42 protein-coding genes and 20 pseudogenes (1 of these 62 cut by a window edge) are annotated in these 57,671 nt (G+C 71.9%); 23 read left to right on the top strand and 39 right to left on the bottom strand.

The features are described from left to right. Window positions 1-273, top strand: the 3' portion of a protein-coding gene (locus L2X98_RS16470; RefSeq protein ID WP_259611619.1) for a M23 family metallopeptidase. The gene continues 162 nt to the left of window position 1, outside the view; only the last 273 of its 435 coding nucleotides appear in the window; its start codon lies off the left edge, out of view; the stop codon is at window positions 271-273. Then, window positions 201-1,154 (top strand): SH3 domain-containing protein, encoded by a 954-nt coding sequence (locus L2X98_RS16465; RefSeq protein ID WP_259611618.1) that lies wholly within the window; start codon window positions 201-203, stop codon window positions 1,152-1,154. Before L2X98_RS16470 ends, L2X98_RS16465 begins: the two co-directional genes overlap by 73 nt. Window positions 1,155-1,159: 5 nt before the next feature. Here the strand turns inward: L2X98_RS16465 and L2X98_RS16460 are convergent. From L2X98_RS16460 to L2X98_RS16450, 3 genes and pseudogenes are all read right to left on the bottom strand, one after another. Then, a pseudogene (locus L2X98_RS16460) lies at window positions 1,160-1,529 on the bottom strand (hypothetical protein). Beyond that, window positions 1,526-2,434 carry a tRNA pseudouridine(55) synthase TruB gene (truB, locus tag L2X98_RS16455; protein ID WP_259611617.1) on the bottom strand — a complete coding sequence of 303 codons (909 nt, stop codon included), beginning with the start codon at window positions 2,432-2,434 and terminating at the stop codon, window positions 1,526-1,528. The pseudogene L2X98_RS16460 and the gene truB overlap by 4 nt, the downstream one beginning before the upstream one ends. Next, on the bottom strand, window positions 2,431-2,910 hold the full coding sequence (locus tag L2X98_RS16450) for a nucleoside/nucleotide kinase family protein (protein ID WP_435526218.1): 480 nt from the start codon (window positions 2,908-2,910) through the stop codon (window positions 2,431-2,433). Before L2X98_RS16450 ends, truB begins: the two co-directional genes overlap by 4 nt. Before the next feature lie 186 nt (window positions 2,911-3,096). On the opposite strand from L2X98_RS16450, the pseudogene L2X98_RS16445 reads away from it, so the two are divergent. Next, window positions 3,097-3,965: pseudogene (locus L2X98_RS16445) on the top strand (HhH-GPD family protein); the annotation flags it as partial. A 268-nt stretch (window positions 3,966-4,233) separates the two neighbouring features. Here L2X98_RS16445 and rbfA read toward each other — a convergent pair. From rbfA to L2X98_RS16410, 7 genes and pseudogenes are all read right to left on the bottom strand, one after another. Further along, window positions 4,234-4,658: pseudogene (rbfA, locus tag L2X98_RS16440) on the bottom strand (30S ribosome-binding factor RbfA). Window positions 4,659-4,708: 50 nt separating this feature from the next. After that, window positions 4,709-7,501 (bottom strand): translation initiation factor IF-2, encoded by a 2,793-nt coding sequence (gene infB, locus L2X98_RS16435; RefSeq protein ID WP_259611615.1) that lies wholly within the window; start codon window positions 7,499-7,501, stop codon window positions 4,709-4,711. Window positions 7,502-7,558: 57 nt separating this feature from the next. After that, a complete protein-coding gene (locus tag L2X98_RS16430; protein WP_259611614.1) occupies window positions 7,559-7,831 on the bottom strand; it encodes a YlxR family protein in 273 nt (90 codons plus the stop codon). A 32-nt stretch (window positions 7,832-7,863) separates the two neighbouring features. Next, window positions 7,864-8,854 (bottom strand): annotated as a pseudogene (gene nusA / locus L2X98_RS16425) (transcription termination factor NusA). Window positions 8,855-8,868: 14 nt separating this feature from the next. Then, window positions 8,869-10,788, bottom strand: coding sequence for a lipase family protein (locus tag L2X98_RS16420; RefSeq protein ID WP_259611613.1), 1,920 nt, complete (start codon window positions 10,786-10,788; stop codon window positions 8,869-8,871). 49 nt (window positions 10,789-10,837) lie between these two features. After that, window positions 10,838-11,821, bottom strand: a pseudogene (locus L2X98_RS16415) (LOG family protein). A 148-nt stretch (window positions 11,822-11,969) separates the two neighbouring features. Then, a pseudogene (locus L2X98_RS16410) lies at window positions 11,970-13,742 on the bottom strand (proline--tRNA ligase). Between the two features lie 172 nt (window positions 13,743-13,914). Between L2X98_RS16410 and L2X98_RS16405 the strand changes: the two are divergent. The 6 genes and pseudogenes from L2X98_RS16405 (at window position 13,915) to L2X98_RS16380 (ending at window position 19,149) form a co-directional block, all read left to right on the top strand. Further along, complete coding sequence (locus L2X98_RS16405; RefSeq protein ID WP_354002833.1) at window positions 13,915-14,367, top strand: RNB domain-containing ribonuclease; 453 nt, start codon at window positions 13,915-13,917, stop codon at window positions 14,365-14,367. Beyond that, a pseudogene (locus L2X98_RS16400) lies at window positions 14,258-14,827 on the top strand (RNB domain-containing ribonuclease); the annotation flags it as partial. The gene L2X98_RS16405 and the pseudogene L2X98_RS16400, both read left to right, overlap by 110 nt. Window positions 14,828-14,977: 150 nt before the next feature. Then, the gene (locus L2X98_RS16395) at window positions 14,978-15,289 is read left to right on the top strand and encodes a hypothetical protein (protein ID WP_259613364.1); all 312 of its coding nucleotides are present in this window, start codon (window positions 14,978-14,980) and stop codon (window positions 15,287-15,289) included. A gap of 156 nt (window positions 15,290-15,445) precedes the next feature. After that, window positions 15,446-16,873: a pyroglutamyl-peptidase I family protein gene (locus tag L2X98_RS16390; protein WP_259611612.1), complete on the top strand. Its 1,428-nt coding sequence runs from the start codon at window positions 15,446-15,448 to the stop codon at window positions 16,871-16,873. A gap of 12 nt (window positions 16,874-16,885) precedes the next feature. After that, window positions 16,886-17,635 (top strand): hypothetical protein, encoded by a 750-nt coding sequence (locus L2X98_RS16385; protein ID WP_259611611.1) that lies wholly within the window; start codon window positions 16,886-16,888, stop codon window positions 17,633-17,635. Then, on the top strand, window positions 17,584-19,149 hold the full coding sequence (locus tag L2X98_RS16380; RefSeq protein WP_259611610.1) for an HNH endonuclease signature motif containing protein: 1,566 nt from the start codon (window positions 17,584-17,586) through the stop codon (window positions 19,147-19,149). Before L2X98_RS16385 ends, L2X98_RS16380 begins: the two co-directional genes overlap by 52 nt. A gap of 120 nt (window positions 19,150-19,269) precedes the next feature. Here the strand turns inward: L2X98_RS16380 and L2X98_RS16375 are convergent, their stop codons facing one another. Then, a complete protein-coding gene (locus L2X98_RS16375; protein ID WP_259611609.1) occupies window positions 19,270-20,118 on the bottom strand; it encodes an alanyl-tRNA editing protein in 849 nt (282 codons plus the stop codon). A gap of 95 nt (window positions 20,119-20,213) precedes the next feature. Between L2X98_RS16375 and L2X98_RS16370 the strand changes: the two genes are divergently transcribed. Continuing rightward, window positions 20,214-20,348 carry a VOC family protein gene (locus L2X98_RS16370; RefSeq protein ID WP_259611608.1) on the top strand — a complete coding sequence of 45 codons (135 nt, stop codon included), beginning with the start codon at window positions 20,214-20,216 and terminating at the stop codon, window positions 20,346-20,348. Next, on the top strand, window positions 20,330-20,638 hold the full coding sequence (locus L2X98_RS16365; RefSeq protein WP_259611607.1) for a VOC family protein: 309 nt from the start codon (window positions 20,330-20,332) through the stop codon (window positions 20,636-20,638). Before L2X98_RS16370 ends, L2X98_RS16365 begins: the two co-directional genes overlap by 19 nt. A gap of 102 nt (window positions 20,639-20,740) precedes the next feature. On the opposite strand, the gene ispG is transcribed toward L2X98_RS16365, so the two are convergent. Then, window positions 20,741-21,871, bottom strand: a complete 1,131-nt coding sequence (gene ispG / locus L2X98_RS16360) for a flavodoxin-dependent (E)-4-hydroxy-3-methylbut-2-enyl-diphosphate synthase (protein WP_259613363.1) — start codon at window positions 21,869-21,871, stop codon at window positions 20,741-20,743. Between the two features lie 234 nt (window positions 21,872-22,105). Here ispG and L2X98_RS16355 point away from each other — a divergent pair. Beyond that, a pseudogene (locus L2X98_RS16355) lies at window positions 22,106-24,083 on the top strand (anthranilate synthase family protein). Here the strand turns inward: L2X98_RS16355 and L2X98_RS16350 are convergent. Continuing rightward, window positions 24,055-25,330 (bottom strand): annotated as a pseudogene (locus L2X98_RS16350) (M50 family metallopeptidase). The pseudogenes L2X98_RS16355 and L2X98_RS16350 sit on opposite strands and share 29 nt — an antisense overlap. A gap of 98 nt (window positions 25,331-25,428) precedes the next feature. Between L2X98_RS16350 and L2X98_RS16345 the strand changes: the two are divergent. From L2X98_RS16345 to L2X98_RS16330, 4 genes and pseudogenes are all read left to right on the top strand, one after another. Beyond that, window positions 25,429-25,998, top strand: a complete 570-nt coding sequence (locus L2X98_RS16345; protein WP_259611606.1) for a hypothetical protein — start codon at window positions 25,429-25,431, stop codon at window positions 25,996-25,998. 250 nt (window positions 25,999-26,248) lie between these two features. Then, the gene (locus L2X98_RS16340; protein ID WP_259611605.1) at window positions 26,249-26,521 is read left to right on the top strand and encodes a hypothetical protein; all 273 of its coding nucleotides are present in this window, start codon (window positions 26,249-26,251) and stop codon (window positions 26,519-26,521) included. Then, the gene (locus L2X98_RS16335; protein ID WP_259613362.1) at window positions 26,442-26,933 is read left to right on the top strand and encodes a YcnI family protein; all 492 of its coding nucleotides are present in this window, start codon (window positions 26,442-26,444) and stop codon (window positions 26,931-26,933) included. The genes L2X98_RS16340 and L2X98_RS16335 overlap by 80 nt, the downstream gene beginning before the upstream one ends. A gap of 172 nt (window positions 26,934-27,105) precedes the next feature. Then, window positions 27,106-28,756, top strand: a pseudogene (locus tag L2X98_RS16330) (Mur ligase family protein). Between the two features lie 49 nt (window positions 28,757-28,805). On the opposite strand, the pseudogene dxr reads toward L2X98_RS16330, so the two are convergent. Together dxr and L2X98_RS16320 are read right to left on the bottom strand one after the other, a co-directional pair. Next, window positions 28,806-29,889 (bottom strand): annotated as a pseudogene (dxr, locus tag L2X98_RS16325) (1-deoxy-D-xylulose-5-phosphate reductoisomerase). 44 nt (window positions 29,890-29,933) lie between these two features. Beyond that, on the bottom strand, window positions 29,934-30,446 hold the full coding sequence (locus L2X98_RS16320; RefSeq protein WP_259611604.1) for an FKBP-type peptidyl-prolyl cis-trans isomerase: 513 nt from the start codon (window positions 30,444-30,446) through the stop codon (window positions 29,934-29,936). A gap of 41 nt (window positions 30,447-30,487) precedes the next feature. Here L2X98_RS16320 and L2X98_RS16315 point away from each other — a divergent pair, with 41 nt between their 5' ends. Then, a complete protein-coding gene (locus L2X98_RS16315) occupies window positions 30,488-30,946 on the top strand; it encodes a hypothetical protein (protein ID WP_259611603.1) in 459 nt (152 codons plus the stop codon). A gap of 66 nt (window positions 30,947-31,012) precedes the next feature. Further along, window positions 31,013-31,785, top strand: a pseudogene (locus tag L2X98_RS16310) (lysophospholipid acyltransferase family protein). Here L2X98_RS16310 and L2X98_RS16305 read toward each other — a convergent pair. Beyond that, the gene (locus L2X98_RS16305; protein WP_259611602.1) at window positions 31,754-32,248 is read right to left on the bottom strand and encodes an OsmC family protein; all 495 of its coding nucleotides are present in this window, start codon (window positions 32,246-32,248) and stop codon (window positions 31,754-31,756) included. The pseudogene L2X98_RS16310 and the gene L2X98_RS16305 overlap by 32 nt on opposite strands. Before the next feature lie 73 nt (window positions 32,249-32,321). On the opposite strand from L2X98_RS16305, the pseudogene L2X98_RS16300 reads away from it, so the two are divergent. Both L2X98_RS16300 and ald read left to right on the top strand, forming a co-directional pair. Next, window positions 32,322-33,312, top strand: a pseudogene (locus L2X98_RS16300) (asparaginase). Window positions 33,313-33,365: 53 nt separating this feature from the next. After that, window positions 33,366-34,481 (top strand): annotated as a pseudogene (gene ald / locus L2X98_RS16295) (alanine dehydrogenase). An 87-nt stretch (window positions 34,482-34,568) separates the two neighbouring features. Here the strand turns inward: ald and L2X98_RS16290 are convergent. The 7 genes and pseudogenes from L2X98_RS16290 to paaE all read right to left on the bottom strand — a co-directional run bounded on the left by L2X98_RS16290 (window position 34,569) and on the right by paaE (window position 44,817). Next, window positions 34,569-37,295: an FtsK/SpoIIIE domain-containing protein gene (locus L2X98_RS16290; RefSeq protein WP_259611601.1), complete on the bottom strand. Its 2,727-nt coding sequence runs from the start codon at window positions 37,293-37,295 to the stop codon at window positions 34,569-34,571. Window positions 37,296-37,522: 227 nt separating this feature from the next. Further along, window positions 37,523-38,230: a PP2C family protein-serine/threonine phosphatase gene (locus tag L2X98_RS16285; RefSeq protein ID WP_435526217.1), complete on the bottom strand. Its 708-nt coding sequence runs from the start codon at window positions 38,228-38,230 to the stop codon at window positions 37,523-37,525. Window positions 38,231-38,491: 261 nt separating this feature from the next. After that, a pseudogene (locus L2X98_RS16280) lies at window positions 38,492-40,509 on the bottom strand (ABC transporter ATP-binding protein). Between the two features lie 25 nt (window positions 40,510-40,534). Then, complete coding sequence (locus L2X98_RS16275) at window positions 40,535-42,268, bottom strand: ABC transporter ATP-binding protein (protein ID WP_259611600.1); 1,734 nt, start codon at window positions 42,266-42,268, stop codon at window positions 40,535-40,537. Between the two features lie 2 nt (window positions 42,269-42,270). Beyond that, window positions 42,271-42,918 (bottom strand): TetR/AcrR family transcriptional regulator, encoded by a 648-nt coding sequence (locus L2X98_RS16270; protein ID WP_259611599.1) that lies wholly within the window; start codon window positions 42,916-42,918, stop codon window positions 42,271-42,273. Between the two features lie 65 nt (window positions 42,919-42,983). After that, a pseudogene (locus L2X98_RS16265) lies at window positions 42,984-43,752 on the bottom strand (enoyl-CoA hydratase/isomerase family protein). Between the two features lie 11 nt (window positions 43,753-43,763). Then, window positions 43,764-44,817, bottom strand: a pseudogene (gene paaE, locus L2X98_RS16260) (1,2-phenylacetyl-CoA epoxidase subunit PaaE). On the opposite strand from paaE, the gene L2X98_RS16255 reads away from it, so the two are divergent. Further along, complete coding sequence (locus L2X98_RS16255) at window positions 44,728-44,952, top strand: hypothetical protein (protein WP_259613422.1); 225 nt, start codon at window positions 44,728-44,730, stop codon at window positions 44,950-44,952. The pseudogene paaE and the gene L2X98_RS16255 overlap by 90 nt on opposite strands. Here the strand turns inward: L2X98_RS16255 and paaD are convergent. The 4 genes and pseudogenes from paaD to paaA all read right to left on the bottom strand — a co-directional run bounded on the left by paaD (window position 44,934) and on the right by paaA (window position 47,640). Continuing rightward, window positions 44,934-45,536: a 1,2-phenylacetyl-CoA epoxidase subunit PaaD gene (paaD, locus tag L2X98_RS16250; RefSeq protein WP_259611598.1), complete on the bottom strand. Its 603-nt coding sequence runs from the start codon at window positions 45,534-45,536 to the stop codon at window positions 44,934-44,936. The genes L2X98_RS16255 and paaD overlap by 19 nt on opposite strands. Further along, window positions 45,530-46,379 (bottom strand): annotated as a pseudogene (gene paaC / locus L2X98_RS16245) (1,2-phenylacetyl-CoA epoxidase subunit PaaC). The gene paaD and the pseudogene paaC overlap by 7 nt, the downstream one beginning before the upstream one ends. Beyond that, window positions 46,376-46,681, bottom strand: a complete 306-nt coding sequence (paaB, locus tag L2X98_RS16240) for a 1,2-phenylacetyl-CoA epoxidase subunit PaaB (protein WP_259611597.1) — start codon at window positions 46,679-46,681, stop codon at window positions 46,376-46,378. Before paaB ends, paaC begins: the two are co-directional and overlap by 4 nt. Further along, window positions 46,681-47,640, bottom strand: coding sequence for a 1,2-phenylacetyl-CoA epoxidase subunit PaaA (gene paaA, locus L2X98_RS16235; RefSeq protein WP_259611596.1), 960 nt, complete (start codon window positions 47,638-47,640; stop codon window positions 46,681-46,683). Before paaA ends, paaB begins: the two co-directional genes overlap by 1 nt. Before the next feature lie 42 nt (window positions 47,641-47,682). Between paaA and paaI the strand changes: the two genes are divergently transcribed. Then, window positions 47,683-48,150, top strand: coding sequence for a hydroxyphenylacetyl-CoA thioesterase PaaI (gene paaI / locus L2X98_RS16230; RefSeq protein WP_435526216.1), 468 nt, complete (start codon window positions 47,683-47,685; stop codon window positions 48,148-48,150). Further along, window positions 48,137-49,422: pseudogene (gene paaK / locus L2X98_RS16225) on the top strand (phenylacetate--CoA ligase PaaK). The gene paaI and the pseudogene paaK overlap by 14 nt, the downstream one beginning before the upstream one ends. 6 nt (window positions 49,423-49,428) lie before the next feature. On the opposite strand, the pseudogene rhaI reads toward paaK, so the two are convergent. From rhaI to L2X98_RS16165, 12 genes and pseudogenes are all read right to left on the bottom strand, one after another. After that, a pseudogene (rhaI, locus tag L2X98_RS16220) lies at window positions 49,429-50,594 on the bottom strand (L-rhamnose isomerase). Window positions 50,595-50,642: 48 nt separating this feature from the next. Beyond that, the gene (locus L2X98_RS16215; RefSeq protein ID WP_259611595.1) at window positions 50,643-51,416 is read right to left on the bottom strand and encodes an FGGY-family carbohydrate kinase; all 774 of its coding nucleotides are present in this window, start codon (window positions 51,414-51,416) and stop codon (window positions 50,643-50,645) included. After that, on the bottom strand, window positions 51,413-52,078 hold the full coding sequence (locus tag L2X98_RS16210) for an FGGY family carbohydrate kinase (RefSeq protein WP_259611594.1): 666 nt from the start codon (window positions 52,076-52,078) through the stop codon (window positions 51,413-51,415). Before L2X98_RS16210 ends, L2X98_RS16215 begins: the two co-directional genes overlap by 4 nt. 30 nt (window positions 52,079-52,108) lie before the next feature. Next, a complete protein-coding gene (locus L2X98_RS16205; RefSeq protein WP_259611593.1) occupies window positions 52,109-52,783 on the bottom strand; it encodes an HAD family hydrolase in 675 nt (224 codons plus the stop codon). Further along, a complete protein-coding gene (locus L2X98_RS16200; RefSeq protein ID WP_259611592.1) occupies window positions 52,783-53,556 on the bottom strand; it encodes a class II aldolase/adducin family protein in 774 nt (257 codons plus the stop codon). Before L2X98_RS16200 ends, L2X98_RS16205 begins: the two co-directional genes overlap by 1 nt. After that, on the bottom strand, window positions 53,469-53,900 hold the full coding sequence (locus L2X98_RS16195) for a substrate-binding domain-containing protein (RefSeq protein ID WP_259611591.1): 432 nt from the start codon (window positions 53,898-53,900) through the stop codon (window positions 53,469-53,471). The genes L2X98_RS16200 and L2X98_RS16195 overlap by 88 nt, the downstream gene beginning before the upstream one ends. Next, window positions 53,882-54,625 carry a LacI family DNA-binding transcriptional regulator gene (locus tag L2X98_RS16190; RefSeq protein ID WP_259611590.1) on the bottom strand — a complete coding sequence of 248 codons (744 nt, stop codon included), beginning with the start codon at window positions 54,623-54,625 and terminating at the stop codon, window positions 53,882-53,884. Before L2X98_RS16190 ends, L2X98_RS16195 begins: the two co-directional genes overlap by 19 nt. A gap of 86 nt (window positions 54,626-54,711) precedes the next feature. Beyond that, entirely contained in the window at window positions 54,712-55,680 is a 969-nt protein-coding gene (locus L2X98_RS16185) for a rhamnose ABC transporter substrate-binding protein (protein WP_259611589.1), read from the bottom strand. Window positions 55,681-55,803: 123 nt separating this feature from the next. Then, window positions 55,804-56,592 (bottom strand): ABC transporter permease, encoded by a 789-nt coding sequence (locus L2X98_RS16180; RefSeq protein ID WP_259611588.1) that lies wholly within the window; start codon window positions 56,590-56,592, stop codon window positions 55,804-55,806. Further along, entirely contained in the window at window positions 56,511-56,852 is a 342-nt protein-coding gene (locus L2X98_RS16175; RefSeq protein WP_259611587.1) for a hypothetical protein, read from the bottom strand. The genes L2X98_RS16180 and L2X98_RS16175 overlap by 82 nt, the downstream gene beginning before the upstream one ends. After that, the gene (locus tag L2X98_RS16170) at window positions 56,849-57,313 is read right to left on the bottom strand and encodes an ABC transporter permease (RefSeq protein WP_259611586.1); all 465 of its coding nucleotides are present in this window, start codon (window positions 57,311-57,313) and stop codon (window positions 56,849-56,851) included. Before L2X98_RS16170 ends, L2X98_RS16175 begins: the two co-directional genes overlap by 4 nt. Beyond that, window positions 57,286-57,660 carry an ABC transporter permease gene (locus tag L2X98_RS16165; RefSeq protein WP_259611585.1) on the bottom strand — a complete coding sequence of 125 codons (375 nt, stop codon included), beginning with the start codon at window positions 57,658-57,660 and terminating at the stop codon, window positions 57,286-57,288. Before L2X98_RS16165 ends, L2X98_RS16170 begins: the two co-directional genes overlap by 28 nt. Window positions 57,661-57,671 lie beyond the last annotated feature (11 nt).

Genomic DNA, 57,671 nt, shown 5'->3' with positions numbered 1-57,671 from the left:
GGCCCCGGCCCGATCTCGACGGCGACCGCCTCACCGCCGGCAGCGACGACGTTCACGACGCCGCTGAAGGCGAAGAGCTACACGGTCTCGTCGTACTACGGCCCCCGATGCATGTCGATCCCCGGCGCGTCCACGTTCCACCTCGGCCTGGACATGGCCGCTCCCGGCGGCAGCCGATCTACGCCGTCGCGGCCGGGGTCGTGGTCGCCACGGTCGACGGCACGAGTTCGCGGGCCGGCTACATCACGATCCGGCACTCGCTGGGCGGGGTGACGTACACCTCGATCTACTACCACATCTGGAAGTCGACCACGCGGGTCACCGTCGGCAGGATCGTCGCGGCCGGCCAGCGGATCAGCGAGGTGGGCACGAGCGGCGTTTCGGGCGGCAACCACCTGCACCTCGAGATCTGGCAGGGTGCACCCGGGTCCGCCCGGTCGCTGGATCCCGCGCCGTTCCTGAAGACGCACGGGGTCGACCTGTACCGCGGCGCGAAGGCGGTCCTGGCCACGAAGCCGCCGACCACGTGCACCTACTACGTCACGACCCCGCTGAACTTCCGGACCGGGCCGTCACTGTCATCCGCCGTCCTCCGGGTCCTGCCGGTGCGCACCGCGGCGGTCGCCGTCGCCGGACAGAGCTCGAACGGCTACTTCCCCGTCCGGGTCGGCACCCAGAGCGGCTGGCTGTCGTCCGGGTATCTGTCGATGAAGCTCCTCCGCTGCCGCCGAAGCCCCCGGCCCCGGCCAAGCCCCCGGTCGTGGCCCCGTCTCCGACCGGCGCTCCCGCCGCCCTGCCGGGCAGGCACGCCCAAGCCCGCCGCCCCCAAGCCCGCCACGCCCAAGCCCGCGGCATCCAAGCCCGCGGCATCCAAGCCCGCGGCATCCAAGCCCGCCGCGCCCAAGCCCGCGGCATCCAAGCCCGCCGCGCCCAAGCCCGCGGCATCCAAGCCCGCCGCGTCCAAGCCGGCGACGTACAAGACGACGAGCGCCCTGAATTTCCGCAGATCCCCGTCGCTGACGGGGGCAAAGATCCGGGTGATCCCGAGGGGCGCGTCGGTCGGCACTGTCAAGGCCACGAGCGGCGTCTGGCGCAAGGTCGTGTACCTGGGCGCGACCGGCTGGGTGCACTCCGCCTACCTCGCGAAGCGCTGACGCGGTCAGGCGGCCTGCACCGTCCAGATCACGTGCATGCGCCAGACCATGACCGCCACCGCCAGCGCCGCGATGCCCATGATCACCGTGCTCCAGCGGCTGCGTTCCACCAGCGCCCACGCGACACCGGCGGGCGGCAGGAGCACCGCCGAGACGAGGTAGACCCAGAACTCCAGCAGGCTGCCGCTGGGCGGATTGCCGGCCAGCGGAGCCACGATCGCGATCACGACCTGGGCGATCAGCAGCAGCTTCCAGCAGCGCCAGGGCGCCGACCGACAGGTCGCTGGGCCGGCGCCCGGCCAGGCCCAGCACGACGCACAGCAGCCCGCCGATCGCGGCGGCGGCGACCGTGACGAGGGTGAACCACAGGATCATGCGTGCTCCTCGGGCATGTTCATGACGCTCTTGACCAGCGCGGCAGGCCCGGTTCCGCGCCGCTCGATCACGCCGACGAGCGTGCCATCGGGCGCGATGGCGGCCGCGCGGGGCCCGGTGAAGGCGTCGGCCAGGCCGCTCACCCGCTTGCCGTGGCGCAGGTCGGCGGCCTGCTCGGCGTCGGGGCGCACCGCCGGAAGGACCGCGGCGGCCGCGGCCGAAGCCGTGCGCAGTGGGGTCTCGGCCAGGGCGTCGACGGGGGCGGCATCGGCGACGTCGAACGGACCGATGCGCGTGCGACGCAGGGCGACCAGGTGACCGCCGACGCCGAGTGCGGCGCCGAGGTCGCGCGCCAGCGCGCGGATGTAGGTGCCGGTGGAGCAGTCGACGACGACGTCGAGGTCGCGGCATCCGTCGCCGCGGCGGTCCGCCAGCACGTCGAAGCGCGAGACCACGACATCCCGCGGCTTCAACTCGACTTCGGCGCCCTCGCGCGCCAGCGCATACGCACGGCGGCCGTCCACCTTGATCGCCGAGACCCGGCTGGGGACCTGGGCGATGGGTCCGGTCAGGGCCGCCACGCCGGCGGCGATGCGCTCGTCGGTGACGGCGGCGAGGGCGGATGACGCGGCCCGGGCGATGATCTGGCCGTCGGCGTCGTCGGAGTCGGTGGTCTGGCCCAGGCGGATCGTCGCGGTGTACGTCTTGTCGAGCCCGACGATGTAGGTCAGCAGCCGGGTGGCCGGGCCGACGCCGAGGACGAGCAGGCCGGTGGCCATCGGGTCGAGGGTGCCGGCGTGGCCGATCTTGCGCGTGTCCAGGGCCTTGCGGGCGCGCGCGACCACGTCGTGGCTGGTGATCCCGCCCGGCTTGTCGACGAGCAGGATGCCGGTGGGATCGCTCACGACGCCGCCCCGGTCAGACGGACGGGATGCTGCGGGTCGGTGGCGTCGATCACGGCGTCGAGCGGTCCGCTCGTGCCGATGCGGAAGTCCCAGACGGCGGCGAGAGCGGGCAGGCCGAGATCGGGCCCGGAGACGATGAGCACGGCGTCGCCGTCGGCGGTCAGCCAGCGCGCCTCGGCGGGCTCGTCGCGCGCCGGATCGTAGGCGGCGAGCTGGAAGCCCGTGGTCGCCGAGGTCTGCCAGCCCTCGCGGAACGGGTCGACGAGCACCCGCCGGAACGCCGACCAGTCGTAGTCGTCATGCGGCTTCCGCTGCGCGCGGGGAAGGAGGAAATCAGAGGTCGACGCGCGGAAGGTGGAGACATCCCGCTCTTCGAAGACCGCGGCGAGCCCGTCGGCGATCAGCGCCGCGTCGGCCCCGTCGACGCCGACGATCACCCGTCCGTGCGACCGCGACGCGCGGATCTCGTCGCGCAAGCGCACGCCACAGGGTGTTGGCGGGCGTGATCGGCAGGCGCATGCCCCCAGCCTATTGCGACGGGGGCGGAGCGCCCGGCCGAGATCGGCCGTCGGCGGCGGCGGCGGTTGCGGCGGCGCCGGTGGAGGTGGCGGCGGTGGAGGCGGCGCCGGTGGAGCAGCGGCCGACTGCATAGAGTGGACGCCGTGCCCGGTCCCGATCTCGCCACCCCGCTGGTCGCCTGGTACCGGCGCACCGCGCGCGATCTGCCGTGGCGCCGCACGGCGTTCCACGCCCAGTACGGAGGCTGGGGCGTGCTGGTCAGCGAATTCATGCTGCAGCAGACGCCGACGACCCGCGTCATCCCGCATCTGGATGCCTGGCTGACGCGCTGGCCGACCCCGACCGCGCTGGCCGACGAACCGCCGGCCGAGGCCGTGCGCCAGTGGGCGAACCTGGGCTACCCGCGGCGGGCGCTCTGGCTGCACCGCGCGGCGGTGCAGCTGCGCGATCGGCACGGGGGTGCCGTTCCCGCCGACGTGGACGCGCTGCTGGCCCTGGCCGGCATCGGCGACTACACCGCGCGGGCGGTCGCGGTGTTCGCGTATGGCCAGCGGCATCCGGTCGTGGACACCAACACGAGGCGCGTGCTCGCGCGGGCCCTCGACGGGCGGTCGAGCCCGGCGCCGCCTCGCGCCGCGACCTCGAGCGGATGGCCGACATCCTGCCGGCGGACGACGCGGATGCCGCGGTCATGAACGCGGCGACGATGGAGCTGGGGGCTGTGGTGTGCACGGCGCGTGCCCCGCGCTGCGGGATCTGCCCGATCGCGCAGGTGTGCGCGTGGCGGGCGGCCGGATATCCCGACACCGGTGATCGGCGGCGCAGGCAGGCGCGCTACGAGGGCAGCGACCGGCAAGCGCGCGGCGCCGTGCTGGCGGTGCTGCGGGATGCCGCCGCCCACGCCGTGCCGATCGATGCGGTCATCGCGGACTGGCCGGATGCGCACCAGCGCGACCGGGCGATCGACTCGCTCATCGCCGATGGGCTGGCCGAGGCATCCGACGGGATGCTCGCACCTTCCCCGCTGAACGTCGCCTCGCGCCCGGTGTCGCGAAGACTGCGCCCTGCCGGCGCACGCCTCACCCTGCCGGCGCACGCCTCACCCTGCCGGCGCACGCCTCACGCTGCCGGCGCACGCCTCACGCTGCCGGCGCACTGCGCGCCCGCGCACTTCGCGCCGACCGACCCGCGCGAAACCACATCAAACCCGCGACTGCACATCAAACCCGGCCAAGTTTCATGTGCACTCGGCCAGATCGTACGATCCCGAGGAGAAGGGGTCAGTCGGCGTCGCGGGGCTTGAGGTACGGGTCGGCCTCGCCGGCGTGCGTGGCGCCGGACGCCAGGCCGGCCACGCGCTCGTCGCGCTCGCGCGCCTCGCGCAGCAGATCCTCGATGTGACCGGCGTTCTCGGGGATCGCGTCGTGGATGAACTCCAGCGTCGGGGTGAGGCGCACGCTGAGCTGGCGGCCCACCTCGCTGCGCAGCATCCCGGTCGCGGCGCGCAGCGCATCGGCGGTGTCCTGGCGCTCCTTCTCGTCACCGAGCACGGTGTAGAACACCGACGCGTGCTGCAGGTCGCCGGTCACCCGCACATCGGTGATCGTGACGAACCCGAGCCGCGGGTCGCGCAGCCCTTCTCAAGGCGCTGCGCGATGAGCACGCGGATGCGGTCGGCCATGCGGGCCTGTCGCTCTGCAGACATGATTCCTCCTGAGCGTGGGGACGCCCGAAGGCGTCCCCACGATGCGGCTGTCAGCCGCGCGGCTTCTCCACCATCTCGGTGGTCTCGATCTCGTCGCCGACCTGGATGTCGTTGAACCTGCCCAGGCCGATACCGGCCTCGAAGTCCGTGCGCACCTCGGTGACGTCGTCCTTGAACCGGCGCAGCGACTCGATCGCCAGCCCGTCCGCGACGACCACGCCGTCGCGGATGACGCGGGCCTTCGCGTTGCGGGTGATCGTGCCGTTGCGCACGATGACACCGGCGATGTTGCCGAACTTCGAGGAGCGGAACACCTCGCGGATCTCGGCCACACCCGACTGGACCTCTTCGTACTCCGGCTTGAGCATCCCCTTCAGCGAGTTCTCGATGTCCTCGAGCGCTGCGTAGATGACCGAGTAGAAGCGGATGTCCACGCCCTCGCGCTGGGCGCGCGCACGCGCCTTCTGGTCGGGGCGGACGTTGAATCCGACGATGATCGCGTTGTCGATCGTCGCCAGGTCCACGTCGGACTCGGTGACGGCACCCACACCGCGGTGCAGGATGCGCAGCTGCACCGAGTCGTCCACCTCGATCTTCATCAGCGACTCCTCCAACGCCTCGACGGCACCGGAGACGTCACCCTTGATGATGAGGTTGAGCGACTCGACCTTGCCCTCCTGCAGCGCCTTGGTGAAGTCCTCCAGCGAGATGCGCTTGCGGGCCTTGGCCAGCTGCGCGTTGCGCTCGGCTGCCTCGCGCTTCTCGGCGATCTGACGGGCCATCCGGTCCTCGTCGGTGACGATGAAGGTGTCGCCGGCGCGGGGCACGGAGTTCAGACCCTGCACCTGCACCGGACGGGCCGGAGCCGCCTCGTCGACGGCATCCCCGTTCTCGTCGACCATGGCCCGGACGCGTCCGTACGCCGTGCCGGCGACGATCGCGTCGCCGACGCGCAGCGTGCCGGACTGGATCAGGACCGTGGCCACCGAGCCGCGACCCTTGTCGAGCTTGGCTTCGATCGCCACACCGCGCGCGGCCTTGTTCGGGTTCGCCCGCAGGTCCAGGCCGGCGTCGGCGGTCAGCAGCACCGCATCCAGGAGCTCCTGGATGCCCACGCTCTCCCGCGCCGAGACGTCGACGAACATGACGTCCCCGCCGTACTCCTCGGCCACCAGACCGTACTCGGTCAGCTGCTGGCGCACCTTGGCCGGGTTGGCGTCGGGCTTGTCGATCTTGTTGACCGCGACCACGACCGGCACCCCCGCCGCCTGGGCGTGGTTCAGGGCCTCCACCGTCTGGGGCATGATGCCGTCGTCGGCGGCGACCACCAGGATCGCGATGTCGGTGACCTGCGCACCACGGGCGCGCATGGCGGTGAACGCCTCGTGGCCCGGGGTGTCGATGAAGGTGATGGCACGCTCATTGCCGTCGTGCTCGGTCCAGATCTGGTACGCGCCGATGTGCTGCGTGATGCCGCCGGCCTCGCCCGCGACCACGTTCGTCTGCCGGATCGCGTCCAGCAGGCGGGTCTTTCCGTGGTCGACGTGGCCCATGACCGTGACCACCGGCGGACGGATCTCGAGATCCTCATCGTCCTCCTCGGCCAGCTCCGCCTCGAGGTCCAGACCGAAGCCCTCCAGGAGCTCCTTGTCCTCGTCCTCGGGCGAGACCATCTGGATCTTGTAACCCAGCTCGGCGCCCAGCACCTCGAACGTGGCCTCATCCAGCGACTCGGTCGCCGTGGCCATCTCACCGAGGTTGAACAGGATCGTCACCAGGGTGCCCGGCTGCACGGTGTAGCCGGTCAGCGTCTCGATCTTGTCGGCGAAGTCCGAGATCGACGCGCCGCGGCGCATCCGGATGATCTCGCCGTTGCCCTTCTGGACGTTGACGCCGCCGACGATCGGCGCCGACCGCATCTCGAATTCCTGCCGCTTCGCACGCCTCGACTTGCGCTGCTTCGACTTGCCGCCGCCCTTGCCGAAGGCACCCGCGGTGCCGCCGCCGGGGCCGCGACCGCGGCCTCCGCCGCCGGGACGACCGGGGAAGCCGCCGCCGGGGCGACCGGCGAACCCGCCCGGAGCACCGGCGCCTGCTCCCGCACCGGCACCGGGACGACCCGGACGCTGCTGGAACGGCGCGCCGCCGCCCGGACGACCGCCCGGACGACCCGGGGCACCGGGACGAGCACCCGGACGGGCCGCGCCGGGGCGCGGCGAACCGGGACGCGGCGGCTGCGGCCGGGGCGCCTGCGGGCGCGGGATGTTGCCGGGGTTGGGACGCTGGCCCATCCCCTGGGCGGGCGCGAACGGGTTGTTGCCCGGACGCGGACCGGTCGGACGCTGGCCCATTCCCTGCGCCGAGGAGAACGGGTTGTTGCCCGGACGGGCGCCGCCCGGACGCGGAGCGGATCCGCCCGGCGACGGGGCAGACGAGGTCTGCGCGGGCTCGGCGGCGGGAGCCTCGGTCGCCTCGACCGTGGCCTCGGGGGCCGCAGGGGCGGATGCCTCAGCCGGCGCGGATGCCTCAGCCGGCGCGGGCGCCTCGGCGGGCGCGGGCGCGGCGGGCTTGGCCGCCTTGGCGGCGGGCTTGGCCGGTCGCACCGGGCCGGGACGGCCGGTCGGGGGTGCCGCCGCCGCGGTGCCGGCACCGCCGCCGTTTCCGGCGGTCGACGTGGCCGCACCGTCGGCCTCGAGGGCAGCACGGAGCTTCCGGGCCACCGGAGGTTCGATCGTCGACGACGGGCTCTTGACGAACTCGCCGAGCTCCTTCAGCTTCGCGAGCGCGACCTTACTGTCGACGCCGAGCTCCGAGGCGATCTCGTGCACGCGTGGTTTTGCCACAATTCTCCTGTCTGAGGTCTCCCCCGGACAGGGCAGACCGTTAGTCGCGGACGGGTCTCATTTCGAGCCGTTCACTTTGTTTCCATAGCCGTTCAGCCGTTTCTCGATGGTCTGCATGTCAAGCGGGCTTGACACACGCAGGGCTCGTACGAAGGCGCGTCGCCGCAGTGCGGCATCCAGGCACGCGTACGTGTCGTGCACCCACGCTCCCCGTCCGGGCATCACCGCACGCTCATCGGGGACGAGGTGGGAGTCGACCGCCACGACTCGCAGGAGCGTGGACCGCGGGGAGCGCCGGCGACAGCCGACGCACGTTCGTACAGCCTCCATCTTACACTCCGAGCCTGGGCGAGCCGTGCGGGTCAGCCCTCTTCCAGGATGCTGTCGGGCTGGATGTCGATCTTGGCCCCGGTGAGCTTGGCGGCCAGACGCGCGTTCTGGCCCTCCTTGCCGATCGCGAGCGAGAGCTGGTAGTCGGGCACCAGCGCCCGGACCGCCTTGGTCGCGGGATCGAGGATGAAGCTCGAGGTCACCTTGGCCGGCGACAGCGCGTTGGCCACGAACTTCGCCAGCTCCTCGTCGTAGTCGACGATGTCGATCTTCTCGCCGCTGAGCTCCTCGGTCACGGCGCGCACGCGGCGCCCCATCTCGCCGATGCAGGCGCCCTTCGCGTTGATCGTCGGATCGGTGGCGCGGACCGCGATCTTGGTGCGGTGACCGGCCTCGCGCGCGAGCGAGACGATCTCGACCAGCCCCGACGCGATCTCGGGCACCTCGAGCGCGAACAGCTTGCGCACCAGGCTCGGGTGGGTGCGCGAGACGGTGATGGCCGGCCCCTTGGCGCCCTTGGCGACGCTGGTCACATAGACCCGCAGCCGCGAGCCGTGCGCGTAGTCCTCGCCCGGGACCTGCTCCTCGGGCGGGAGGATCGCCTCGACGGTGCCGAGGTCGACGTGCACCATCCGGGGGTTCGGGCCCTGCTGGACGACACCGGCGACGATGTCGCCCTCCTTGCCGCGGAACTCGCCGAGCACGGCGTCGTCGGCGATGTCGCGCAGCCGCTGGCTGATGACCTGCTTGGCGGCGAATGCGGCGATCCGGCCGAAGTCCTCGGGCGTGCTCTCCTCTTCGCCGATGACCACGCCGTCCTCATCCAGGAGCGGCACGAACACGGCGACGTGGCCGGTCTTGCGATCGAGCTCGGAGCGGGCGCCGTCCGGGAGCGTGCCTGTCGACGACGTGTGCCGGGCGTAGGCGGTCAGAATCGCCTGCTCGATGATCCGCACCAGCTCGTCGAAGGGGATCTCCTTCTCGCGCTCGACGGTTCGCAGGCAGTCCCAGGTCGATATCCATCGCGCCCTCCCTATTCAGCTCTCGCGGGCGCGCGTGCGCGCCGACATCCCTACAACGTTACCGGATGCCGTCTCTCGAGAGTCTGTGAGGATGCCCGCACTCACGCGCATTCCGACGGCGGCGGAGTACGGCCGGCGAACAGGCCCGCCGTCCAGTCGATCAGCTTGGGCAGCAGCGGTGAGGACGGCTCGAGCACGGCCTGGTGGGTGACCGCCGGATACTCGCTCCACTCGACGCTGTTCCCGGCCGCGCACAGCCGCTTCACGAACGACACCTGCTGGCTGCGCGGGATGACCTCGTCCCGTTCGCCCCACACGACCAGCAGCGGCGTGTTCCAGGCGCCGTTCACGTTGTTCTGCCCCAGCCGGTGCCCCAGGGCGCCGGTGGTCAGGTCGCCGATGTACAGCGGGCGGTCCTCCGAGACGCCGAGCGCGGCGACCACCGAGACGATCACCCCCGGCTCGGTCGGACATCGCTTGCGCCATCTCGCGGACGATCGACCGGGCGCCCGGTGCGACGTAGTTCTCCACCCGCACGTCGGGGTAGGTCTGCGAGTACGGGATGAGCACCCACGCCGTCAGCACCGTCAGCTGGACGCTCGCGTAGCCGGCCGTCAGGTCGCGGGCGAGGGCCAGCGGCTCGGCCGCCGGCGCGAGCGCCGCCGTGCCGAGCACCCGCAGGTCGGGCGTGTACCGACGCGCGATCTGGCTGGCCCAGAGCGCGGCGTGCCCGCCCTGGGAGTGCCCCCAGACCACCACGTCATCCGATGCCCACACGTGCGGGAGCCGCTGCGCGGCCAGCACCGCGTCCAGCGCGGACCGCGCCTCGCCCTCGCCGATGAGGTAGGGGAAGACGCCGGGCGCCCCCTGGCCGGCGTAGTCCGGGGCGACCACTATCCAGCCGTACGCGAGCGCCCGGTCCAGGGCCGGAATCGCCCACCGGGTGGCGGCGTCGTCGCGCAGGCTCGGCGCACAGCCGCGCGCCACGCCGGTCGTCCCGTGGTTCCAGAGCACGATCGGCATCGGTGCGGCGGGCGTCACATCGGGGATGATGACCAGAGCGCTGGCCGGCACCGGCTCACCGTGCGCGTCGGTGCTCGTGTAGAGGATGCGCTTCACGTCCGCACCCGCCGGGATCTTCCCGCCGTATTCGTCGGAGCGGATGAGCTCGCCGTGACCGGAGGGGACCTGCTGCGGCGGGTCGTAGAACGCGTCCACCACGGGGGCGCCGTGCTCGAGCCAGTCGTTCAGGAACCCCCCGGTGACCGTGACGACCACCAGCAGCCCGGCCAGCGCGTACCGTCCACCGTCCGCCCACCGCGGGTGCCCGGTGCGGGTGCGCCGGGGTCGCGCGCCTCGGTCGGGCCGCTGCGCGAGGGCTCCGACCCCGCGAATGAGCAGCATCGCGCCGAACACCGTGGTGCGCACGCCGAAGACCACCGCGACCACCAGGACCGTGACATCCGGCCAGGTCAGCGACAGCACCCCGAACGCGAGTTGGGCGGCCCCCCAGCTGGCCGCCAGCACCCGCTCGCTGACCCGCACGCGCTCGCCGGCGCGGTGGTGCGCCACGGCGTCGGCCAGCGAGGTGGCCCCGCCCAGCAGCAGGAGGACGGCCAGGGCGGCCGGCAGCAGGTTCAGGCTGCGACCGATCCAGATCAGGATGAGCGCGCCGAGGAGGACCCACACCAGCGCGAACGCGCGCGACCACCATCGCGGCGACCGATGCGCGGATACGAACTCGATGATCCCCGAGATGATCGCACTCAGCCCGACGTACATCCCCAGCAGCACCAGGGAGGTCAGCGGCCGTGCGACGATGAGCACGCCCAGGACCGCGACCACCGCCCCCACCACGACCAGGACCCGCGGCGGGGCCTGTTCGAGCAGGCGCGGGAGGACGCTCCACCGCCTGCCGCCCTGCTCCCCCGTCACCGGAGCCATCATAGGTCGCTGAGCCGGTCGCATCGCCGACGCCCGGGCGTCAGGACGGGCGGGCCCACTCGTTGATCGCCCGGATCACGCGGTGCAGCTCGCCCACCTTGAACGGGTTCAACGTCATCACCAGGCGGGAGCTCGAGCCGGTCGCCGTCCTCCCGCTCGTCGCGCAGCGGATCGGTGAGCGCGATCGCACCCTCGGTGAGCAGGTGCGCGAAGCGCTCGTTGAGCTCGGCCAGCTGGGCGTCGTCGGGGGCGATGCGCATCCGCAGCACGAGGCGGCTCGCGCACCCACCGCAGGGAGTCGTAGTTGCGCCAGAATCCGGTGATCTCCTCCACCGCGGCCGGCACGGAGTCGGTCACCAGCACGCGATCGAAGTCGTCCGGATCGATCACGCCCGCCGGGACCAGGTGCTGGTCGATGAAGCGGCGCAGGCCGGCCCAGAACGTGCCGCCGGGCTCGTCCAGCAGCACGATCGGCATCGGCTCGGCCTTGCCGGTCTGCCTGCAGGGTGAGCAGCTCGAACATCTCGTCCATCGTGCCGAAGCCGCCGGGCACGCAGATGAAGCCGTGCGATTCCTTCATCAGCATCAGCTTGCGGGTGAAGAAGTACTTCATCGACACGAGATTCTCGGAGTCGGCCAGCAGCGCGTTCGGCTTCTCCTCGAACGGCAACCGGATCGAGACGCCGATCGACCGATCGGGCCCGGCGCCGTCCGCCGCCGCCTGCATGATCCCGGGGCCGGCGCCGGTGACCACGAACCAGCCGTGGTCGGACAGCGCGTGCGCGGCATCCTTCGCCTGCCGGTACAGCGGATCGTTCGCCTTCGTGCGCGCCGACCCGAAGATCGTCACCTTGGGCACGTCGTGGTAGGGCGCGAACAGGCCGAACGCCGCGCGCATCTCGGTGAGGGCGGCCGAGGTGATCTTCAGATCGAGACGATCGGTGTCGTCCATGCCGAGGCCGACCCCGGTCGCCAGGATTCGGGCCACCAGGTCCGTCTGCTCGGTGATGCCCGCGGCATCCATCGCCTGCCGCAGCGACTCGGTGACCTCGCGCGGGATGGTGTTCGAGGAGGATCCAGCCATGCCTCCACCCTGCCACGGTCGCGGGCCGACGCGGCTGCGGCCGGGCGCGACACGGGCGCGGATGCCGCGGTCCGACGTGCCGTCGCGGTCAGCGCTGTGCGATGAGCCGGGCGACCGCTTCGGCCGCGGGCAGCGTGTCGCGCTCCCCGCACGGCGGTCCCACAGTTCCACCTGGCCGTCGGCGGCACCGCGGCCGGCCACCAGTACGTGCGGGACGCCGATCAGCTCGGCGTCGCCGAACTTGACCCCCGGCGAGACCTTCGGCCGATCGTCGTAGAGCACGTCCAGTCCCGCCGCCTCGAGCTGCGCGGAGACCTGCTCGGCGAGCTCGGCGGCCACCGCATCCTTGCCGGCCGCCACCACGTGCACGTCGAAGGGGGCCACCGACTCGGGCCAGATCAGCCCCTTCTCGTCGTTGTTCAGCTCGGCGATGATCGCCAGGATGCGGGTCACCCCGATGCCGTACGAGCCCATCGTGACGGTGACGAGCTTGCCGTTCTCGTCGAGCACCTTCAGTCCCAGCGCCTCGGCGTACTTGCGGCCGAGCTGGAAGACGTGCCCGATCTCCATGCCCCGGGCCAGGTGCACGGGGCCGGAGCCGTCCGGCGCGGGGTCGCCGTCCAGCACCTCGGCGACCTCGACGCTGCCGTCCGCCTGGAAATCGCGCCCCGCGACCAGACCGAACACGTGCTGCGCATCGACGTTCGCCCCGGTGATCCAGCCCGAGCCGTCTGAGACCCGCGGGTCGAGCAGGTAGCGGATACCGGTCGAGCCGTTCTCCCCCAGCACGGCGCCGTCGGCAGACCACGGGCCGATGTAGCCCTTCACCAATCCCGGGTGTTTCGCGAAGTCCGCGTCGGTGGCAGGCTCGACCTCGGCCGGCGCGAACGCGACCTCGGCCCGCTTCATGTCCACCTCACGGTCACCGGGCAGGCCCACCACGACGATCTCGCGCGACCCATCGAGGCCCACCAGCGCCAGCACCACGTTCTTCAGTGTGTCGGCGGCGGTCCACGACCTGCCGTCGGGCCGCGGATGCCGCTGGTTCGCCGCCTCGACGAGAGTCGCGATCGTCGGGCTGCCCGGGGTGTCGAGCACCTCTGCGGGCGTCAGCTTCTCGTAGCTTGCGCGTCGGCGGCGCCAGCGTCGTGAACGCCTCGACGTTGGCGGCGTAGCCGCCTGCGGAGCGCACGAACGTGTCCTCGCCGACCGCGGTCGGGTGCAGGAACTCCTCGCTGCGCGAGCCGCCCATGGCCCCGGCATCCGCCTGCACGATGACGTATTCCAGACCCAGGCGCCGGAAGATCCGCTCGTACGCGTCGCGCTGGGCCATGTAGGAGACATCCAGGCCGGTGTCGGTGTAGTCGAACGAGTAGGCGTCCTTCATGGTGAACTCGCGCCCGCGCAGCAGGCCCGCGCGGGGGCGCGCCTCGTCGCGGTACTTGTCCTGGATCTGGTAGATCGACAGCGGCAGGTCCTTGTACGACGAGTACAGGTCCTTCACCAGCAGCGTGAAGGCCTCTTCGTGCGTGGGGGCGAGCAGATAGTCGCTGCCCTTGCGGTCCTGCAACCGGAAGAGCAGGTCGCCGTACTCCTCCCACCGACCGGTCGCCTCGTACGGGTCGCGCGGCATCAGCGCCGGGAAGTGGACCTCCTGGGCGCCCGCGGCATCCATCTCCTCGCGGATGATCCGCTCGATCCGGGCCTTGACCCGCAGGCCCAGCGGCAGCCACGCGAAGATGCCGGCCGCCTGGCGGCGGATGTAGCCGGCGCGCACGAGCAGCTTGTGGCTGACCACCTCCGCCTCGGCGGGGTCTTCACGGAGCGTGCGGACGAAGAGCTTCGACATACGAGTGACCACGTCGCCCAGTCTAGAGGCGCGGGATGCCGCACCCGGCGCGGGTCCCGCCGTACACTGACGACGTGACCCGTCGCCGTCCCCGCCTCGTATCCGCCGCGGCCGGGAACGCCCTGTCCGCATCGCTGACCGCCCTGCACGCCGAGCTGGAGCTGCCCGGGACTTCCCGCCGGAGGTGGTCGCCGAGGCCGAGTCGGCCGCGCGCGAGGTGGTCGCCCAGCCGTCCGCCGACATCGCCGACCTGCGCGAGATCGAGTTCCTCACGATCGACCCGGAGGGCTCCCGCGACCTGGATCAGGCCCTGCACCTGCAGCGCACGCCCGGCGGCGGCATCCTGCACTACGCCATCGCCGACGTGCCGGCGTTCGTGCGGCCCGGTGGCGCGGTGGATGCCGCGGCCCGGCAGCGCGGCCAGACCCTCTACGCGGTGGACGGGCGGATCCCGCTTGCACCCGACGGTGCTCAGCGAGGGCGCCGTCTCGCGCTTGCCCGACCAGGACCGGCTCGCGTTCGTCTGGCGGTTCGAGCTGGACGAGCGTGCCGAGCCGGTGGCCACCACGCTGCAGCGCGCCATGGTGCGCTCGCGGGCGCAATGGACCTACGCCGACGCGCAGCGCGCCGTCGATGACGGGTCGGGGCCGGAGTCGCTGACCGCACTGAAGTGGTTCGGCACCCAGCGCGCGCTGCGCGAGCAGGAGCGCGGCGGGGCCAGCCTGAACTCCCCGGAGATCGAGGTCGAGCTGCGGGACGGCCAGTATCTGCTGGAGCGGCGGGCGACGCGCGAGATCGAGGACTGGAACGCCCAGGTGTCGCTGCTGACCGGGATGGCCGCCGCGCAGATCATGCTGGCCGGACGAGTGGGGATCCTCCGCACGATGCCTGCGGCCGACGACGAGGACGTCGCGGCGTTCCGCGCGCAGACCGTCGCGCTCGGGCTGCCGTGGGAGTCCGGCGTCCCCTACGGCGAATACCTGCGCGGCCTGGACGGCGTCGACCCGGTCACCCTCGCAGTGCGCGACGCCGCCACCTCGCTGTTCCGCGGGGCGGGATACACCGCGTTCGCCGGGGAGGTGCCGGCCGAGACGATCCAGGCCGCCATCGCCGCGCCGTACGCGCACGCCACCGCGCCGCTGCGGCGCCTGGTCGACCGGTGGTCGCTCGTGGTGTGCGAGGCGCTGGCGAACGGACGCGCGGTTCCGGAATGGGCGCGCGAGAGCCTGCCCGAGCTGCCGAAGGCGATGGGACGCAGGCACGCAGCTGGCCGCACGCCTGGAGAACGCCACCCTCGATCGGGTCGAGGCCGCGCTGCCGACGGGCGCGAGGGCCAGACGTTCGACGGCACCGTGCTCGGGCACCGCGGCGACGGCGCACGGGTGCAGCTGACCGGGCCGCTGGTGTCGGTGAAGGTGGAGGGGCTGGATGCCGCGGCCGGCACGACCGTGCGGCTGCGGCTGACCGGCGCCGACATCGCGACCGGCGAGATCGTGCTGGTCGCGGTGGACGGGCCGGCCGACGCGGACGGCGCCGGCGCGGGCGGGGACCGAGGCTGATGCCGGGCGTCCTGCTCACCGGCTTCGAGCCGTTCGCCGGCGACGCCGCCAACCCGTCGGGAGACGCGGTGCGACTCGCCCCGTCCCTCTGGGACGGCCCGGAGCCGCTGGCCACGGCAGTGCTCCCGGTGACGTTCGCCGGCGCCGCGCAGCGGCTTGCGCGAGCTGATCGCCGCGCACGAGCCGGACGTCGTCATCGCGACCGGGCTGGCCGGCGGGCGGGATGCCGTCAGCATCGAGCGGGTGGCCGTGAATCTGATCGACGCCCGCATCCCCGACAACGCCGGCGCACAGCCGGTGGACCTGCCCTGCGTGCCGGGTGGACCGGCGGCCTGGTTCGCGACCGTGCCGGTCAAGGCGATGACGGTCGCGGTGGCGGGTCGCGGCATCCCGTGCCGGCTGTCGCTGTCGGCGGGCAGCTTCGTGTGCAATCACGTGTTCGCGCAGGCGATGGATGCCGTCGGCTCCGGTGCCCGCGCCGGGTTCGTGCACGTGCCGTGGGCGACCGGCCAGGCACCCGGCGGCGAACCGGAGCTTGCCGCTGGACGACATCGCCCGGGCGCTCGTGACCGCCGCGCGCACGGCGCTGGACGTGCGGGTCGATGCGGCAGAGCCCGGCGGCGCACTGCACTGACGGTTCGGGGACGGCGGCCCGCACTCCGAACGCTCCCGGCGTCGCCGCCGCTACGCTGGCCCGATGGCGCGCATGCCCGAGGCCGAGGTGGAGGTCGACGTCGCTCTGGTGAGGCGGCTGCCGGGCGCAGGCATCCCGATCTCGCCGGTCTGCCGGCGCGGATCGCCGAGAACGGCTGGGACAACGTGATGGTCCGGCTCGGCGAGGAGCTGACGGTGCGCGTCCCGCGGCGCGAGGCCGCGGCGCGGCTGGTCGAGCACGAGCAGCTGGTGCTCCCGCGACTCGCGGGGCGGCTTCCCGTGGCGGTGCCGGTTCCGGTGCGCGTCGGGCGGCCGACGCGTTTCTACCCGTGGTCGTGGTCGGTCGTGCCGTGGTTCGAAGGGGAGGTCGCCGCCTCCCTGCCCGCATCGGAGCGCGACGGGTGGGCCGAGCTGTGGGCCGAGACGCTCGCGGCGCTGCACCGGCCGGCGGATGCCGATGCGCCGCCCAATCCCGTGCGCGGCGTGCCGCTCGCGCTGCGGATGGACGCGATCCGCGACCGGATGTCAGCCTTCGCGCGCGCCGGCGAGCTGCGGGCGAGGTTCGAACGGGATGCCGCGGCTCCGCCGTACGCCGGGCCTCCCCTGTGGATCCACGGCGATCCGCATCCGCTGAACGTGCTGTGCCGCGGCGGCGCGCTGACCGCCCTCATCGACTTCGGCGACGTCACCGCGGGCGACCCGGCGACGGATCTGGCGACGGCGTGGATGACGTTCACGCCACGCGGCCGTGCCCTGTTCATCGAGCGCTACACGGCGCTCACGGGTGCGGATGCCGCGATGTGGCGCCGCGCCCGCGCGTGGGCAGCCGGCATGGCCTCGGCGATGCTGGCCGCCAGCGACGACCACGCCGCACTCGCGGCGATCGGGCGGCACACGGTGGAGCAGGTGCTCGGCGAGCCCCCGGAGTGACCTGGCCCGTCGGTGGGCGTCGCAGTTCCGAAATATCATCGCGGCATGCGCCACGTCTTCCACACCCGTGTTGATCTCGCTGCCGATACCACGGCCCTCGTCCCACTGAGCGATTTGGCCACCATCGACACCGCGGCATACGAAGCCGCGATCGCCAAGTACGAGGGGTCGCCTGAGCGCCGGAGGCTTCGAGACACGGTCATACCTCTCCTGCACCTGGGCTGGACCGAGGTCGTCTTCCTGAGCCCGATCCATCCGCACGCGTCCTGGCAGGCCTGGCAGGAGATCACGGGCGAGGCGCTGCCGCGCGTTGAGTTCTGGGCCATCCCGATAGATGATCTGCCCGATGACGCCGTCATCTTCGATCGGACGACGAGCGTCGTCGGCGAGGCGATCGACCCGACCGAGGTCGTCCCACTCAACCGCGCCTCGTTCCTCACATCGATGGGCGTGCCGGACAGAAACCGGCAGTGGCTGAGGGAGCTTGCGGGGTCGGGGCGGCGTGGTGCATGGTTCAATCGGCTTGCCTCATGTGCTCACCGCCGGTCCGGTGACACTGGATCATGCCCAGGTGATCTCATGGGTCGAGTCGGCGGGATGACTCTGCTGGCGCAGAGGCGACGTCATCGTTACCGCACCGTTATCGAGGAGGGGCGTCGAGGGGGTCGAAGACCCGCTCGAATGTCGGTGGTCCTGGGGATGATGGTGTTATGGCATTCTTCTCCGATCTCGAAGCGCACGCGGCGACGCTGCGCGCGCTGATCGGAGACGACCCGCGGGCGGTGGACCTTCCCGCACGGGTCGCGGCACTCGATGACGACGCTATCGTCGCCACCATCGCCGAAGCGTCCGCGGTCGTGCGTGCCGCCGAGTCGCTGCGGATCGCCGCGACCGGCGTCGTCGCGGCCCGATCGTCGCGTGCGGCAGGGCATTCCGGGCTCTCGCAGGTGCGCGGGCATCGGTCTCCGGTGTCGCTGGTGCAGGAGATCACCGGGGCGAGCCGGACCGACGCCGTCAAGCAGGTGCGGCTCGGGGAGGCCATGTGGGCGGCGGTCCCGACCGCGGACGATGCGGACGCGCCCGACCAGGCCGACACGGCCCCTGTCGCACGGCCCTGGCACGCCCCGTTGAGCCAGGCGCTGCTGGGCGACCGGATCACTGCCGCCCAGCACGACGCGATCCTCCGCAACCTCGGCGAACCCCCGACGATCGACGCGGACGACACGGCAGCGGCCGCCGCCGGAGCGGATGACGGGACCGACGCCGACGACGCGGCCGACGCCGCCGGCGCCGAGCGTCGCCGGCTGGTGGACGCGGCACGCGAAGAGGCGCGAGCGGCGTGGGAGACCGCGGCATGCCAGCTGATCGACGAGGCAGGATGCCGCACCGTGGAGGATCTGGCCGCCCAGGCCCGCGCGATCCGCGACATCCTGGACCCCGAAGGCGCCCAACGACGCTTCGAGCACAGGTACGCGCGGCGCTCGTTCCGCACCTGGCGCGACGCCGACGGCGTCCTGCACGGCTCGTTCATCTTCGACGACGAAGGAGCCCTGTGGGTGCAGACGATCCACGACCACGCGCTCGCACCACGCAGAGGAGTCCGGTTCGTCGACGACACCACCCGCGCCGAGCAGCTCGCCGACGACCCCCGCACCACCGACCAGCTCGCGTACGACCTGATGATCGATGTGCTGCGCGCCGGGGCGCTGGCCGAACCGGAAGCCGTCTTCGGCACCCGACAGGCGGGCATCCGGCTGCTCATCACCCAGGACGCCGTCCACGCCGCCGAACGCGGAGAACCCGCCACCGGGTCCGCACAGGACGACTGCGCCCCGGTCCCGGCCACCCTCGCCCTCCAGCACGCCTGCGACACCGGTATCAGCGAGTGTCTGATCGACGCCGCCGGCAACCCGCTGGACCTGGGCCGGGAGGCCCGGCTCTTCACCGCGAAACAGAAACTGACCCTGGCGATCCGGGACGGAGGATGCCGGTGGCCGGGCTGTGACCGCCCCGCCCACTACTGCGAATCCCACCACATCGACGCCTGGGCCGCCGGAGGCCGCACCGACGTGGACCGCGGCATCCTCCTCTGCCGGTTCCACCACATGCAACTCCACCACGGCGGCTGGACCATCACCCGACACCGAAAGGACGACTTCGTCCTCCACCCACCCGGCCGCGCGGCCCCGATCCTGCTCACCACCCGCCTCGCACGACGCTACCAATGGAGATCCTCGCCACCACCACCCAGATTCCTCCCCACCGCCGTGGCCTGAGGCTGCCGATCTGGCAGGCTGCCGTGGGTGTCCGTCAGCGCGGCACGGACGCCGGGTGGTCGGTCAGTGCGGCACGGTCGCCGGGTGGTCGGTCAGTGCGGCACGGCCGCTGGGTGTCCGTCAGCGCGGCACGGCCGCCGTCGTCATCACCAGCAGCTGCGGATCGGACAGGTCCAGCTCCACCGTGATCGAGGCGAATTCCGACAGCGACCTGACGTGCGTGCCACCGCACGCGAACCCGACCTCACCCTCGGGCAGTGTGCACTGCCAGGTGCGCCGATCGGTGATCGTCGGACCCTCCACGACGATCCGGCTCTCGCCACCGGCGGCCACCCACTCCGCCAGCCGCGCGTTGATCCGGTCTTGACGGTCGCCGAGCGTGGCAGCGAACCCCTCCGAGTCGAACCCCGCCTTGCGCAGGCTCTTGCCGAGCCGATACTCGTCCACGCTGCCGTCCGGACGGATGCTGCTGGTCTGGTTCGCGCGCGCCTCGAAGTCCGGACTGCCCAGCGGATCCACGCCCGGGTCCTTCCGCCACAGATCGGCGAGCGCATGATCCAGCGCCAGCGACGACAGGTGGCACGCCGTGTGCCCGCGGCTCAGTGCCGCGCGCCGCGCAGCATCCACCTCCGCGCTCACGCGCACACCGGGTGCCAGCCACGCCGGCCGCGCACCGTCGAGGCGATGCCCGACGAGCCACGTCCATCCCTCCGCGCCGCGCTTGACCGGGATATCTGTTCCGACGAACACCGCTCCCCCGGCGTCGACGGCTGCCATCACGGCCTCCTCCACCGGTACGGCGCCGTCGTCCGAACGCAGATATCCGGCATCACCGGGCTGGTCCGGCCAGGTGTGGTCGACCGGATGGAACGGCGTGGCATCCAGCACCACGACGTCGCCGACCACGTACTGCACCGTTCCCTCGCCCGTCACGGCACCCTCGGGGAACGTCACGACTGTCGCTGACATAGGCCTCCTTCGCGCACCGCAGACTACCAACCCGGTCGATGTCGGAGCTGCGCGCTACCGTGACCAGACCGACCCACAGGACCACGGGAGGCACGATGGCGACCCTCGGCAACATCACGATCTACGCGGACGACCCGCGGCGGCTCTCGCACTTCTGGGCCGACGTGCTCGGCTACCCGCACAGCGAGTTCGAGGGGCCGCTGAGGGAGGCTTGCTCGCCTCGGGCCTGACGGAGGCCGACCTGGGCACACGCGGCCTGGCCGAGGACCCGGAGGGCAGGGGTCCACGGCTGTTCTTCCACCACGCCGACGGGCAGAAGCGGCAGCGCAACCGGATCCACCTGGATCTGCTGCCGCCAGAGGGCGAGGGCACGCACCAGGAGCGCATGGAGGCGGAGAAAGATCGCCTCGTCGCACTGGGCGCGACCGTGGTGCGCCTGGTCGATCAGCAGTGGGGGCCGTGGCCCGAGCGGTATTACCAGATGCAGGATCCGGAAGGGAACGAGTTCTGCCTGGAATGACGATACCCCGCACGGGGCCCGTCATCAGGGCCGAGGACCAGACCGGGCGCGATCAGGTCCGGGGATCAAGCCGGGTGATCAGGCGGTAACCAGACCGGGCGATCAGGCCGTGACGACCTGCGCGGTGCCCAGCGCCGCATCCGGGCCCATCTCGGCGGCGATCCGGTTCGCCTCGGCGATCAGCGTCGCCACGATCTCGGACTCCGGCACGGTCTTGACCACCTCGCCCTTCACGAAGATCTGACCCTTGCCGTTGCCGCTGGCAACACCCAGATCCGCCTCGCGCGCCTCGCCGGGACCGTTCACCACGCATCCCATCACCGCTACCCGCAGCGGCACCGTCACATCCTTCAGCCCCTCGGTCACCGAGTCGGCCAGCGTGTAGACATCGACCTGCGCCCGCCCGCACGAGGGGCACGACACGATCTCCAGCGTCCGCTCGCGCAGCCCGAGCGACTGCAGGATCTGCAGACCGACCTTGACCTCTTCGACCGGCGGCGCCGACAGCGAGACCCGGATGGTGTCGCCGATGCCCTCGCCCAGCAGGATGCCGAACGCCGTCGCCGACTTGATCGTGCCCTGGAATGCAGGTCCCGCCTCGGTCACGCCCAGGTGCAGCGGCCAGTCGCCGCGCTCGGCCAGCTGCCGGTAGGCCTTGACCATCACCACCGGATTGTGGTGCTTGACCGAGATCTTGAAGTCGTGGAAGTCATGCTCCTCGAACAGCGACGCCTCCCACACGGCGCTCTCCACGAGCGCCTCGGGCGTCGCACTCCCGTATTTCTCCAGCAGCCGCTTGTCCAGCGACCCGGCGTTGACCCCGATCCGCAGCGACACTCCGGCATCCTTCGCCGCCTTCGCGATCTCGCCCACCTTGTCGTCGAACTGGCGGATGTTGCCCGGGTTGACCCGCACCGCCCCGCACCCGGCGTCGATCGCGGCGAACACGTACTTGGGCTGGAAGTGGATGTCGGCGATCACCGGGATCTGGCTCTTGCGCGCAATGATCGGCAGCGCGTCGGCGTCGTCCTGGCTGGGCACGGCGATCCGCACGATCTCGCAGCCGGACGCCGTCAGCTCGGCGATCTGCTCGAGCGTCGCGTTGATGTCGGTGGTGGGCGTGGTCGTCATGGACTGCACGCTGACCGGGGCGTCCCCGCCGACCAGGACCTTCCCCACCCGGATCTGGCGGCTCCGCCGACGCGGGGCGAGCACATCCGGCACATGGGGCATCCCGAGATTCACTGCTGGCACGGCGACCAGCCTACGCCGCGGCATCCCGGGCACTCGCCGAGCGCCGCATCCCGTCGCCGCGCCCGGTCGCCGCCATGTGGTAGTTTCAGCGCATGTTCGCGAACCGCATCTGGTGGCCCGCCCGCTGAGGCGGTGTCTTCGCGTTCCCACCGACAGACCGCCCACGTGGCGGTCTTTCCTGTCGAGGCCGCCCGACGACCCGAAAGGCCGGCGATGAGACCGACCGCTGCCTCCACCCTCGAGACCCTGCGCACGAGCGGACGGCCGTTCGCGCTTCTGGCCCGTGACCCCGACACCGTCGAAGTGCTCACCGGCCCCGTGGTGGATGTCGATCTGCTGGCCGACATCCCGCTGACGGATGCCGCGGGCACCGCCCGCGAGGTGCTCGCGCTGGTGCCGTTCCGCCAGGTGCGCGAACGCGGGTTCGCGTGCCACGACGATCAGGCGCCGCTGCGCTGCCTCGTCGTCGACGCGCACGAGACCCTGGCCCGCCACGAGGTCGTCGCCGCCCTGCCGACGGCCGAGGTGCCGCTGCGCGATGCCGGCTTCGACATCCCGGACGACGCGTACGCGCAGATCGTGCGCACCGTCATCGCCGACGAGATCGGCCGCGGCGAGGGCGCGAACTTCGTCATCCGCCGCGACTTCACCGCCGCCGTGGACGCCGACCCGCTGCCGGCCGCGCTCACCTGGTTCCGCGCGCTGCTCGAGCACGAGCGCGGCGCGTACTGGACGTTCCTCATCTCCACCCCCGATCACATCGCCGTCGGCGCCAGCCCCGAAGCCCATGTGGTGGCGCGGGACGGCGTGGTCACGATGAACCCGATCTCGGGCACGTTCCGCCACCCGGCCGGCGGCGCCACCGTCGAGACGCTGAGCACGTTCCTGTCCTCCACGAAGGAGACCGAGGAGCTGTTCATGGTCGTGGACGAGGAGCTCAAGATGATGAGCGCCGTCTGCTCGGACGGCGGACGCATCACCGGCCCCCTGCTCAAGGAGATGTCGCGGCTCACGCACACCGAGTACATGCTGCGCGGCCGCAGCCGGCTCGACCCGCGCGACATCCTCCGCGAGACGATGTTCGCCCCGACCGTCACCGGCTCGCCCATGCAGAACGCGTGCACGGTGATCAGCCGGCACGAGCAGACGCCGCGCGGCTACTACTCCGGGGTGCTGGCCCTGTTCACCCCGCGCGAGACGCTGACTGCCGACGAGCCCACGCACGACCTGGACGCGCCGATCCTGATCCGCACCGCCTACCTCGTGGACGGGCGGCTGCGGGTGCCGGTCGGGGCCACCCTGGTGCGTCATTCGGATCCGTACGGAGAGGTGAGCGAGACGCACGGGAAGGCCGCCGGCGTGCTGGGCGCGATCGGCGCCGTGCCCCGCGACGAGGCGGCCGCCGCGGCCGCCGTCGGCGCCTCCGACACCGACGAGCCGACCGCGCAGCCGCGGCTGCTGGCCGACGACCCCGGGATCGCGGCGCTCCTGGCCTCACGCAACGCGCGGCTGGCCCCGTTCTGGCTCAATCCGCAGGGCACCGACGACCACGCCCCGTTCGGCCACCGGTCGACGCTGGTGGTGGATGCCGAGGACCGATTCACGACGATGCTCGCCCACCAGCTTGCGCCACCTGGGACTGGACGTGCGCATCGTGCCGTGGAGCGCGGTGACCGATGCCGAGCTGTATGCTGCGGACCTGGTCGTCGCCGGCCCGGGGCCGGGAGATCCCCGCGATGCGACCAGCGCGCGCATCCGCCGCATGCATGAGGTGGTGGCGCGACGCCGGACGGGCGGACGGCCCCTGCTGGCGGTGTGCCTGAGCCACCAGATCCTGGCGGATGCGCTGGGGATCGCCCTCGTGCCGCTGGATCGGCCCCATCAGGGTCTGCAGAAGACCGTCGACGTGTTCGGCGAGGCCGCCTCGATCGGCTTCTACAACACCTTCACCGCACGGGTCGCGCCGGGCGCCGGACGCATCGGGTCGGTCGAGGTCGCGGCCGATGCGCACACCGGCGACGTGTATGCGCTGCGCGGCGACCGGTTCGCGTCGGTGCAGGGCCACCTGGAGTCGATCCTGTCGCGCGACGGCGTGCAGACGCTGCGCCGGCTCATCGGGCACGCGCTTGCGCTGAGCCGGACCGCCCGGCCGGCGCCCGATCTCACTGTCCGAACAGCGAGATCGGGTTGATGACGTCGGCGAGGATGAGGATCGCGCCCATCGCGATCAGCAGCACGACGACGACGAACGTCACGGGGACCAGGCGGGTGGCGTCCACCGGCTTGGGCGGGGGCGCCGGAACAGCTTCGCCCACGTGCGCTTGATCCCGTCCCACAGCGCCACCACGACGTGACCGCCGTCCAGCGGCAGAGCGGCACCAGGTTGAACACGAACAGCGAGACGTTCAGCGACCCCAGCAGCACGAGGAAGTAGGCGACCCGGTCCAGGATCGGCGCACTGGACGAGGCGGCCTCGCCGGCGAGCACCCCGACACCCACCGGCGACAGCGGACTGTTCGGGTCGCGCTCGCCCCCGGTGACCATCGACTGCACCACGCCGTACAGCTTCTGCGGCAGCTGGACGATGATCCCGGCGACCGCGCCGACGTTCTGGAATGCCGCCGACGGCCCCTCCCAGATCGGCTGGCGCACGTACTCGACCTGGGCAGTGATGCCCACGAAGCCGATCCGGGTGCCGTTCACGTCGCGGGATGCCGGGGTGAGCATCAGCGACTGCTGTGCGCCGTCGCGCTCCACCACCACCGGGATCGTCTCGCCCGCCGACTTCTGGATGATGGCGGATGCCTCGGCGAACGTGGACACCGGGGTGCCGTCCACCGATACGAGCACGTCGCCGGGCTGGATGCCGGCCTCGCTGGCCGGCGAGGCCGGATCGGAGGACGCGCACGAGGTCGCCGTGGTCGATGCCGGCAGACACGAGCTCACCTGCGCGACCGTGGTGGTGGCCGTCTGCACCCCGATGCCGCTGAACGCGATGGTGAACAGCACGATCGCCAGCAGCAGGTTCATGATGGGTCCGCCGAGCATGATGATCACGCGCTTGTACATCGGCAGCCGGTAGAAGGTGCGCGTGTCGTCGTCGCCGTCGAGCGTCTCGTCGTTGGCGGCCCGCGCATCCTGCACCATCGTCGCGAAGAACCCGCCGCCGGCGCGGCCGTCACGCGCGGCGTCCTTCGGGGAGGGCGGATACATGCCCGCCATCGAGATGTAGCCGCCCAGCGGAATGGCCTTCACGCCGTACTCGGTCTCGCCCTTGCGTCGCGACCAGAGAGTCGGGCCGAACCCGATCATGTACTGGCCGACGCGCACGCCGAACTTCTTCGCGGGCAGCAGATGGCCCATCTCGTGCAGGGCGATCGAGACGGCCAGCCCCACGATCATGAGGATGATGCCGATGACGAAGGCGAGGACGGTCACCCCGATACGGTACCCGGATCGGCTTTGAACCAGCCGTACACGCCCTACGCTGGGGGTGTGGATGCCGCCCCTCTCGCAGCGCACGCGCCGTGCGCGGCGTGACGGCGGCGCTGGTGACCGCCCTGGTCGCGGCCACCGCGCACACGTTCGCCGGCGGCGGAGCCCCGTCGCCGCTGCTGGTGGGGATCGCGGTGATCCTGGCGGCTCCGCTCGCGGTGGCCCTGGTCGGCCGCCGCGGCTCGGCGGTGCGCACGGCCGCGGCGGTCGCCGCCGCCCAGGGCGTCTTCCATCTCGCGTTCGCGCTGTTCGCCGACCCCGGCGCCGTGACGTACACGGCGGCACCCGGCATGGTCGGCCACGCCGCCGCGCACACGACCATGACGATGACCACGCTGCACGGCGCGGGATCGCACGACATGTCGCCGGGATCGCCGATGATCCTCGCGCACCTCGTTGCCGCGCTGGTCACCTTCGCGCTGCTGTGGCGCGGCGAGCGGATGCTGCGCGCCCTGGGCCGCGGCATCCGGCGGCTGGTCCCTCTGCTGGTGATCGCCCCCTGGCGTCCCGAGGTGCGCCGGCGCATCGGCGACGTGCTTCCCGACATCCCCGTGCTGCGCTCGCGCCGCGCGCCGGTGGTGGCCGGGCGCGGGCCGCCGCTGGCCGCGTGAGCTGACACCCATATCTGCGCGGCCGCCATCTCTGCGCGGCACCGCCGCGGAGGCGTGCGGACACGCTCCGGCGTGCACACGCCGTCGGCGCGACGCGATCGTGCGTCCGCAATGCCTCCGCACGGCAGCCGCCATACCGTCGGCACATCGTTCGCGGCGCATGCATCTCCTGCGCACGCCGTCCGCACGCTGTTCCGCGGCCGCGCGCATCCCATCCGTGTCGCATCCGCGACCGACGAAAGAGATCTCGATGACCCGTTTCACCTCCCACCCCGCCCGCCTGGCGATCGGCCTGACCGCCGGCGCCCTGCTGGCACTCGCCGTCCCGATGGCCGCATCCGCGCACGTGGAAGTCGGCCCGGACGCCGCCCCGGCCGGCGGCACCACGCCGCTGACGTTCTCGTTCCACCACGGCTTGCGACGACTCCCCCACGACCGCCTTGGTGGTCACCGTCCCCGATGGCGTGGGCAACGTCACCCCGGTCGTCGAGGGCGGCTGGAGCATCCAGCGCACCCTCGGTGACAACGGCGTGCCCACCACCGTCACATACACGGCCGACACGCCGATCGAGACCGGGCTGGCCGCCTCGGTGTCGATGGAGGTGCTGTTCGATTCGTCCGCGCAGGGCGAGACGATCCGGTTCCCGGTGGTGCAGAAGTGCGTGACCGGCTCCACGTCGTGGAGCGAGGTGCCGGAGAAGGGGCAGACCGCCGAGGATCTGGATCACCCGGCGCCGGCGGTCACGGTCGGCCCGAAGGCCGCCCAGGCCTCGGACGGCCACGGCTCGTCGACGACGGATGCCACGGCCGACGCCGCGCCGGAGGCCGACCCGGTCGCCCGCTGGCTGGGCGCCGGCGGACTCGCTGCCGGCGTCATCGCGCTCGTCGTGGCGATCGTCGCCGCCACCCGGCGCCGCGGCCGCTCGGACGGCTGATCCGGGCGCCCGAGCGCATACAGCTGAGCGCATTCGGCTGAGCGCGGCGCAAGCGGGTCGGGACCACGCGCGATCGCGGTCTCGACCCGCTCACTGCACGCCCGACGGGGCCTCTCCAGGCGCTCGCGCCGCGACCGAACCGGCCGCGGCCGGATGAGATGATGGACCAGCCATGTCCAGCGCCTCAGCCCCCGCCAGCCTCCCGCCCGTCCTCCGCCCCGAGCACCCGCCCGTGCGTGCGCTGGGCGAGCTCGCCGACCGCTTCGGCGTCGCCGCGCACGGCCCGATCGACGACGCCGCACTGACCGGCATCACGCTCGCCACCGCCGATCTGCGCGCCGGTGAGGCGTTCGTCGCGATCCAGGGCGCCAACCGGCACGGGGCGGAATACGCCGCCACCGCCGCAGAGAAGGGCGCGGTGGCCGTGATCACGGACGCCGTCGGCGCCGAGCTCGCCGCCGACGCGGGACTGCCGGTGATCGTGGTGGACGACCCGCGCGCCCTGCTCGGCGAGCTGTCGGCGTGGGTGTACGGCACCGGCGCGGACGACGACCTTCCGCTTGCTGCTGGGCACCACCGGCACGAACGGGAAGACCAGCGTCTCGCACCTGCTGGAGGGGATCCTCGGACAGCTGGGCGTCGTGACCGGCCTGTCGTCGACCGCCGAGCGCCACATCGCCGGCCAGGTCGTCGTCTCGCGGCTGACCACCCCCGAGGCATCCGAGTTCCACGCGCTTCTCGCCCTGATGCGCGAGCGCGGCGTGCAGGCGGTGGCGGTCGAGGTCAGCGCCCAGGCGCTGAGCCGGCACCGGGTGGACGGGATGGTGTTCGACGTGGCCGGTTTCACCAACCTCTCGCACGACCACCTCGACGACTACGCCGACATGCAGGAGTACTTCGAGGCGAAGGTCCCGCTGTTCACCGCCGCGCGCGCACGGCACGCGGTGATCTGCCTGGACTCCCCGGCCGGGGCCGACATCCTCGCCCGCTGCGAGGTGCCGGCCCGCACGATCATCACGCCGGCGATCGCGGCCGATCCCACGGCATCCGCCGACTGGACGGTCGAGATCGTCGAAGAGCGGCAGGACGGCACGGTCTTCACGCTGCGCGGTGCAGACGGACGGTCGCTGACCACCGTGGTGCCCACGATCGGCCGGCACATGGCCGCCAACGCGGGCCTGGCGATCGTGATGATCCTCGAGGCCGGCTACGCCTGGGACGATCTGGTCGCAGCCCTGGACGGCGGCCGCATCGCGGCGTACCTGCCGGGCCGCACCCAGCTGGTCTCCGGCCCCGACGGCCCGGCCGTCTACGTCGACTTCGGGCATTCGCCGGATGCGTTCGAGAAGACGCTGGCCGCGGTGCGCCGGGTCACACCGGGCCGGGTGCTGATGCTGTTCGGCGCCGACGGCGACCGGGATGCGACCAAGCGTCACGATATGGGCCGCACCGCAGTGGAGGGCAGCGACATCCTGGTGATCACCGATCACCACCCCCGGTTCGAGGAGCCGGACAGCATCCGCGCCACCCTGATCGAGGGCGCGCGGCGTGCACGACCGGATGCCGAGATCCACGAGTTCTCGCCGCCGGAGCGTGCGATCCGCGCGGCCGTGGCGCTCGTGGGTGACGGCGACGCGATCCTCTGGGCCGGGCCCGGTCACCAGGACTACCGCGACATCCGCGGCCGCCGCGCCCCCTACTCCGCGCGGGAACTCGCCCGGCGCGCACTCCGGGACGCCGGCTGGCCGGTGCCCGAACCGGCGTGGCCGGTGCCGTACCCGGCCGATTCCACCCCGCCGTCCGACCCCGAGCGCCCGGCCTGACGCCGGCCGGCTCGCCCAGCGCGCGAGCCGCAGACGCCGTCCGTGCGGCTCAGGCCGCCGCGATCAGCCGATCGGCCTTCTCCCGCGCCCAGCGCTGGGCCTCGTCGAGCGACTCCCGACTCAGCTCGGCCGGCGCCTCATGCGCCTCGACCACACGGCGCACCGTGTCGACGATGCCCAGGAACGGAAGACGCCGCTCGTGGAACGCGTCCACCGCCTGCTCGTTGGCGGCGTTGAACACGGCCGGGTAGGTGCCGCCGGCCATGCCCGCGCGCTTGGCGAGCGCGACCGCCGGGAACGCCTGGTCGTCCAGCGGCTCGAAGGTCCAGGACGACGCGGTCGTCCAATCGAGCGGGCGACCGACCCCGGCCACCCGGTGCGGCCAGTCCAGACCGAGCGAGATCGGCAGCCTCATGTCCGGTGGAGAGGCCTGGGCGATGGTCGAGCCGTCGACGAACTCGACCATCGAGTGCACGATCGACTGCGGATGCACGGTGACCTCGATCCGGTCGTACGGCACGTCGAACAGCAGGTGCGCCTCGATGACCTCCAGCCCCTTGTTGACCAGGGTCGCCGAGTTGGTGGTGACCACCCGGCCCATGTCCCAGGTGGGGTGGGCGAGCGCCTGAGCCGGGGTGACGTCGTGCATCGAGGCTCGGGATCGTCCGCGGAACGGCCCGCCGGACGCGGTGAGCACCAGCCGGCGCACCTCGTCGCGGGAGCCGGCGCGCAGGGCCTGGGCGATGGCGGAGTGCTCGGAGTCTACCGGCACGATCTGCCCGGGTTCGGCCAGCGCGGCCACCAGCGCGCCGCCGACGATGAGGGACTCCTTGTTCGCCAGCGCCAGGGTCCGCCCCGCCTGCAGCGCGGCCAGGGTGGGCCCGAGCCCGACCGATCCGGTGATGCCGTTCAGGACGACATCCGCCTCCACGTCCCGCACCAGCTGCTCCGCCTCGACGGCGCCGAGCGCGGTGTGCTCGACGCCGAACTCGGCGGCCTGCGCGGCCAGGGCATCGCGCTTGCGACCCGGCCGCGAGCCCCACCACCTCGAAGCGCCGGGGGTGGGAGCGGATCACGTCCAGCGCCTGAGTGCCGATCGAACCGGTGGACCCGAGGATGAGGACGCGACGCATCCCGTCAGCCTATTCCGGCCGGCAGTGGGCCGTCGGGCGCGGTGCTACTGCGCGGCGTGCTGCACGCCGAGGATGTCGATCACGAACACGAGGGTCTGGCCCTTGAGATCCTTGTCGTTGACCTTGCCCTCGCCGTACGCGACCGACGGCGGCAGCTCGGCGAGCACCTGCGAGCCGACCGTGGCACCGGTGACGGCGTCGCTGAACCCCTGGACGACGCCCTGGCCGACCTGGAACTGGAAAGGCTGGGCTCCCCAGCTCTTGTCGAAGACCTTGCCGGTGTTCCACGAGACCCCGTAGTACTGCACGAGCACGGCGTCGCCCTTGACGACCTTCGTGCCGTCGCCCTTCTTCAGCGTCTCGGTGGCGAACTTCGTCGGCGCGTCGGTCTTGGGGAGGGTCACCGAGGGCGTGCCGTCGGCGGCGAGCTTCACCGTCGGGAATCCGTCCTTCGGTGCCACGTCGCTGCCCCAGGCGGCGTTCGGCACGACGTCGAGCACGTCGACGACGTCGACGCTGGCCGCGGTGGACTCGTCGCCGGGGATCGTGGCCACCACCCGCGTGCCGATCGTGGCGCAAGCCCAGCACCTGGCCGAGGATGCTGTCGCCGGTGATCTGCTGCGGCAGCAGGGAGTCCTCCGCCTGGCCGATCGAGCCGTTCTTGGCGCCGGTCTCGGCGTTGAACTCGGTGAGGGCGAACTTGACCAGCTCGCCGGACTTCACCTTGTCACCGGATCCCTCGGCGACCACGCTGCTCTGCAGGGTGGAGATCTTCAGCGGCTTCGTGAAGCTGGCCTTGGCCTCTTTGCCGACGTCGCCGGTGACCTTGACGGCGTCGGAGCTGTCGCCGGACGCGACCTTCGCGGTACACAGATCCGCGGCGGCCGTCGCAGTCGAGCTGGCCTTCGGCTCGGGCTGCGAGGAGCAGCCGACGAGAGCGAGCGCGGCGAGGGCGACGGCGGACAGAGCGATGATGGGGCGGGTGCGCACAGAATTCCTCAGGGGTTTCGGGGGCGAAGCACCCATCTTCGCGCACTTTCTCAAGACGTGGCTGTGAACGGCCGGTGCAGGACCTGACCGGACCATGCCCGGCGCGGAATGAAAACGGCAGTACCCTCGATGAGTGACAGAACCGGAGACGCCCGCATCCGAGGAGACGACGGCTCCGTCATCCTCCACCGTCGGATTCGCCTACGCCCTCGGCCGCTTCCTGCTGACGCCGCTGGCACGCACCGTGTACCGCCCGCGGATCTCTGGTCGCGAGAACGTGCCCCGGACCGGACCGGTGATCTTCGCCAGCAACCACCTGTCGTTCATCGACTCGGTCGCGATTCCCGTCGCCTCTCCGCGCAATGTCCGGTTCCTCGCGAAGGCGAGCTACTTCGGCGGCAAGGGCGTCTCGGGCTGGTTCGCGAAGACGTTCTTCACGTCGCTGGGTGCTACCCCCGTGCGTCGTGGCGCCGGGCAGGCCGCGCTGGAGGCACTGGAGCAGGCAGAAGGCTGCTCGAGACCGGTGAGGCGGTCGCGCTCTACCCGGAGGGCACCCGGTCGCTGGACGGGCGGCTGTACAAGGGGCGCACGGGTGTCGCGTTCCTCGCGCTGGAGACCGGGGCGCCGGTCGTGCCGGTGGGACTGATCGGCACGAACGAGGCGATGCCGGTGGGTGCGAGATTTCCTCGCCTGCGCCCCCGGGTCACGGTGAAGTTCGGCACGCCGATCGACGTGTCCGCGCACGGGCCGGCCTCGTCCGGCCGGGCGCGACGCCAGGCCACGGACGAGATCATGGCCGCCATCCACGCGCTGTCCGGGCAGGAGCTGGCCAACGCCTACAACGAGGTGCCGGCCGCCACCCCGATCGAGCGGATCAGGCAGGCTCTTCCGCACGAGCGCCGCTGACCCGCATCTCGGGCTCGACCCGCACCGGGAAGTTCACCGAATTCGCGATGAAGCACCACTCGTGCGCCTGGTGGTGCGCCGCGGTCGCGGCCTCGAGCATGGATGCCTCGGCCACCGTCACCTGGGGGCGCAGCACCACCTCGGTGAACGCGCCACCGCCCCGGCCGTCCTCCTGCATCGTGCCGGTGGCATCGTCCTCGTACCCGACCACGACGACGCCGGCCTGCACGCAGGCGTGCAGGTACGACAGCAGGTGGCACTCCGACAGGGCGGCCAGCAGCATGTCCTCCGGGTTCCAGCGGGCCGGATCGCCCCGGAACGGCTTGTCCGCCGAGGCGAGGATGTCGGGCTTGCCGGTCGAGGACACGGTGACCAGCCGGTCGTAGTCGCGATAGCCGGTGGTGCCGGCGCCCCGGTTCCCGGTCCAGACGGCGCGCAGCGCGTAGCGGTGCTCTCCCAGCATGAGGCCAGTCTGGCACGTGCAGGCGAACCCGGCTCCGCTGAGGCGGGGCGGGCGGCGGCGGTAGGCTGAGGACGTGTCCGACACCTTCGCCGTCACCGCCGCCGTCGAACTCGCCGTCATCGAACGCAGCGGCTTCGTCGAGTCCCGGCACAGCGGAAGCGCGATCGTGCTGGGGCCGGACGGAGAGCCGATCCGCGAGCACGGCGACCCGTCCGCGCTGATCCTGCCGCGCTCCACGCTCAAGCCGATCCAGGCACTGGCCTGCCTCGGCGTCGGCGCCCCGCTGGACGGCGAGCGCCTGGCGCTGGCCACGGCCAGCCACACCGGCACTGACCGCCACGTGGCGGTCGTGCGCGACATCCTCGCCGCCGCCGAGCTGCGCGAGGACGACCTCGGATGCCCGCCCGCCTGGCCCGGCGACCGGGCCACCCGGGACGAACTGCTGCGCGACGGGGGCGAGCCGTCCCGCATCCGGATGAACTGCTCCGGCAAGCACGCGGCCATGCTGCTGGCCTGCCGCACCGCCGGCTGGGAGACCGAGGGATACCTCGACCCGCAGCATCCGGCTCGAGCTGCAGATCCGCGAGCTCGTCGAGCGGCTGACCGGCATGCGCGTGGCCGCGACCGCGATCGACGGCTGCGGTGCGCCGGTGTTCGCCGTCACACTGGGCGGCCTTGCCAAGGCCATCCATCGCGTCGGGACGTCGTCGGCGAGCTCGCCGTTCGCGCTGCACCGCAACGCCGGCGCCCTGGTGCACGCCGTGCGCGAGAACCCCTGGACCATCGCCGGACCGGGCCAGCCGGACACCATCGTCACCGAGCGCCTCGGCGTGTTCTCCAAGGGCGGCGCCGAGGGGGTCCAGGTGATGGTCGCACCGGACGGGACCACCGTGGCGCTGAAGATGCTCGACGGTTCGAGCCGCGCCGGCACCGCCGTCGCCCTGCGCCTGCTCGAGCTCGAGGGCGCCCTGGATTCGGCGGCCGTTGCCGCCGTCATGTCACAGCTTCCGCTGGCCGTCACCGGCGGCGGTCGGGACGTCGGGGCCATCCGCCCCGCGTTCTAGCCGAGCTCCACAAGAGCGCGACCGGCTCCCCCGTGGAGCGGAGAGGAACCCCGATGAGGATCAGCGTCCCGACCGAGGTGAAGAACAACGAGTACCGGGTCGCCCTGACCCCGGCCGGCGTGCACGACCTGACCGCGGCCGGCCACGAGGTGTTCGTGCAGCGCGGCGCGGGCGAGGGCTCGTCCATGCCGGATGCGGAATACGCAGACGCCGGAGCGACGCTGCTCGACGACCCGGACGAGGTCTGGGCTCGCGCCGAGCGCTGCTGAAAGTCAAGGAGCCGATCGCCGACGAGTACGGCCGCTTCCGCGACGACCTCGTGCTGTTCACCTACCTGCACCTGGCCGCCGACCGCCCGCTGACCGACCGGCTGCTCGCCGACGGCGTCACCGCGATCGCCTACGAGACGGTGCAGCCTGCCCGGCGGCGGGCTGCCGCTCCTGGCCCCGATGAGCGAGGTCGCCGGCCGGCTGGCGCCGATGGTGGGCGCACACACGCTGATGCGCTCGTCCGGCGGACGCGGGCTGCTCATGTCGGGCGTGCCCGGCACCCGGCCGAGCCGGGTCACCATCATCGGCGGCGGCGTGGCCGGTGCGAACTCGGCGGTCATCGCGGCCGGGCTCGGCGCCGACGTCACGGTGTTCGACACGAACGTGCAGCGCCTGCGCCAGCTCGACGACCATTTCCAGGGTCGGGTGAAGACCGCCGCGTCCAACCCGCTGGACCTGGACCATGCGGTCGTGGACTCGGACCTCGTGATCGGGTCGGTGCTGATCCCCGGCTCGAAGGCGCCCAAGCTGGTCACGAACGACATGGTCGCGCGGATGCGGTCGGGGTCGGTGCTGGTGGACATCGCCGTGGACCAGGGTGGATGCTTCGCCGACACGCATCCCACCACGCACGACGACCCCACATTCGGCGTGCACGAGACCGTGTTCTACTGCGTCGCCAACATGCCCGGCGCGGTCCCCAACACCTCCACGTCGGCGCTGACGAACGCCACCCTGCCCTACATCCGCCAGATCGCGCGCCACGGCTGGCGGGACGCGATGCGCGCGGACGCCGCCCTGGCCGCCGGTCTGAACACCGTGCACGGCCGGGTGGCCAACGCCGGGGTCGCGGCCGCGCACGATCTCGCCGCGGTCCCCGCCGCAGACGCCCTCGCCTGACCGCTGCCCCGGCTCGGCCCCGGCGGTCCGGCCGCGCCGGCTCGACCCCGCCGGTCCGGCCGCGCCGAGCCGGGCGGGGAGGGGCGGTCAGGGGCGGGGCGCGTCGGGATGAGGCGCCTCGATCCGGACCCGGACGGGAGCGGCGCCGGCGCGAAGGAGCCATGCCCGGCCCCGCCCCGGCACGCAGTACGGCGGCAGCGTGCGGTCTCCGGTGAGCAGCCGATAGTCCGGGCCGCACGACGCGTCGATCAGCAGATCGTGCTCGCCGCGGATCGCATGCAGCACCCGCCAGCCCCGCTGCCACTGCTCGGCGTCGCCGATGACGATGGTGTGCGCCCGGGGCGCGGCCGGCAGCGACGAGAGGTCGTCCACCTCGAGCACCGCGGCCCCCGCGGCGTCGGCGACCGACGCCAGCAGCCGCCGGCCGGGACCGGAGCGGGCCACGATGCCGGTGAGCCCGGCGCACGGCGTCCACAGCGGGGTCTCGGCCTGCGCGCGCGGCACCGCGGTCGCCGGCAGCGCGATCTGCATCCGCCGCCCGTCGACGACGGCCCGACCCGGCGGCATCCGGTCCTCGTAGTCGCCCGGGGCGCCCCCGGCGGCGACGAAATCGGCGCGACCGCCGGCGGCCAGCAGCACGCGTCGCGGGATCAGATCCGCCAGCCGGGCCGTCATCCCGCTCAGTCGCTGCGCGGACAGCACGATCCGGGCCCCGGTCGCCCCGCACGCGTGCGTGATCCGCTCCAGCCGCTCGCCGAGCGCCTGCGCGTAGTCCAGCGGATACTGTGCGAGCAGCGCGTCGACGTCGTCCACCATGACGACGGTGCCGGGGCCGGGCGGGCGGTCGGCGAGCTCGGCGACCGCGTCCCACGCGGCCTCGGGCTGCGCGGGGATCCAGATCGCGGCGGCGGCCTGCCCGGCGATGGTGGCCAGCAGAGTCGTCCGCCCCGATCCGGCCGTGCCGATCGCGCACAGGCCGCGCTCGGTCTCGGCCAGCACCACCGGCACCTGGCGCTGCCGATCCGGTTCGTCCGCGATCCCGAGCACGATGCCCTCGACCACGGCGGCGGATGCCTCGGCCAGCGACAGCCGCGACGGCAGCGGCGGCAGCCACGGCGGTCGCGGGCGGTCGCCGCGTCCGGACGCCGCGGTCGCGGCGATGAGCCGCGGGGACGTGCGCGCGACCCGCACCGCGCATGGTGCGGCATCGGCGGCACGACGGATCAGCGCGATGCCCCGGTGCGCCGGTGCGCCGGACAGCGTCGCGGCATCGTCTGTGCCCAGCAGCAGCCGGCTGTCGGCCGCGTCGGTGACGCGCAGGCTGATCCGCAGCGGGCAGTTCGCCAGCAGCGCCTCGCGGAACGTGCCCGCCGCACGCTGCGTGCCCAGCACCAGATGCATTCCCAACGCGCGCCCGCGGGCGGCGATGTCGACGAACAGCTCCTGCAGCTCGGGATGACTGGCCGACAGCGCCGCGAACTCGTCGACCACGATCACCAGCCGGGGCAGATCGGTGTCGCCGACCTCGCGGCCGCCCACACGCACGATCTCAGCCTCGCGCCGGCGCAGCTCGGCGCGCAGGCTCTGCAGGGCGCGGCGGGCGCCACCGGCATCCAGATCGGTGATGACGCCGGTGACATGCGGCAGCGCGGCCAGCGCGTCGAACGCCGTCCCACCCTTGAAGTCGGCGAGCAGGAACGCCACCTCGTCGGTGCGGTACGAGGCGCACAGCGCCGTCACCCAGGTGGTCAGCAGCTCGCTCTTGCCCGACCCGGTCACCCCGGCCACCACCGCGTGCGGCCCGTCGGCCACCAGGTCGACCGCGAACCGGGCGCCCCGCGCCGTGCCGAGCACGGCCGACAGCCCGCCCGCCTCCGCACGGTCCGCGCGGGTGAGCAGCTCGGCCAGCTGCACCGGGGTGTCCGGGCCGGACCGCCCGTACATCTCCTCGGCCCGCTCGGCCAGTCCGCCCGCCAGCAGCACGGCCTGTTCGAGGCCCAGCCCCTCGACCTGCACGTCGGTCGCGTCGCCGTCCTGCACCACCCGCCCGCGATCGATGCCGGTGAGGGTGAGCACCGCCCCGCAGGCGGGCGGCGCGGCGGCCTCGAGCCCGGTGCGCGCGATCGCCGCCGCCCCGGCGGGCGCGGTCGCGCCGCACACCACCACGGTGTGGGGCAGGCGGCCGTCGGACGCCGGCTGTGCGCCGGAGCCCTGCGGCGAGGCATGGTGCGGGAGTCGCCGCACCCAGGCCACCTCGGGATCGGCGTCGTCGAGCAGATCCGTGATCCGCAGCCGGTCCGGCGGCAGGGCCAGGCACAGCTGCAGGACGAGGGCGCGCTGGACCGCGCGTGCGAGGGGGTCGGGGCCGGCCACCGCGATGCCCCGGGAGGTGGGCACCGTCACCGGGGCGTCGTCCAGCCGCCCCGCGTTCCGGCGCAGGGCCGCGCCGTCGGGGTCGTCGTCGCCGCCCTCCACCCGGACGGCGCTGGAGGCGGGCCCGCGGCCGACGACGAGCACCTCCCCACGCCCGGAGGCCGGGCGCCAGATGTCTCGGTCGTCCCCGTCGCCGAGCAGCCGCCGCACGTCCGGATTCCGGGTCCACAGCGCGATGCGCTCCGCGTCATGACGGGCCGTCACCGCCGTGGCCACCCGCGCGCGGGCGGCGGCGGCATCCCTCTGTGCGCGTCGCCGATCACGCCTCGCCGCGCGGGCGGCGTCGGCGAGCGATCCCACCGCGATCAGCGGGCCGAGCGCGGCGAACCAGAGCATGGTGGTGGTTCCGGTGACCGCCCACAGCATGAGCGCGCCGAGCACGGGGACGGCCGAGGCGACCAGCGGGATGCTGCGACGCGCCGGCGGCGCGGGGGACGGCAGTCGGAGGGCGACGGCATCGCCCCCGAGCGGATCCGCCCCGAGGAGCGACGGATCAGGATGTCCCGGAGGAACCGCGGAGTGTGCTCGGCAACGGCGCATGCCGCCCAGTCAAGCGCGGCGGACACGCCCGGAAGCCGGCGCAGACCCGATCTGTGGACGGATCGTGCTCAGCGTTCGTCTGGGGAGGAATCGACGTCCTCGGTCTCGGGGTCGGCGTCGTCCGCCCCGGACTCCGCGTCCTCGTCGTCCACGCGGGCCCCTGTCTCGGTGTCCTCGTCGGCATCCGTGTCCGCATCGGGCCGGTCGCCCGCGCGGTGCACGGCGACGTCGAGCACGATGATCGAGATGTTGTCGCGTCCGCCGTTCTCCAGCGCGGCCTCGAGCATCGCCGAGACGGCCTCGCCGGCATCGACGTGCTCGCCGAGGAAGTGCTGGATGCCGTAGTCGGTCAGCTCCTTGGTGAGCCCGTCCGAGCAGATGACGAAGCGGTCGCCGTCGACCAGGTCCAGCCGCACGTAGTCCGGCTTGACCGAATCGCTCGGGCCGACGGCCCGGGTGATGACGTTGCCGTACGGGTGGTTCTCGGCCTCTTCCGGGCTCAGCCGACCGGCCGCGATCAGCTCCTGCACGACGGAGTGGTCGGTGGTGATCTGGATCACCTGGCCGTCGCGCTGCAGGTAGACCCGCGAGTCGCCGATGTTCAGCGTGACCCAGTGCGGGTCGTCGCCGGACGCCTCGAGGTAGACGCCGGTCACGGTGGTGCCGGTGCCGTCGTCGGTCGAGCCAGGGTGGCCGGCGATGTCCTTGACCGCCCGGCTCAGCGCCTTCTCGATCGCCTTGGGCGAGACGGCACCGGACTCGGCGACCGGGCGCAAGCCGGTCGATCGTGCTGGTGCTGGCGATCTCGCCCCCGATGTGCCCGCCCATGCCGTCGGCCACGACGAACAGCGGGTATTCGGCCAGGAGAGCGTCCTGATTCGCCTCACGTCGCCGACCGACATCGGTCACCGCCGCCCAGGCCAGGTCGACGGATCCACCGGACAGTGGAACCGTTCGCGTTCGTGTGCGCACGTCGGGCACGCCGTGTCCTCCAGGGGTGGGGGTGGACCGCCGAGGGCGTCGGCGACGTTCACATACTAGTTGACACCCTCCGCACCCTCCGGCTCCTCTGCGAGCGCCGTCACCGCGCCGGGCGGCGGCCCGCCGACGGTCGCCGGGACCGGCGGGGCGCCGGTGTCGACGACCGGGGCCTCGAACTGCGCGTTGTACAGCCGCCAGTAGGCGCCCTTCGCGGCCAGCAGCTCGTCGTGCGTGCCCTGCTCGACGATGCCGCCCTGCTCCATCACGAGGATCAGGTCGGCATCGCGGATGGTGGACAGCCGGTGCGCGATCACGAACGAGGTCCGGTCCACGCGCAGCCGCGACATGGCCCGCTGGATCAGCAGTTCGGTGCGGGTGTCGACCGAGCTCGTCGCCTCGTCCAGGATGAGGATCCGCGGGTCCGCCAGGAACGCCCGGGCGATGGTGATCAGCTGCCGCTCCCCGCCGACAGGTTGGTGGCCTCGTCGTCCAGCACCGTGTCGTACCCGTCCGGCAGGGCGTGCACGAAGCGATCCACGTAGGCGGCGGTCGCGGCATCCACGATGTCCTGCTCGGATGCCTCGGGCCGGCCGTACGCGATATTCTCGCGGATCGTCCCGGCGAACAGCCAGGTGTCCTGCAGCACCATGCCGGTGCGGGCGCGCAGATCGGCACGGGTCATGCCGCGCGTGTCCACGCCGTCCAGGAGGATGCGCCCGGAGTCGACATCGTAGAACCGCATGATGAGGTTCACCAGGGTCGTCTTGCCGGCGCCGGTCGGCCCCACGATCGCCACGGTGCTGCCGGGTTCGGCCGACAGGCTCAGCCCGTCGATCAGCGGCGTGTCCGGCAGGTAGCGGAACGCGACGTCGTCGAACGCGAGGTGGCTGGCCTCGTCCGGCGCCGTGTCGGCCGGATCGGCGTCCGGCGTCTGCTCGGACTCGTCGAGCAGCTCGAACACGCGCTCCGCGCTGGCCACGCCCGACTGCAGCAGGTTGGCCATCGAGCCCAGCTGGCTCAGCGGCTGGGTGAACTGCCGGGAGTACTGGATGAACGCCTGCACGTCGCCGATCGAGATGAGTCCGCTGGCGATCTGCAGCCCGCCGACGACGGCGATCGCCACATACACCAGGTTCCCGATGAACATCATCGCGGGCATGATGATGCCGGACACGAACTGGGCGCCGAAGCTCGCGCGGAACACGGCGTCGTTCTCGCGACGGAAGTCGGTCTCGACATCCTTCTGGTGCCCGAAGACCTTCACGATCGCGTGTCCGGAGAAGGTCTCCTCGACTCGGGCGTTGAGCACGCCGGTGGCCGCCCACTGCGCGATGAACAGCTTCTGCGAGCGCCGGGCGACCAGGACCGTGATGATGATCGTCAGCGGGATGGTCACCAGGGCGATCACGGCCAGCAGGGGCGAGATCAGGAACATCATGATCAGCACGCCGACCACGGTCAGCAGCGAGATGACGACCTGCGACATCGACTGCTCGAGCGTCTGCCCGATGTTGTCGACGTCGTTGGTGACGCGGCTGAGCAGCTCACCGCGCTGCATCCGGTCGTAGTACGACAGCGGCAGCCGGTGGATCTTGTCCTCGACGAGCATGCGGATGCGGTGCATCGCGCGCTGGACGACGATGTTCAGGATGCGGCCCTGCAGCCACATGAACACGGCCGAGATGATGTAGATGGCCAGCACCGTCAGGATCAGGGATCCCAGCCGGGCGAAGTCGATGCCGGCGCCCGGGGTGAACTCCATCCCGCGCAGCATGTCGGCCAGCTGCCCCTGCCCGGACGCGTCCATCTGCTGGATGATCTGCGCCTTGGTCACGCCGGCCGGCAGATCCTTGAACTGCATCGAGACGAAGCCCGCGACCACGACGTTGGTGGCCTGGCCGAGCAGCTTCGGACCCACGACGCTGAGGGCGACGCTGACCACGCCGAACAGGACGACCAGCGCGATCCACAGCGCGTCCGGGCGCAGCATCCCGAGCAGCCGCTTCGCGCTCCGGCCGAAGTTCTGCGGCTTCTGCACCGGGGCGCCCATCCCGGGCCGCCCCGGGCCGCCCATCGGCCGGCGCTTGCCTGGGTGCCGCTCATGCTGCCTCCTGTGCCGAGAGCTGGGACTCCACGATCTCGCGGTAGGTGTCGTTGGATTCGGCGAGTTCGTCGTGCGTGCCCAGGCCGACCACCCGTCCGTGCTCGAGCACGACGATCTGGTCGGCGTGCTGGATCGTGGACACGCGCTGTGCGACCACGATGCGGGTGGCATCGGGCAGCCGTTCGTCCAGGGCATGCCGCAGTGCGGCGTCGGTGCTCAGATCGAGCGCCGAGAACGAGTCGTCGAAGATGTAGATCTCGGGGCGGTGCACGAGGGCGCGCGCGATCGAGAGCCGCTGACGCTGGCCGCCGGACACATTCGTGCCGCCCTGCCCGATCGGGGCCGCGAGCTGATCGGGCATGCCGCTGACGAACGCCTTCGCCTGCGCGATCTCCAGCGCCTCCCACAGCTCGTCGTCGGTGGCGGCGGCATCGCCGTAGCGGAGGTTGGAGGCGATCGTCCCGGAGAACAGGAACGCGCGCTGCTGGACGAGCCCGATGCGCTTCCACAGCTCGTCCGGGTCGTAGTCGCGCACGTCCACGCCGTCCACGGTCACCACCCCGGCGGTGACGTCGAACAGACGGGGCACGAGACCGGCCAGCGTGGTCTTGCCCGATCCGGTGGACCCGATGATCGCCGTGGTGGTGCCCGGCTCGACCGTGAACGAGATGTCGTGGAGGACGGCCTCCTGCGCGCCCGGGTAGGCGAAGTCGACGTGGTCGAAGACGACGCGGCCGACCGGGGCGGGCAGGGCCGCGGGCCGGTGCGGCGCCATGACGGACGGCACCGTGTTCAGCACCTCGCCGATCCGGTTCGCGCACACCGCGGCGCGCGGGATCATCACGAACATGAACGTCGCCATCATCACGCCCATGAGGATCTGCATCATGTAGGTCAGGAACGCGAACAGCGTGCCGATCTGGGCGTTCCCGTCCTGCACCTGGAAGGCGCCGAACCAGATCACGGCGGCGCTGGAGACGTTCAGCACGATGGTGACGGCCGGGAACATGATGGCCATCAGGTTGCCGGCGCGCACGGCCGACTCCATCACGTCGGCGCTGCCCTTCTCGAACCGGGCGCGCTCTTCGCGCTCGCGCACGAAGGCCCGGACCACCCGGATGCCGGTCAGCTGCTCGCGCAGCACCTGGTTGATCCGGTCGATGCGGCGCTGCATGGCCCGGAACGCGGGCACCATGCGCACGACGATCAGCGAGACGATCACCAGCAGCACCGGGACCGAGACCGCCATCAGCCAGGACAGTCCGACATCCTGGCGGATCGCGAAGATGACGCCCCCGATCGCCAGGATCGGCGCCGACACCATCAGGGTCGCCGACATCTGCACCAGCATCTGCACCTGCTGCACGTCGTTCGTGTTCCGCGTGATCAGCGAGGGCGCGCCGTACTGGCCGACCTCGCGCTGCGAGAAGGCGACCACGCGGTGGAACTGATCGTCGCGCAGGTCGCGTCCCATCCCCATCGCCAGTCGCGAGCCGAAGTAGACGGCGGCGATCGCGCACAGGATCTGCACGAAGCTGATGGCGAGCATGATGCCGCCGGTGCGCCAGATGAAGCCGATGTCGCCGGTGAGCACGCCGTCGTCGATGATGTCGGCCTGCAGCGTGGGCAGCCACAGCGACGCGAGCGACTGCGCGATCTGGAACACGAGGACGCCGATGATCAGCGGCCAGGCGGGCCGCAGGTAGCGCACGAGGAGTCTGCCCAGCACGATCATTCCCTTCCGCGGGGACGGCCCGCGATGCCGTAGAGGATGAAGCCGACGAGCTCATCGTCGGTGAGTCCGCCGTCGTCGTCGAAGCGCGCGGCGTTGGCCGCCATGCCGGCGAGGCGGACGATCGCGCCCAGCCGATCGGGACTGATGGTCAGCTCGTCGGCCTCGGGCGCGAACACCGCGGCGATCGCCGTGCGGTAGGCGTCGTCGCCCGGTCGGGACAGGAACTGCCCGATCTCATCCCGGTTGACCAGCGAGAGCATCCGCATCATCCGGCTCGTCCAGGTGCGGGTGCCGCTCACCAGGGCGGCCACCTTCTCTTCGATCGGCAATGCCGGATCGACCAGCCCGTCCAGCATCCGCGCCCGCCCCTGGGCGAAGAACGCCTCGACCGCCGCGCGCACGAGGGATTCCTTGTCGCCGAATGCCCGGAAGATCGTGCCCTCGGCGATGCCGAGCTGCTCGGCCAGCTGACGCGTGGTCAGCGCGGCCCCGTGCTCGAGGAACAGCGGCACGGCCTGCTCGGCGATCATCGCGCGACGGCGGTCCGGCGCCATCGGCTCGGCGCGCGTGCGCGTCTCGGTCGGGATGCTCTCGGTCGGCTCGGCGTCGGAGCGCTCGGCATCGGACACGGTGGTGGATGGCACGCAGCTGACACTGAATGAGTGAGGACTCACTCCGCAATGTGCGCGTGTGCGCTCTGGGCGAACGGTCAGTGCCCGCGGAAGACCGGCGGCCGCTTCTGCTGGAACGCGGCGAACCCCTCGCGATAGTCGGCCGTCTGGGCGAGCTGGGCCTGTGCGTGGGCCTCTCGGGCCATGGTCTCCCAGAGGAGCATGCGCTCATCGCGCAGGCGCCCGACGATGGTCTTGCTCGCCAGAAGCGCCGCGGTCGCGCCCGCGGCGGTCGCGCGGACGGCGGTGGATGCCGCCTCCTGCACCCGATCGGCGGGGAACACCCGCGAGAACAGCCCGGATGCCACCGCCTCCTCCCCGGTCATCAGCCGGCCGGTGTAGATGAGGTCGAGCGTCTTGTGCGGGCCGAGCCGGTCGGCGAACAGGGCGTGCCCGCCCGAGTCGAGGAGGGCGCCGAGCGCCGCGAACGGCGAGCCGATCTTGGCGGTGTCGGCGACGTACACGACGTCGGTGGCGATCAGCAGGCCGAGCCCGACCCCCAGGCAGGCGCCCTGCGCGGCGGCGAACGTGGGCGCTGGGAAGGATGCCATCCGCCGCAAGCAGGGTCAGCAGGGTGTCGAGGTACCCGGGTACGTCGTCGGTGGCCGGATCGACGCCGGCGATGTCCCGACCGGCGCAGAAGGCGCGTCCCTCGCCGCGCAGGAGCAGCGCGCGCACCCCCGCCTGCTCGGCGTCGGCGTAGGCGGCGTCCAGCTCGCGCAGCGCGTCCTCGTCCAGGGCGTTGAGCCGGTCCGGGGCGTTCAGCACGATCTCGGCGATGTCGCCGTCCACGGTCAGATCGATCATCGGCTTGCTCCTCACACGTCGTAGTCGACGACGACGGACTCGGTGGTGGGATGGGACTGGCAGGTCAGGATGTACCCGCGCTCGAGCTCTTCCGGCTCGAGCGCGTAGTTCTCCGTCATCCGCACATCCCCCTCGAGCAGTCGCGCGCGGCAGGTGCCGCACACGCCGCCCGCGCACGCGTACGGCACGTCTGCACGCACCCGCAGCGCCGCGTTCAGAACCGTTTCGTGCGCGCTTGCCGGGCTGTCGACATCCGCGGACTGTCCGTCGAGGGTGAATCGGATGTGGCACACCGGCTCGTCGGGCACCACGATCACTGGGCGCCCGACGCTGCCGACGGGTGCCTGGCCGGGCTCGCCGGTGGTGAACAGCTCGTGGCGGATGTGCGTGCGGTCCACGCCCACATCGATGAGCGTGTCGCGGCACAGCTGCACCAGGTCGAACGGCCCGCACAGGAACCATTCGTCCACGGTGGCCGGCCGGATCAGCACGTCGAGCATGGTGCGCAGCTTCGCCTCGTCGATGCGACCGCTCAGCAGCGGCGCGGTGCGCTGCTCGCGGGAGAGCACGTGGTGCAGCGCCAGCCGGGACGGGTAGCGGTCTTTCAGGTCGGCGAGGTCGTCGAGGAACATCACGTCGGAGCGCGACCGGTTCGTGTACACCAGCGTGAACCGCGATGTCACCGAGCGCTCGAGCACCGCGGTGGCCAGCGCCATCAGCGGCGTGATGCCGCTGCCCGCCGCGATGCCGACCAGATGCCGGCCGTCGAGGTCTTCGAGGCGGGTGATGAACGTGCCCTGCGGGCTCATCACATCGAGCTCGTCGCCGGGGTGCAAGCTCGGTCTGCGCCCACGTCGAGAACCTGCCGCCCAGGTCGCGCTTGATCGCGACGCTGAGGGCGCCTGCCTCGGGCGGCCGGCACAGCGAGTACGACCGGCGCAGCTCCTGCCCGTCCAGGTGCAGCCGCAGCGCGACATGCTGGCCGGCGAGGTAGCCGTAGTCGTCGTGCAGCTCGTCGGGCACGGCGAACGTCACCTCGACGGCGTCATCGGTCAGCGGCCGCACCTCGGCGACTTTCAGGGTGTGAAAGCGTCCGCGGTGCCGCGGCTTCGGGCCGCCCACGGCGCTGGCCAGGAACGATCTCGCGACCTTGTGCGCATCGGCCGATTCGGTGGCCGCCATCAGTGCGCCTTGAAGTAGTCGAACGGCTCGCCGCAGGCCCGGCACTCGTACAGCGCCTTGCACGACGTGGAGCTGAACCGCGACGTCTCACGGGTGTTCAGCGACCGGCAGTGCGGGCACCGCACGTGCAGGCCGCCGAGCACGGGCTCGGTGGGACGGATGCCGGTGGGCGGCGCGATGCCGAAATCCTCGAGCTTGCGCCTGCCGTCGGCGCTGAGCCACTCGGTCGTCCACGCCGGGTGCAGCACGGTGTGCACCGCCACATCGGCGAACCCGGCCGCGCGCACGGCGGCAGCCACGTCGCGCGCCATGACGTCCATCATCGGGCAGCCGGAGTACGTCGGAGTGATGTCGACGGTCACGGCGCCATCGTCGACGCGCACGGCGCGCAGCACACCGAGGTCGGCGATGCTGAGCACCGGCAGTTCGGGGTCGCACACCGTGGCCGCGGCGGCCCACGCGCGTTCTGCGTCGGTGCCGGACGCGGGCGTCGCGCCCGCCCCTGCGCCGCGGGCCGGCAGGGCCCAGGGGCCGAGCACGGCCTCGAGCGCCTCTTGCCGGGTCGGCTGCAGCGGCCGCTCCTGAACGAGTGCGGTCACCATGTCGCCCCCGGATGCCGGCGGGCCAGCACCTGCATCTCGGCGAGCAGGTGCCCCATCGCCTCGAAGTGCGCGCCGTGCCGGCCGCCGGCCGATGAGTCGAACCGGGTCGGCACGGTGAGCTCGGCCTCGGCGAACACCGCGCCGATCACGGCGTCGAACGGCTCGCGCAGGGTCGAGGGCCGCACCGCGACGCCGTCCAGCCGGTCGATCAGCGGCTCGTCGCGGAACAGCTCGTCGACGTACGGCCAGACATCGGCCACTGCCACCAGCATCCGCCGCCGTGACTCGTCGGTGCCGCCGGCCAGCCGCAGCGTCCACTGGATGGCGTGGTCGCGATGGTAGTCGACCTCCTTCACGGCCTTGCCTGCGACGGCGGCCAGCACCGGGTCGGCCGAGTCGACGAGGCGCGTGTACAGCTCGAACTGGTACGCGGATGCCGCCAGCTGACGTGCGATCGTGTGCGCGAAGTCGCCGTTGGGCTTGCTCGAACAGCCACGCGCTGCGAAACGCGCCCTCGTCGCGCAGGTACGCCAGGTCGTCTTCGCTGCGCCCGTCGGCCGTGCCCGCGTAGCGCAGCAGGCCGCGCGCGTGCCCGAGCAGGTCGAGCCCGATGTTCGCGAGGGCGACGTCTTCTTCGAGCTCGGGCGCGTGCGCGATCCACGCGCCCAGCCGCTGCGCCAGGATCAGCGCGTCGTCGCCCAGCCACAGCGCGTACTCCGCGACATCCGCGGTCGCCACTCGCCCGGTCTCGCCGGCCAGCTCGGCCGACAGCTCGAGCTCGTCGACCGAGATGTGCACGGCGCGGGTCGCGCCGGAGTGCGAGGTCTGCGACGAGCCGGTCATAGGTGCGACACCCCCTCCGACGCGGTGTAGTACGTCGCGTGCCGAAAGTTCTTGCCGGCGGGGCTCTCGAAGAACGCGCCCTTCGAATCGGGGTCGCTGGTGGTGATCGCGTCGGACGGCACCACCCAGATCGACACGCCCTCGCTGCGCCGGGTGTACAGGTCGCGCGCGTTGCGCACGGCCAGTTCGGCATCGGATGCGTGCAGCGACCCGACGTGCACGTGGCTCAGGCCGCGCCCGGCGCGCACGAACACCTCCCACAGCGGCCAGATCTCGGTGCCGGCCGAACCCGCGGTGGCCATCACGCCACCTCGCGTTCGCGCAGCGCCTGCTTGCGGGCGTACTCGGCGGCAGCCTCGCGCACCCAGGCGCCGTCCTCGTGCGCGGTGCGGCGGTTCTGGATGCGCACGGCGTTCATCGGCCCGCGGCCGGACAGCACTTCGGTGAACTCGTCCCAGTCGATCGCGCTGGTGTGCCACTGCTGGGCGTCGTCGTCCCAGGCCAGCTCGGGGTCGGGCAGCGTGACGCCCAGCACCTCGGCCTGGGGCACCAGCATCCCGACGAACCGCTGCCGCAGCTCGTCGTTGCCGAACCGCTTGATCTTCCAGGCCATCGATCGCGCCGAGTTCGGCGATTCCTCGTCCGGCGGGCCGAACATCATCAGGCTCGGCCAGTACCAGCGGTCCACGGCATCCTGTGCCATCGCCCGCTGCGCGTCGGTGCCCTGCATGAGGGCGAGCAGGATCTCGAAGCCCTGCCGCTGGTGGAACGACTCCTCCTTGCAGACGCGCACCATCGCCCGCCCGTACGGGCCGTACGAGCAGCGGCACAGCGGCACCTGATTGACGATCGCGGCACCGTCCACGAGCCAGCCGATCGCGCCCATGTCGGCCCACGTCGGCGTCGGGTAGTTGAAGATCGACGAGTACTTCGCCGTGCCGTCGATGAGCTGCTCGGTCATCTCCTCGCGGGTGATGCCCAGGGTCTGCGCGGCGGAGTACAGATACAGCCCGTGGCCGGCCTCGTCCTGCACCTTCGCCATCAGGATGGCCTTGCGCTTCAGGCTGGGTGCGCGCGTGATCCAGTTGCCCTCGGGCTGCATGCCGATGATCTCGGAGTGCGCATGCTGGGAGATCTGGCGGATCAGCGTCTTCCGGTACGCCTCCGGCATCCAGTCCCGCGGCTCGATCCGCGCATCCTGCGCGATGAGCTCGTCGAACGCCTGCTGCTCATCGACATCGGGGGAAACGGCCATAGTCATCGTCGACACCTCCGGTAATTACCTACCGCTCGTTCAGTAATTATGACATACTCGACGGCGGGTGCGACGGCGCCCGGCGAAGGAGCCATGATGACGGATGCCGCGGTCCGGCCGATGATGCAGCGAGATCGGGCCGCCGCCGCCCTGGGACTGCGGGTGGAGCACGACGAGCCCGGGCACGCGGTGGTGTCGATGCCCGTGCGCGAGGACATGACCAATGGGTTCGAGATCACCCACGGCGGGCTGGTGTTCGCGCTCGCCGACACGGCGTTCGCGATCGCCTGCAACGAGGACGAGCGGGTGACCGTGGCCGCGGGCGCCGACATCACGTTCCTGAAGTCCACCCGCGCCGGGCAGACGCTGACCGCGACCGCCGTGCGCCGGGTCGTCAGCGGCCGCAACGGACTGTACGACGTGACCGTCCGGGACGAGACCGGGGATGTCGTGGCCGAGTTCCGCGGGCGGTCGCTGACCACGAACCGGACGCTGGAGGAGGATGCGCATGGATGACCTGGACGTCGAGGAGCGGATGAGCCGGGACGAGCTCGAGGACCTCCAGCTGCGGCGGCTGCAGTGGACGGCGCGCCACGCGTACGAGAACGTGCCGCTGTACCGGGAGAAGTTCGACGCCGCCGGCATCCGCCCCGACGACATCCGGGAACTCGGCGACGTCCGCCGCCTTCCGTTCACCACGAAGGACGACCTGCGCCGCACCTATCCGTTCGGCATGTTCGCCGTCCCGATGAGCCAGGTCCGCCGCATCCACGCCTCGTCCGGCACCACCGGCCGGCCCACCGTCGTCGGCTACACCGAGGGCGACCTGCAGCGCTGGGCACAGCTGGTGGCCCGCTCGCTGCGGGCGGCCGGGGTGCGGCCGGGCATGAAGGTCCACAACGCGTACGGCTACGGCCTTTTCACCGGCGGTCTCGGGCTGCACGACGGCGCGGCGATGCTGGGGGCGACGGTGATCCCGGTCTCGGGCGGGCAGACGGCACGCCAGGTGCAGCTGATCCGCGACTTCGAGCCCGAGGTGATCACCTGCACCCCGAGCTATCTGCTGACCATCGCGGATGCGATGCAGGAGGCGGGGATCGACCCGCGGACCAGCTCGCTGAAGATCGCGGTGCTGGGCGCCGAGCCGTGGACCGACGAGCTGCGCGCCGAGATCGAGCGCCGCCTCGACCTGGATGCGGTGGACATCTACGGTCTGAGCGAGGTGATGGGCCCGGGCGTGGCGAACGAGTGCGTGCAGACCAAGGACGGCCCGCACGTGTGGGAGGACCACTTCCTGCCCGAGACGATCGACCCCGAGACGATGCAGCCGGTCGCCGACGGCGCCCTGGGCGAACTGGTGTTCACCTCGCTGACCAAAGAGGCCTTCCCCGTCATCCGGTATCGCACCAAGGACCTCACCCGGCCTTGCCGGGCACGGCACGGCCCGGCATGCGGCGCATCCAGAAGATCACCGGACGCGACGACGACCTCATCATCCTGCGCGGCGTGAACCTGTTCCCCACCCAGATCGAGGAGCTGGTGCTGGGGATCGAGGCGCTCACCCCGCACTTCGTGCTCGAACTGGCCAAGAACGGGCAGCTGGACGCGATGACCGTGCGGGTCGAGCGCGACCCGGCCCTGACGCGGGAGACCTGCCTGGCCGCCGGCGACGTGCTCCGGCAGCGGGTCAAGGCGCTGATCGGCACCACCGTGGAGGTGCGGCTGGAAGAGCCGGGCACGCTGCCGCGCAGCGAGGGCAAGTACAAGCGGGTGTACGACCTGCGCTGACGCCGCTCAGGCGCCCCAGCCGGCCTGCACCCCGCCGACGCGTTCGGCGACGATCCTCTCCTGATACCCCGACGCCTGGAACGCGGCGATCGGATCGGCGGGCAGGCCGCGCGATTCGCGCCACGCTGAGAGGTCGGCGCGCACGTCGGTGTAGAACGCGTCCATCAGGATCGCGTTGGCGGCCAGGACGTCGTTCTCGCGCTGTGCGGCCGAGAGGGCCTCCCGGTCCACCAGCAGCGCGCGGGCCGTCATCTCCTGCACGTTGAGCACGGACCGCAGCTGGCCGACGATCTTCTCCTCGATGTTGTGGCACTGGTCGAGCATGAAGGCCACCGGCGAGTCGACGTCGTAGCCGCCGCCGCGCACGACCTCGAACAGGATGCGGAACAGCTGGAACGGGTCGGCCGCCCCCACGATCAGATCGTCGTCGGCGTAGAAGCGGGAGTTGAAGTCGAACGACCCGAGCTTGCCCAGTCGCAGCGCTGCGCCACGATGAACTCGATGTTCGTCCCGGGCGCGTGGTGCCCGGTGTCCAGGCAGGTGAACGCCTTCGGGCCGAGGGCGCTGACGTGGGCGTACGAGGTGCCCCAGTCCGGGACATCCGTGTGGTAGAACGCCGGCTCGAAGAACTTGTACTCGAGCACGAGCCGCTGCTGTTCGCCGAGCGCGTCGTAGATCTCGCGCAGCGAGTCGGCCAGCCAGTCCTGCCGCGCGCGGATGTCGCCCTGGCCGGGGTAGTTGGTGCCGTCGGCGAGCCAGATCTTCAGGTCGCGCGATCCGGTCTGATGCATGATGTCGATGCACTCGAGGTGATGGTCGATGGCCTTGCGGCGCACGACGGGGTCGACGGAGGCCAGCGACCCGAACTTGTACGCCTCGTCCTGGAACGTGTTGGAGTTCACCGTGCCCAGCTCGACGCCGAGGTCGTTCGCGTACGCGCGCAGGGCGGCGTAGTCGTCGACCTTGTCCCACGGGATGTGGATGGCCACCGTCGGGGCCAGCGCGGTGTGGGCGTGCACCTGCGCGGCGTCGGCGATCTTCTCCTGCGGCGTGCGGGGCGTGCCGGGGGTGCCGAACACGCGGAATCGCGTGCCCGAGTTGCCGAACGCCCAGCTGGGCAGCTCGATGGCCTGCCGCTCGAGCTCGGATGCGATGTCGCTGAACTGGACCATGGGATTCCTCCTGCGTGGTGGTCGATGGTCTCGACCGATTGATTCGAATCAGGTGTGGGGGCGGGATGCCGACGGGATGTGCGCGCACAGGATCCGATAGTGCTCGTCCAGCCGGGCGGCAAGTGCGGGGTCGGGCTCGATGACCGTGCGCACTCCGGAGAATCGCCTCGCCACGGCATCCAGCCCCTCGGCCCCCGGCCGGGAGGCGTCCAGGGCGGCCGCGGCGATGGCGGCCGCGCCGCGCGCGCTGCCGGCGCCCGACACCGCGACCACCTCGCGGCCCAGTGCCGAGGCGCGGATCCGGTTCCACACTGGGCTCGCTGATGCGCCGCCGGCGACGTGATGACGCCGCATCCGCACGCCGAGCCCACTCAGCCGGTCCAGTCCGAGCCGCTCGACGAGGGCGACGCCCTCGTACACCGCGCGGAAGCGCTCGACCGCGGTCGTGGCGTCGCGGGCACGCCCGGCATGATCGACGCAGAAGCCGGGGAACGCCGGGTCGGCGACCGGGAACCGCTCCCCCGGCCGGGCCAGCGGGTAGGCGATGATCCCGGACGCGCCGTGCGCCTCGATCGCGGCCGCGGCGTCGGCGGGGTCGAGCCCGGCGGTGAGCCCGTGGCGGAGCACGCCGGCGCCCGTGTTGGATGCTCCCCCAGGCCAGAATGTGCCGTCCGGCGCACCGTGCGAGTACACGCCGGATGCCGACTCGACCACGTCGTGCGGTGAGACCGCCTTGAGCACCAGGGTGGTGCCCAGCACGCCGACCGTGTCGCCCTCGGCGACCGCGCCGGTGGCGATCTGGCCGGTGGACCCGTCGGTCATGCCGGCGACGATGACGACCCCGCCCGGGCTCGCCGAGGCGGTCGGGGGCGGCGACCTCGCCGATCACCGTGCCGGGCCGGACCAGCTCGGGCATCCGCTCGCGCGGCAGGCCGAGCAGCTCGAGGGCGGCCTCGTCCCAGCGCGCCGTGACCGGGTCGACGCCGCTCTTGAGCGCGTGCGACGTGTCCGAGGAGCAGCCGTCCGGCCAGGGCGGCGGCGACGATGTCGGGCGTGAACAGGTACCGCTCGGCCGGGGCGACGACGTGCATCCAGGCCGCACGGGCGAGCGCCCCCATCGGCCGTCGGGTCCATCCCACCGCGGCGAGCCGCCGCAGCCCGTCCGCGCCGCGCGGGTCGTCGTAGAGCACGGCGTCGCCGACCGGGCGGCCGGCGGCGTCCGCGGGCACGACGGTGCCCGAGGTGCCGGTGATCGAGAGCGCGCGCACCTGGGAGGCCCGCGCGCCCAGGTCGGCCGCGACCGCGGCGATCAGCGCGCGGGCCAGCGTGGTATGCTCCGCGGGCTGCACGCGCTCGCCGCCGGGACCCGCCTCGCGCACCGGCAGGGCGGCGCGACGTTCAGCGACGGCCTGGCCCGACTCCACGTCGACGGCCTGCACCCGGACCTCGGCGGTGGCCAGGTCGATGCCGAGCACGATGCTCATCTGATCCCCCGCCTCATCCGCGCGCCGCCATCAGCTCGAACAGCCGGGGTGCGAGGCCGTCCAGGCCGCGCACGGCCAGGTCGGGCTCGGCGAGCTGCTGCGGGTGGGATCGTCGGGCGCCTCGCCGCGCAGCACCCACACGGTGGCCAGACCCAGTGCCTGAGCCGGTCGCACGTCGGTGTCCAGCCGATTGCCGATGTGCACCGCCTCGCCGGGTTCGGCGCCGGCCTGTGCGAGCGCCCACCGGAACAGCTCGGGCGACGGCTTCTCGTGGCCGACGATCGCCGAGACCGCCCAGACATCCACGAGCGGCGCGACCCCGTCCCGCTCCAGCGCCCGGACCACGCCCTCCTCCTGGTTCGCGAGGACGCCCACCGTCGCGCGTCCGCGCAGCGCCCGCAGGAACGGGATCACGTCGGGGTACAGCGTCCCCTTCGGGTGCGCCCAGTGCTCCCGCGTGCGGGCGTGCAGCTCGTCGCGGCGCGCGGTCGAGCCGAGGAACCGCTCGGCGAGCGCGGCCCGCAGCGACATCCCCTGCGCGGCCCGGCTGCGGTCGTAGAGCATGCGGAACGCGGTGCGGTCCGTCGGCGGCATCCCGTCGGCGGCGCGCAGCTCGTCGAGGGCGACCAGCACCGCGGCGACGAAGTTCTCGTCGTCGTAGATCGGCCCGCCGACGTCGCAGAAGACCGCCTTCAGCTGCGCCATCAGCCCATCCCCGCCAGGTTCCTGCGGCGCTCGACCATGTCGGTGCGCTCGAAGTAGTGGGCGACGGTGTCTTCTCCCAGCCCCTGCACGCCCCCGATCGAGAGCGCATCCAGTCGCACCCGCGCCCCCTTCACCGTCATCAGGGTGATGGCCTCCGCCGCCGCGGCGGTGCCGGCAACGGCGACCATCCCGTGGTTGCCGAGCAGGATCGCCGACGGCAGCTCGCCGTGCTCATCGGCGTATCCACGCAGCCGCTGGAGGAAGAGCCGGCCGAGGTCTATGCCGGGCGCCGCATAGGGGACGAACAGCGGCACGCCGATCACCACTGCCTCGTCCGAGTAGACCCATTCGTCGAACGCGCCGGCGGCGTGCACGCTGGCCAGCAGCCCGACCACGTGGGTGGGATGCGTGTGCGCGACGAAGGCGGTCGGCGCGACCGACTGCACCGCCGCGTGCACGAGCGTCTCGATGGATCCGCGCCGGCGCACGCCGTCGTGCTCGCCGGCATCGAGAAGGGCCGTGAGGTCCTCCTGGGTCCGGGCGGGGTCCTCCATCATCGCGACCAGCGGCTCGACCTCGGTGACCACGAAGTCGTCGGCCGTCGCTTCGGCCATGTACGACCCGGACGTCTTCACGACGATCCGGCCGTCGGCCAGCCGCTGGGAGGTGTTGCCCTCGGCGAGGATCACGAGATCCTTCGCCGGGTCGCCCAGCCGCGTCGTGAGGGTGACGAGTTCGTCGCTGACGAGTGCGGGCTGCCAGGTGGTGGCCATCTGTTCGTTCCTTCGGTGGGTCGGGGTCCGCGTCGGCGTGCGGCGTCCGCGGGGCGTTCAGCGCCGGGTCGGTGGTGCCGTGGATGCGCGCACGACGAGTTCGGGGGCAGCAGGAGGTTCCGGTGCGCGTGTGCGTCGGACCGGTCGATCTCGTCCAGCAGCATGCGCACGGCGTGCTTGCCGAGGTCGGCGCGCGGCTGGCGCACCGTGGTCAGCGGCACCGAGACGGCCGCCGCCCAGGCGAGGTCGTCGAACCCGACGACCGAGACGTCGTCGGGGACGCGGATGTCGTGGCGGGCGAACTCGAGCAGGATGCCCACCGCGATCAGGTCGTTGGCGCACATGACGGCGGTGGGCAGCGCGCTTGCGCGGGCGGGCGGCGAGCACGGCGCCGACCCGGCGTCCGTCCTCGATCGCCCAGGCATCGGTCGCCAGCCGTTCCGGGATCGCGCCGGCGACCCCGACGGCGGCCGCGAACCCCTGGAAGCGCAGATCGGTCTGCCTCGTGGCATCGAAGCTGCCGGCGAAGGCGAGGGTGCGATGGCCGAGCGAGACGAGATGCTCTCCGGCCACGCGGCCGCCGGCGACGTCGTCGGTCTTCACCCAGCAGCGGGCGGAGGACGGCGAGACCCGGTCGACGTATACCAGCGGGATGCCGCGCCCGTCGAGCCGCCCGAGCTTCTCGTCCTCCTCGTGCACGGGGGTGATCATGATGCCGTGCACCCGCTCGCTGCACGAGAAGATCGAGATTGTGCTGTTCGCGCGCGGCGTCCTCGCCGTTGTGGATCATCACCACGCCCACCCCGAGCGCCTTCGCCTCGGACTCGGCGCCCAGGGCGATGTCGACGAAGAACGGGTTGGCGAGGTCGGCCAGCGCGAGCCCGAGGGTGCGCTGACGGCCGGTGCGGAACCGGCGCGCCCGCGGAGTGGGCGTGAATCCGACATCCGCGATGACCTGGAGGACGCGTTCGCGCGTCTCGGCCGCGACGTAGCCGGGCCGGTTGAGCACGTTGCTCACGGTCCCCGCAGAGACTCCGGCGCGTGCTGCGACGTCGCGGATGGTCACCATGGCCTGCACCCTCCTCGGGACAAGTGAAGCACCGAGACGGCAGGGGCCCGCCACGCAGCGCGTCGCGGGCCCCGGCTGTCTGCGGATCAGAAGGAGAAGTCTCCGACGTTGTCCTTGTTGAACACGAACATCGGGCCGAGGACGATCTCGCCGTCCTTGCCGACCGTGTACTCACCGAGCTTGCCGGCCTTGAACTTGTCGCCTTCGGCACCGGTGATGTCGCCCTTCACGAGCGCGTCGGCGGCATAGGCGGCGAGGTAGCCGAGATCCTCGGGGTTCCACAGTCCGAACTGCTCGACGATGCCGCTGGTGACGTACTCCGCCATCTCGCTGGGCAGACCCAGGCCGGTCACCCACACCTTGCCCTGGAACTCCTTGGTGTCGGCGAGGTAGTGCGCGGCCTCCTTCACCGCGACCGTGTCCGGCGCGATGATCGCCTTCAGGTCGGGGATCGACTGCATCAGGCCCTGGGCCTCCTGGTAGGACTTCTGGTCCTGGTCATCGCCGTACGCCACCTTGGCGACGGTGATGTTCGGGTGGTCCTTCTTCAGCAGCGCCTTGATCGCATCGACCCACGCGTTCAGGTTGGCGGCGTTGGCCCCGCCGGAGAGGATGGCGATGGTGCCGCCCGCCTCACCGAGGTGATCGGCGGTCAGCTTGACCAGGCCCTCGGCGATGCCATCGACGGTCGCCTGGTTGACGAACACGTCGCGGCAGTCGGTGTCGGTGTCGTACGCGACGATCTTCACGCCCTGGCTCTGCGCCTGGGACAGGTCGTTGCAGACGGCGGCCGGGTCGTTCGCCGCGATGGCGATGGCCTTCTGCCCGGTCTGGATGGCGGTCTGGATGAACGGCACCTGGTCGGCCGAACCGGTCGCCGTCGGGCCCTCCTCCTTGAAGCCGAGGCCGAGCTCCTTGGCGCCGGCGGCGGCCCCCTTGTCGGAGGCCTCGAAGTACTTGTTGCCCAGGCTCTTCGGGATGAAGGTGACGCTGGCGTCACCGCCCTTCGAGCCGTCGTCGGAGCCGGAGCCGGCGGCGCAGCCGGCCAGCAGCATGCCGGATGCCTGCGACCGCGGCGACCGCGAAGGCGATCTTGCGGGAGAACCCGCGGGATGTGAACCTCATTGTTTTTCCTTCCCTTGCGGAACGTGATTCAGGGTGTACTCGTGATGGATGGGTCATGCGCCCGCCGCAGGGTCCGCGGAGGCCTTCGACCGTCGACGGCGCGAGATGAAGCCCGCGATGCTCGCCACGACGACGGAGAAGATGAGGGCGACACCGGTGACGATGCTGATGGTGTCGGAGCCGATTCCGGCCAGCTGCAGGGTCTTGTTCAGCGCCGCGATGAGGACGCCGCCGGCCAGCGCGCCGAACAGGGTGCCCTTGCCGCCCCAGATCGAGACGCCGCCGAGCACGATGGCGGTGACCACCTGCAGTTCGAAGCCGAGGCCGTTCGTGCCGATCGCGTTGCTGTACTGCAGCGTGAAGTAGACGCCGGTCGCGCCGGCGACGGTGCCGCTGAGCACGAACAGGATGAAGCGGGTGCGGTTGACCGGAACGCCCGAGAACGCCGCGTTCTCGGGGCTCTGGCCGATCGCGAAGACGCCGCGGCCGAACGGGGTGAAGTGCAGCAGCGCCCCGAACACGATGGCGAGCACGATGATCGCGATCGTGACCGCCGGGAACGGCAGGCCGAACAGCGGCGCGGTGAGGAAGCGCGGGACCTCGGCGGGGAAGTCGGTGATCGATGTGGTGCCCAGCAGCCCGACGGCCAAGCCCCGGAACAGGGCCAGCGTGCCGATGGTCACCGCGAGGCTGGGCAGGCCGACGACGGTGACCAGCAGGCCGTTGACCGCCCCGACGACGGCGCCGGCGACCACGCCGATCACGGCGGCCAGGGCGAGCGGGACCCCCGCCGCGAAGGTGAGCCCGAACAGCGCGCTGGAGAATCCCAGCACCGAGCCCACCGACAGGTCGATGTCGCCGGTGACGATGACCAGCGTCGACGGCAGAGCATCAGCAGGATCGGCGCGGTGTTCAGGATCATCGTCTGGTACGTGTACGACTGCGCGAAGAACGGGACGGTGAGCGTGCCGATCAGCAGCACGAGCACGATCGCCAGCACGATCACCGATTCCGGCCGCAGCAGGGCGCGGCGCCAGAGCGGCCGGCCATGGCGGACGTAGCGGGAGCCGTCGGGGACGGCTGTCAGCGTGGCTGCGGTCATTTCTGGCTCCCGCCTCTCCGAGCCCGCCTCATGCGGTTGATGAACAGAATGCGATCGAGCATGATCGCGCCGACGATGAACAGACCGACCAGCGCCTGCTGCCACAGGCTCGGGACTCCGAGCACGGGCAGCGCATTGGAGATCGTGGCCAGGAAGAATGCTCCCAGGGCGACCCCCCAGATGGTGCCGGAGCCGCCGACGATGGCCACCCCGCCGACCACGGCCGCCGCGACCGCCTGCAGCTCGTACCCGGTTCCGACCTGTGCGTCGCCGGTCGCGAAGATCGCGAGGTAGACCAGACCGGCCAGGCCCGCCAGCGCACCGCTGGCCATGAACGCACCCAGGGTGAGGCGCCGCTCGCTGAGCCCGAACAGGGTCGCCGCCTCGGGGTTGGATCCCAGCGCGTACAGATCGCGGCCGGAGCGGCGACTGGTCATGAACCAGCCGACCACCAGCACCACGACCAGCACGACCAGCAGCGCACCGGGATCGAGAAGAGCGACATGGTTCCCAGCCGACGGAACTCCGGCGGCAGCCAGCTGGAGCGGATGAAGTGCGGTCCGATCCACAGGATCGCGATGCCGCGGTAGGCGTACAGCGTGCCCAGCGTGATCACCAGCGCCGGCACCTTCAGGAACGCCACCAGCACGCCGTTGATCAGGCCGAGGAAGGCGCCCAGCGCCACGCCGATCAGCACCACGAGGGCGATGGGGATGCCGGGCACGTTCGCGAACAGCCAGCCGGACAGGTAGGTGGAAAGGCACAGCACCGACCCGACCGACAGGTCGATGTTCCGCGTGATGATCACGATTCCCTGGC

Source organism: Microbacterium elymi (genome assembly GCF_021582895.2).
Lineage (GTDB): Bacteria > Actinomycetota > Actinomycetes > Actinomycetales > Microbacteriaceae > Microbacterium > Microbacterium humicola.
The sequence above is the reverse complement of the archived record's forward strand: the minus strand, read 5'-3'. Positions and strand labels throughout refer to the sequence as shown.

Bases quoted from the DNA above. Each gene is read 5' to 3' on its own strand.
- L2X98_RS16190 (WP_259611590.1), bottom strand. From the start codon at position 54,625: ATGGTGACCATCCGCGACGTCGCAGCACGCGCCGGAGTCTCTGCGGGG.
- L2X98_RS16315 (WP_259611603.1), top strand. From the start codon at position 30,488: ATGCTGTCGCCGGTGATCTGCTGCGGCAGCAGGGAGTCCTCCGCCTGG.
- paaB (WP_259611597.1), bottom strand. From the start codon at position 46,681: ATGGCCACCGCGGGTTCGGCCGGCACCGAGATCTGGCCGCTGTGGGAG.
- paaD (WP_259611598.1), bottom strand. From the start codon at position 45,536: ATGGTGACCGCACTCGTTCAGGAGCGGCCGCTGCAGCCGACCCGGCAA.
- ispG (WP_259613363.1), bottom strand. From the start codon at position 21,871: ATGCCCCATGTGCCGGATGTGCTCGCCCCGCGTCGGCGGAGCCGCCAG.
- L2X98_RS16210 (WP_259611594.1), bottom strand. From the start codon at position 52,078: ATGAGCATCGTGCTCGGCATCGACCTGGCCACCGCCGAGGTCCGGGTG.
- L2X98_RS16200 (WP_259611592.1), bottom strand. From the start codon at position 53,556: ATGGCCACCACCTGGCAGCCCGCACTCGTCAGCGACGAACTCGTCACC.
- L2X98_RS16175 (WP_259611587.1), bottom strand. From the start codon at position 56,852: ATGACCGCAGCCACGCTGACAGCCGTCCCCGACGGCTCCCGCTACGTC.
- L2X98_RS16430 (WP_259611614.1), bottom strand. From the start codon at position 7,831: ATGGAGGCTGTACGAACGTGCGTCGGCTGTCGCCGGCGCTCCCCGCGG.
- L2X98_RS16370 (WP_259611608.1), top strand. From the start codon at position 20,214: ATGGCGACCCTCGGCAACATCACGATCTACGCGGACGACCCGCGGCGG.
- L2X98_RS16185 (WP_259611589.1), bottom strand. From the start codon at position 55,680: ATGCTGCTGGCCGGCTGCGCCGCCGGCTCCGGCTCCGACGACGGCTCG.
- L2X98_RS16395 (WP_259613364.1), top strand. From the start codon at position 14,978: ATGGGACGCAGGCACGCAGCTGGCCGCACGCCTGGAGAACGCCACCCT.
- paaA (WP_259611596.1), bottom strand. From the start codon at position 47,640: ATGACTATGGCCGTTTCCCCCGATGTCGATGAGCAGCAGGCGTTCGAC.
- L2X98_RS16305 (WP_259611602.1), bottom strand. From the start codon at position 32,248: ATGCTGGGAGAGCACCGCTACGCGCTGCGCGCCGTCTGGACCGGGAAC.
- L2X98_RS16375 (WP_259611609.1), bottom strand. From the start codon at position 20,118: ATGTCAGCGACAGTCGTGACGTTCCCCGAGGGTGCCGTGACGGGCGAG.
- L2X98_RS16340 (WP_259611605.1), top strand. From the start codon at position 26,249: ATGACCCGTTTCACCTCCCACCCCGCCCGCCTGGCGATCGGCCTGACC.
- L2X98_RS16195 (WP_259611591.1), bottom strand. From the start codon at position 53,900: ATGTGCGCCAACGACCTGATCGCGGTGGGCATCCTGCTCGAGTTCGCC.
- L2X98_RS16380 (WP_259611610.1), top strand. From the start codon at position 17,584: ATGGCATTCTTCTCCGATCTCGAAGCGCACGCGGCGACGCTGCGCGCG.
- L2X98_RS16215 (WP_259611595.1), bottom strand. From the start codon at position 51,416: ATGACCGACGGGTCCACCGGCCAGATCGCCACCGGCGCGGTCGCCGAG.
- paaI (WP_435526216.1), top strand. From the start codon at position 47,683: ATGACATACTCGACGGCGGGTGCGACGGCGCCCGGCGAAGGAGCCATG.
- L2X98_RS16205 (WP_259611593.1), bottom strand. From the start codon at position 52,783: ATGGCGCAGCTGAAGGCGGTCTTCTGCGACGTCGGCGGGCCGATCTAC.
- L2X98_RS16255 (WP_259613422.1), top strand. From the start codon at position 44,728: ATGCTGGCCGGCGAGGTAGCCGTAGTCGTCGTGCAGCTCGTCGGGCAC.